The sequence below is a fragment of the Pigmentiphaga litoralis genome (assembly GCF_013408655.1).
GTDB lineage: Bacteria > Pseudomonadota > Gammaproteobacteria > Burkholderiales > Burkholderiaceae_B > Pigmentiphaga > Pigmentiphaga litoralis_A.
In genome coordinates this window covers 1257944-1313899 of record NZ_JACCBP010000001.1, presented here as the reverse complement: position 1 = coordinate 1313899, position 55956 = coordinate 1257944, and the positions used below count along the sequence as shown (strand labels likewise).

Annotated in this window: 58 protein-coding genes and 1 riboswitch (1 of these 59 running past the window's edge); of the genes, 40 read left to right on the top strand and 18 right to left on the bottom strand. The window is 65.3% G+C overall.

What is annotated here, in order from left to right:
- Positions 1-75: 75 nt before the first annotated feature.
- The 7 genes from HD883_RS05870 to chrA all read left to right on the top strand — a co-directional run bounded on the left by HD883_RS05870 (position 76) and on the right by chrA (position 7074).
- Complete coding sequence (locus HD883_RS05870; protein WP_179587391.1) at positions 76-1806, top strand: nitrite/sulfite reductase; 1731 nt, start codon at positions 76-78, stop codon at positions 1804-1806.
- Positions 1799-2302, top strand: coding sequence for a DUF934 domain-containing protein (locus HD883_RS05865; RefSeq protein WP_179587392.1), 504 nt, complete (start codon positions 1799-1801; stop codon positions 2300-2302). Before HD883_RS05870 ends, HD883_RS05865 begins: the two co-directional genes overlap by 8 nt.
- On the top strand, positions 2303-3070 hold the full coding sequence (cobA, locus tag HD883_RS05860; protein ID WP_179587393.1) for a uroporphyrinogen-III C-methyltransferase: 768 nt from the start codon (positions 2303-2305) through the stop codon (positions 3068-3070).
- A gap of 24 nt (positions 3071-3094) precedes the next feature.
- Positions 3095-3817, top strand: a complete 723-nt coding sequence (locus tag HD883_RS05855) for a MarC family protein (RefSeq protein ID WP_179587394.1) — start codon at positions 3095-3097, stop codon at positions 3815-3817.
- A 30-nt stretch (positions 3818-3847) separates the two neighbouring features.
- A complete protein-coding gene (locus HD883_RS05850) occupies positions 3848-4354 on the top strand; it encodes a disulfide bond formation protein B (RefSeq protein WP_179587395.1) in 507 nt (168 codons plus the stop codon).
- 108 nt (positions 4355-4462) lie between these two features.
- A complete protein-coding gene (locus tag HD883_RS05845) occupies positions 4463-5593 on the top strand; it encodes an enoyl-CoA hydratase/isomerase family protein (protein ID WP_179587396.1) in 1131 nt (376 codons plus the stop codon).
- Between the two features lie 29 nt (positions 5594-5622).
- Positions 5623-7074 carry a chromate efflux transporter gene (gene chrA, locus HD883_RS05840; protein ID WP_179587397.1) on the top strand — a complete coding sequence of 484 codons (1452 nt, stop codon included), beginning with the start codon at positions 5623-5625 and terminating at the stop codon, positions 7072-7074.
- A 63-nt stretch (positions 7075-7137) separates the two neighbouring features.
- Here chrA and HD883_RS05835 read toward each other — a convergent pair whose 3' ends face one another.
- Entirely contained in the window at positions 7138-8040 is a 903-nt protein-coding gene (locus HD883_RS05835) for a ketopantoate reductase family protein (protein ID WP_179587398.1), read from the bottom strand.
- A 107-nt stretch (positions 8041-8147) separates the two neighbouring features.
- Positions 8148-9218 (bottom strand): SDR family oxidoreductase, encoded by a 1071-nt coding sequence (locus HD883_RS05830; RefSeq protein WP_306455894.1) that lies wholly within the window; start codon positions 9216-9218, stop codon positions 8148-8150.
- Positions 9219-9509: 291 nt separating this feature from the next.
- Between HD883_RS05830 and HD883_RS05825 the strand changes: the two genes are divergently transcribed.
- The 18 genes from HD883_RS05825 to HD883_RS05745 all read left to right on the top strand — a co-directional run bounded on the left by HD883_RS05825 (position 9510) and on the right by HD883_RS05745 (position 27924).
- Positions 9510-10484 carry a tripartite tricarboxylate transporter substrate-binding protein gene (locus HD883_RS05825; RefSeq protein WP_179587399.1) on the top strand — a complete coding sequence of 325 codons (975 nt, stop codon included), beginning with the start codon at positions 9510-9512 and terminating at the stop codon, positions 10482-10484.
- A gap of 126 nt (positions 10485-10610) precedes the next feature.
- On the top strand, positions 10611-11186 hold the full coding sequence (locus HD883_RS27920; protein WP_306455895.1) for an alpha/beta fold hydrolase: 576 nt from the start codon (positions 10611-10613) through the stop codon (positions 11184-11186).
- The gene (locus HD883_RS27915; protein WP_306455896.1) at positions 11165-11680 is read left to right on the top strand and encodes a hypothetical protein; all 516 of its coding nucleotides are present in this window, start codon (positions 11165-11167) and stop codon (positions 11678-11680) included. The genes HD883_RS27920 and HD883_RS27915 overlap by 22 nt, the downstream gene beginning before the upstream one ends.
- 188 nt (positions 11681-11868) lie before the next feature.
- The gene (locus tag HD883_RS05815) at positions 11869-12687 is read left to right on the top strand and encodes an N-acetylmuramoyl-L-alanine amidase family protein (protein ID WP_373563317.1); all 819 of its coding nucleotides are present in this window, start codon (positions 11869-11871) and stop codon (positions 12685-12687) included.
- 81 nt (positions 12688-12768) lie between these two features.
- Complete coding sequence (locus HD883_RS05810; RefSeq protein ID WP_179587400.1) at positions 12769-13164, top strand: lysozyme inhibitor LprI family protein; 396 nt, start codon at positions 12769-12771, stop codon at positions 13162-13164.
- 71 nt (positions 13165-13235) lie between these two features.
- Positions 13236-14432, top strand: a complete 1197-nt coding sequence (locus HD883_RS05805; protein ID WP_179587401.1) for an MFS transporter — start codon at positions 13236-13238, stop codon at positions 14430-14432.
- Between the two features lie 194 nt (positions 14433-14626).
- Positions 14627-15478 carry a p-hydroxycinnamoyl CoA hydratase/lyase gene (locus HD883_RS05800; protein WP_179587402.1) on the top strand — a complete coding sequence of 284 codons (852 nt, stop codon included), beginning with the start codon at positions 14627-14629 and terminating at the stop codon, positions 15476-15478.
- 82 nt (positions 15479-15560) lie between these two features.
- Entirely contained in the window at positions 15561-17663 is a 2103-nt protein-coding gene (locus HD883_RS05795; protein WP_179587403.1) for an acetate--CoA ligase family protein, read from the top strand.
- An 11-nt stretch (positions 17664-17674) separates the two neighbouring features.
- Entirely contained in the window at positions 17675-18841 is a 1167-nt protein-coding gene (locus tag HD883_RS05790; RefSeq protein ID WP_179587404.1) for an acyl-CoA dehydrogenase family protein, read from the top strand.
- 21 nt (positions 18842-18862) lie between these two features.
- Positions 18863-19630, top strand: a complete 768-nt coding sequence (locus HD883_RS05785) for an alpha/beta fold hydrolase (RefSeq protein ID WP_179587405.1) — start codon at positions 18863-18865, stop codon at positions 19628-19630.
- Between the two features lie 121 nt (positions 19631-19751).
- A complete protein-coding gene (locus tag HD883_RS05780) occupies positions 19752-20558 on the top strand; it encodes an FAD binding domain-containing protein (protein ID WP_179587406.1) in 807 nt (268 codons plus the stop codon).
- 70 nt (positions 20559-20628) lie between these two features.
- Positions 20629-21084, top strand: coding sequence for a CoxG family protein (locus HD883_RS05775; RefSeq protein ID WP_179587407.1), 456 nt, complete (start codon positions 20629-20631; stop codon positions 21082-21084).
- The gene (locus HD883_RS05770; RefSeq protein WP_179587408.1) at positions 21081-21563 is read left to right on the top strand and encodes a (2Fe-2S)-binding protein; all 483 of its coding nucleotides are present in this window, start codon (positions 21081-21083) and stop codon (positions 21561-21563) included. The genes HD883_RS05775 and HD883_RS05770 overlap by 4 nt, the downstream gene beginning before the upstream one ends.
- On the top strand, positions 21556-23913 hold the full coding sequence (locus tag HD883_RS05765) for a xanthine dehydrogenase family protein molybdopterin-binding subunit (protein ID WP_257022005.1): 2358 nt from the start codon (positions 21556-21558) through the stop codon (positions 23911-23913). The genes HD883_RS05770 and HD883_RS05765 overlap by 8 nt, the downstream gene beginning before the upstream one ends.
- Positions 23910-24635 (top strand): enoyl-CoA hydratase/isomerase family protein, encoded by a 726-nt coding sequence (locus tag HD883_RS05760; protein ID WP_179587409.1) that lies wholly within the window; start codon positions 23910-23912, stop codon positions 24633-24635. Before HD883_RS05765 ends, HD883_RS05760 begins: the two co-directional genes overlap by 4 nt.
- A gap of 59 nt (positions 24636-24694) precedes the next feature.
- Positions 24695-25705, top strand: coding sequence for a Bug family tripartite tricarboxylate transporter substrate binding protein (locus HD883_RS05755; RefSeq protein WP_179587410.1), 1011 nt, complete (start codon positions 24695-24697; stop codon positions 25703-25705).
- Between the two features lie 45 nt (positions 25706-25750).
- Complete coding sequence (locus HD883_RS05750; protein ID WP_179587411.1) at positions 25751-27196, top strand: NAD-dependent succinate-semialdehyde dehydrogenase; 1446 nt, start codon at positions 25751-25753, stop codon at positions 27194-27196.
- A complete protein-coding gene (locus tag HD883_RS05745; protein ID WP_179587412.1) occupies positions 27193-27924 on the top strand; it encodes an SDR family oxidoreductase in 732 nt (243 codons plus the stop codon). Before HD883_RS05750 ends, HD883_RS05745 begins: the two co-directional genes overlap by 4 nt.
- A 16-nt stretch (positions 27925-27940) precedes the next feature.
- On the opposite strand, the gene HD883_RS05740 is transcribed toward HD883_RS05745, so the two are convergent.
- Complete coding sequence (locus HD883_RS05740) at positions 27941-28660, bottom strand: TetR/AcrR family transcriptional regulator (RefSeq protein ID WP_179587413.1); 720 nt, start codon at positions 28658-28660, stop codon at positions 27941-27943.
- 160 nt (positions 28661-28820) lie between these two features.
- Here HD883_RS05740 and HD883_RS05735 point away from each other — a divergent pair, with 160 nt between their 5' ends.
- The 3 genes from HD883_RS05735 (at position 28821) to HD883_RS05725 (ending at position 31771) form a co-directional block, all read left to right on the top strand.
- Entirely contained in the window at positions 28821-29726 is a 906-nt protein-coding gene (locus tag HD883_RS05735; RefSeq protein WP_179587414.1) for an alpha/beta fold hydrolase, read from the top strand.
- 136 nt (positions 29727-29862) lie between these two features.
- Positions 29863-30840 (top strand): Bug family tripartite tricarboxylate transporter substrate binding protein, encoded by a 978-nt coding sequence (locus HD883_RS05730; RefSeq protein WP_179587415.1) that lies wholly within the window; start codon positions 29863-29865, stop codon positions 30838-30840.
- A 10-nt stretch (positions 30841-30850) separates the two neighbouring features.
- Positions 30851-31771: a LysR family transcriptional regulator gene (locus HD883_RS05725; RefSeq protein ID WP_179587416.1), complete on the top strand. Its 921-nt coding sequence runs from the start codon at positions 30851-30853 to the stop codon at positions 31769-31771.
- A gap of 46 nt (positions 31772-31817) precedes the next feature.
- On the opposite strand, the gene fahA is transcribed toward HD883_RS05725, so the two are convergent.
- The 6 genes from fahA to HD883_RS05695 all read right to left on the bottom strand — a co-directional run bounded on the left by fahA (position 31818) and on the right by HD883_RS05695 (position 37193).
- Positions 31818-33146: a fumarylacetoacetase gene (gene fahA / locus HD883_RS05720; RefSeq protein WP_179587417.1), complete on the bottom strand. Its 1329-nt coding sequence runs from the start codon at positions 33144-33146 to the stop codon at positions 31818-31820.
- A 4-nt stretch (positions 33147-33150) separates the two neighbouring features.
- Positions 33151-33738 (bottom strand): VOC family protein, encoded by a 588-nt coding sequence (locus HD883_RS05715; RefSeq protein ID WP_179587418.1) that lies wholly within the window; start codon positions 33736-33738, stop codon positions 33151-33153.
- A 47-nt stretch (positions 33739-33785) separates the two neighbouring features.
- On the bottom strand, positions 33786-34973 hold the full coding sequence (locus tag HD883_RS05710) for an FAD-dependent monooxygenase (RefSeq protein ID WP_179587419.1): 1188 nt from the start codon (positions 34971-34973) through the stop codon (positions 33786-33788).
- Between the two features lie 2 nt (positions 34974-34975).
- Positions 34976-35998 (bottom strand): Bug family tripartite tricarboxylate transporter substrate binding protein, encoded by a 1023-nt coding sequence (locus HD883_RS05705; RefSeq protein WP_179587420.1) that lies wholly within the window; start codon positions 35996-35998, stop codon positions 34976-34978.
- Between the two features lie 295 nt (positions 35999-36293).
- Complete coding sequence (locus HD883_RS05700) at positions 36294-36773, bottom strand: MarR family winged helix-turn-helix transcriptional regulator (RefSeq protein ID WP_179587421.1); 480 nt, start codon at positions 36771-36773, stop codon at positions 36294-36296.
- A 138-nt stretch (positions 36774-36911) separates the two neighbouring features.
- Positions 36912-37193: an HU family DNA-binding protein gene (locus tag HD883_RS05695; RefSeq protein ID WP_179587422.1), complete on the bottom strand. Its 282-nt coding sequence runs from the start codon at positions 37191-37193 to the stop codon at positions 36912-36914.
- A 383-nt stretch (positions 37194-37576) separates the two neighbouring features.
- On the opposite strand from HD883_RS05695, the gene bioB reads away from it, so the two are divergent.
- Together bioB and arfB are read left to right on the top strand one after the other, a co-directional pair.
- A complete protein-coding gene (gene bioB / locus HD883_RS05690; RefSeq protein WP_179587423.1) occupies positions 37577-38575 on the top strand; it encodes a biotin synthase BioB in 999 nt (332 codons plus the stop codon).
- A gap of 8 nt (positions 38576-38583) precedes the next feature.
- The gene (gene arfB / locus HD883_RS05685; RefSeq protein ID WP_179587424.1) at positions 38584-38997 is read left to right on the top strand and encodes an alternative ribosome rescue aminoacyl-tRNA hydrolase ArfB; all 414 of its coding nucleotides are present in this window, start codon (positions 38584-38586) and stop codon (positions 38995-38997) included.
- On the opposite strand, the gene HD883_RS05680 is transcribed toward arfB, so the two are convergent.
- Positions 38994-39578, bottom strand: coding sequence for a DUF1415 domain-containing protein (locus HD883_RS05680; RefSeq protein WP_179587425.1), 585 nt, complete (start codon positions 39576-39578; stop codon positions 38994-38996). The genes arfB and HD883_RS05680 overlap by 4 nt on opposite strands.
- A 25-nt stretch (positions 39579-39603) precedes the next feature.
- Positions 39604-40494 carry a cation diffusion facilitator family transporter gene (locus HD883_RS05675; RefSeq protein WP_179587426.1) on the bottom strand — a complete coding sequence of 297 codons (891 nt, stop codon included), beginning with the start codon at positions 40492-40494 and terminating at the stop codon, positions 39604-39606.
- 167 nt (positions 40495-40661) lie between these two features.
- On the opposite strand from HD883_RS05675, the gene HD883_RS05670 reads away from it, so the two are divergent.
- On the top strand, positions 40662-42125 hold the full coding sequence (locus HD883_RS05670) for an MATE family efflux transporter (RefSeq protein WP_179587427.1): 1464 nt from the start codon (positions 40662-40664) through the stop codon (positions 42123-42125).
- Between the two features lie 54 nt (positions 42126-42179).
- On the opposite strand, the gene HD883_RS05665 is transcribed toward HD883_RS05670, so the two are convergent.
- The 3 genes from HD883_RS05665 to HD883_RS05655 all read right to left on the bottom strand — a co-directional run bounded on the left by HD883_RS05665 (position 42180) and on the right by HD883_RS05655 (position 44102).
- Positions 42180-42884 (bottom strand): hypothetical protein, encoded by a 705-nt coding sequence (locus HD883_RS05665; RefSeq protein ID WP_179587428.1) that lies wholly within the window; start codon positions 42882-42884, stop codon positions 42180-42182.
- A gap of 41 nt (positions 42885-42925) precedes the next feature.
- Positions 42926-43579: a carbonic anhydrase gene (locus HD883_RS05660; RefSeq protein ID WP_179587429.1), complete on the bottom strand. Its 654-nt coding sequence runs from the start codon at positions 43577-43579 to the stop codon at positions 42926-42928.
- An 85-nt stretch (positions 43580-43664) separates the two neighbouring features.
- Positions 43665-44102: a hypothetical protein gene (locus HD883_RS05655; RefSeq protein ID WP_179587430.1), complete on the bottom strand. Its 438-nt coding sequence runs from the start codon at positions 44100-44102 to the stop codon at positions 43665-43667.
- Positions 44103-44312: 210 nt separating this feature from the next.
- Positions 44313-44468, top strand: a riboswitch (FMN riboswitch).
- A 38-nt stretch (positions 44469-44506) separates the two neighbouring features.
- On the opposite strand from HD883_RS05655, the gene HD883_RS05650 reads away from it, so the two are divergent.
- Positions 44507-45040, top strand: coding sequence for a 6,7-dimethyl-8-ribityllumazine synthase (locus HD883_RS05650; protein ID WP_179587431.1), 534 nt, complete (start codon positions 44507-44509; stop codon positions 45038-45040).
- Positions 45041-45117: 77 nt separating this feature from the next.
- The gene (locus tag HD883_RS05645) at positions 45118-45450 is read left to right on the top strand and encodes a hypothetical protein (protein WP_179587432.1); all 333 of its coding nucleotides are present in this window, start codon (positions 45118-45120) and stop codon (positions 45448-45450) included.
- Positions 45451-45463: 13 nt separating this feature from the next.
- Here HD883_RS05645 and ssuE read toward each other — a convergent pair whose 3' ends face one another.
- Genes ssuE through HD883_RS05630 form a run of 3 tightly spaced genes read right to left on the bottom strand, consistent with a single transcriptional unit; the run spans position 45464 to position 48162 of the window.
- The gene (ssuE, locus tag HD883_RS05640; RefSeq protein WP_179587433.1) at positions 45464-46117 is read right to left on the bottom strand and encodes an NADPH-dependent FMN reductase; all 654 of its coding nucleotides are present in this window, start codon (positions 46115-46117) and stop codon (positions 45464-45466) included.
- Entirely contained in the window at positions 46114-47175 is a 1062-nt protein-coding gene (locus tag HD883_RS05635; protein ID WP_179587434.1) for an ABC transporter substrate-binding protein, read from the bottom strand. Before HD883_RS05635 ends, ssuE begins: the two co-directional genes overlap by 4 nt.
- A 15-nt stretch (positions 47176-47190) precedes the next feature.
- Positions 47191-48162 (bottom strand): Bug family tripartite tricarboxylate transporter substrate binding protein, encoded by a 972-nt coding sequence (locus HD883_RS05630; RefSeq protein WP_179587435.1) that lies wholly within the window; start codon positions 48160-48162, stop codon positions 47191-47193.
- A gap of 198 nt (positions 48163-48360) precedes the next feature.
- On the opposite strand from HD883_RS05630, the gene HD883_RS05625 reads away from it, so the two are divergent.
- The 7 genes from HD883_RS05625 to HD883_RS05595 all read left to right on the top strand — a co-directional run bounded on the left by HD883_RS05625 (position 48361) and on the right by HD883_RS05595 (position 54747).
- The gene (locus tag HD883_RS05625) at positions 48361-49461 is read left to right on the top strand and encodes an ABC transporter substrate-binding protein (protein ID WP_179587436.1); all 1101 of its coding nucleotides are present in this window, start codon (positions 48361-48363) and stop codon (positions 49459-49461) included.
- Positions 49442-51022: an FAD-dependent oxidoreductase gene (locus HD883_RS05620; RefSeq protein WP_179587437.1), complete on the top strand. Its 1581-nt coding sequence runs from the start codon at positions 49442-49444 to the stop codon at positions 51020-51022. The genes HD883_RS05625 and HD883_RS05620 overlap by 20 nt, the downstream gene beginning before the upstream one ends.
- Positions 51019-51354: a 4Fe-4S dicluster domain-containing protein gene (locus HD883_RS05615; protein WP_179587438.1), complete on the top strand. Its 336-nt coding sequence runs from the start codon at positions 51019-51021 to the stop codon at positions 51352-51354. Before HD883_RS05620 ends, HD883_RS05615 begins: the two co-directional genes overlap by 4 nt.
- 84 nt (positions 51355-51438) lie before the next feature.
- Positions 51439-52302: an ABC transporter permease gene (locus HD883_RS05610; protein WP_179587439.1), complete on the top strand. Its 864-nt coding sequence runs from the start codon at positions 51439-51441 to the stop codon at positions 52300-52302.
- Positions 52299-53099, top strand: a complete 801-nt coding sequence (locus HD883_RS05605) for an ABC transporter permease (RefSeq protein ID WP_179587440.1) — start codon at positions 52299-52301, stop codon at positions 53097-53099. The genes HD883_RS05610 and HD883_RS05605 overlap by 4 nt, the downstream gene beginning before the upstream one ends.
- Positions 53084-53905, top strand: a complete 822-nt coding sequence (locus HD883_RS05600; RefSeq protein WP_179587441.1) for an ABC transporter ATP-binding protein — start codon at positions 53084-53086, stop codon at positions 53903-53905. The genes HD883_RS05605 and HD883_RS05600 overlap by 16 nt, the downstream gene beginning before the upstream one ends.
- A gap of 44 nt (positions 53906-53949) precedes the next feature.
- Positions 53950-54747 (top strand): MetQ/NlpA family ABC transporter substrate-binding protein, encoded by a 798-nt coding sequence (locus tag HD883_RS05595; RefSeq protein ID WP_179587442.1) that lies wholly within the window; start codon positions 53950-53952, stop codon positions 54745-54747.
- 52 nt (positions 54748-54799) lie between these two features.
- Here the strand turns inward: HD883_RS05595 and HD883_RS05590 are convergent, their stop codons facing one another.
- Positions 54800-55956 carry the 3' portion of a tripartite tricarboxylate transporter permease gene (locus HD883_RS05590; protein ID WP_179587443.1) on the bottom strand. It continues 352 nt past the right edge of the window, so 1157 of the gene's 1509 nt are visible here — the last part of the coding sequence; the start codon falls outside the window, past its right edge; it ends in the stop codon at positions 54800-54802.

The following is a 55956-nucleotide window of genomic DNA, read 5'->3' as shown; positions in this document are numbered from 1 at the left end:
ATTTGTAAGCTTCGACGATTACGCCGGGCGGGTGGCTTGCTTCTCGCCCGGACGCCATCCACAGAGGCAAGCTGCATGTATCAGTACGATCCCATCGACCAGCAACTGGTCGAGCAACGCGCCGCGCAGTTTCGCGGCCAGACACGCCGCTTTCTGGCGGGCGAGCTGACCGACGACGAATTCCGCGTGCTCCGGCTGCAGAACGGCCTGTATATCCAGCGCCATGCGCCGATGCTGCGCGTGGCGATTCCCTACGGGATGCTCGCGTCGCGCCAGCTGCGCACCCTGGCCCACATCGCCCGCAAGTGGGATCGTGGCTATGGCCACTTCAGCACGCGCCAGAACATCCAGTTCAACTGGCCCAAGCTGGAAGACGTGCCGGACATCCTGGACGAGCTGGCCAAGGTCCAGATGCACGCCATCCAGACCAGCGGCAATTGCATCCGCAACACCACCACCGACCAGTTCGCCGGCATCGCGCCCGACGAATTTGTCAATCCGCTCGTCTGGTGCGAGCTGATCCGCGAATGGTCCACGCTGCATCCCGAATTCGCCTTCCTGCCGCGCAAGTTCAAGATCGCCGTCAGCGGCTCGGTCACCGACCGTGCCGCCGTGGGCGTGCATGACATCGGCCTGCAAGCCGTCGAACAGGATGGCGAAGTCGGCTTTCGCGTCTGGATCGGCGGCGGCCTCGGCCGCACGCCCATCGTCGGCCAGCTGATCCGTCCCTTCCTGCCGTGGCAGCATCTGCTGACCTACATGCAAGCCGCGCTGCGGGTCTACAACCTGCACGGCCGCCGCGACAACAAGTACAAGGCGCGCATCAAGATCCTGGTCAAGGACCTGACGCCGCAAGTGTTCGCCGAACAGGTCGAACAGGAATGGGCGTTGATCAAGGACGGTCCGGACACCCTGACCAGCGACATGGTCGACGCCATTGCCCAGCGCTTCACGACGCCGGCCTACGTGGCCGACCCGGGTGCGGATAGCTCGGCGCACCATGCCGCCAACGACGTGGCGTTTGCGCGCTGGATGCGCCGCAACGTGCACCATCACAAGGTGGCGGGCTACGCCGCCGTCACGCTGTCGCTCAAGCGCACCGGCGTGCCGCCGGGCGACATCACCGCCGACCAGATGGACGCCGTGGCCGACCTGGCCGACCGCTACACTTTTGGCGAGATGCGTGTCTCGCACGAACAGAACCTGGTGTTCACCGACGTGCCGCGCAGCCAGCTCTTTACCTTGTGGCGCGAACTGGATGCGCTGGGCCTGGCGACGCCGAACATCGGCATGCTGACCAACATCATCGCCTGTCCCGGCGGCGACTTCTGCGCGCTGGCCAATGCGGTATCGATCCCGGTCGCCGAATCGATCCAGCAACGTTTCGACGATCTGGATTACCTATACGAAGTGGGCGAGATCGACCTGAACATCTCGGGCTGCATCAACGCCTGCGGGCACCACCACGTGGGCCACATCGGCATCCTTGGCGTCGACAAGGCAGGCGAGGAGTGGTATCAGGTCACCCTGGGCGGCCGCCAGAATGGCGCAGCCAAGCCCTTGCCCGATATCGAATCGCGCCGCGGCGCGGGCGCCGCGATCGGCAAGATCATCGGCCCGTCGTTCGCCCGCGCGCAGGTGCCCGACGTGGTCGAGAACCTGGTCCAGACCTACCTGGAACTGCGCGACAGCGACGCCGAACGGTTCATCGACGTGGTCGATCGCCTGGGCATCGATCCCTTCAAGACCCGGGTGTACGCCGACGAAAAGCTGGCCAAGCCCGCCAAGGAGGCCGCCCATGTCTGATCCCACATTGATCCGCAACGGCGAACTGCAGGTCGACACATGGCAGCGTTTCACGCCGTCCGACGACCAGACCCTGCCTGCCGACGACGGCGACTGGCTGGTGCCGTTGGCGGTGTGGCGGGAACGCCATGCGCAGCTGCGCACGCGCCAGCATCCGGTCGGCATCTTCCTGGAACCTGCCGATGAACCGCTGGAACTGGCCGACCATGGCGTATTCGACGCGACCGGCGTCGCCCTGATCGCCATCGATTTTCCTCAGTACACGGACGGCCGCGGGTATTCGATCGCGCAGATCCTGCGCACGCGCCTGAAGTACACGGGCGAGTTGCGCGCGGTCGGCGACGTGATGATTGACACCATCCACTATCAGGCCCGCTGCGGTTTTGACAGCTTCCTGCTCAAGCCGGGCCATCGGCCGGAAGAGGCACTGGCCGCGTTCAACGCGTTCACGGTGCACTACCAGCAGACCTATCCCAAGCCTCGGCAGGTGGCGTAAATGGAAGCAGGGCAGTCAGGTCGTGTCTATCTGGTCGGCGCCGGTCCGGGCGCGGCCGACCTGCTGACCCTGCGCGCCGCGCGCCTGCTGGCGCGGGCCGACATTGTCTTTCATGACGCCCTCGTCCAGCCCGATGTGCTGGCGCTGGCGCCCCAGGCGCGCCTTGTCGCGGTCGGCAAACGCAGTGGCCGTCTTTCCACCGCGCAGCAATTCATCAACAAGCAATTGGTGGACGCGGCGCGGCAGTATGGCTGTGTGGTCCGGCTCAAGGGCGGCGATCCCATGCTGTTTGGCCGCGCGCAGGAAGAGATCGATGCCTTGCGCCAGGCGGGTATCGCTCTGGAAATCGTGCCCGGTATCAGCGCCGCGTTCGGGGCATCGGCCGAAGTGGGCCAGTCCATGACGCGCCGGGGCATGAGCCGCAGCGTGCTCTTCCTGACCCCCGCCGTCGGCAAGGGCGAAGTGCCGCACGCCTGGGCCGACGCAACCAAAGACGTGGATACGCTGGTGCTGTACATGGCTGGCCGCCAGGCGCGCGACATTGCCGACGGGCTGATTGCCGCCGGCATTCCGGCCCATCGGCCCGCCATGCTGGTCGAAAACGCCAGCCTGCCCCACCAACGCATGTGGCCGACCACCGTGGGCGGTCTGCCCGACGCGGCTGCGCAGCTGGCCGAAGGCCCCGCACTGATCCTGGTCGGAGAAGTCTATGCCGAGTGCCTGCCCCAGGCGCTGGCCTTGCCCAGGCTGCGTCACGCTGCAGCCTGACCGGTAATCTTCTACACTGCCCGCATGCTTATCGAAGACTACATGCTGGGCTTCGGCAAGAGCTTTCTGTTCGCGCTTGCCACCCTCGTCCCCATCCTGAATCCCACCGCCACCGCGCCCATCTTCCTGTCCCTGACGGAAGGGGCATCCAATCACACGCGCGAAATCCTCGCCCAGAAAATTGCCCGCAGCGTCTTCTTGCTGCTGACCGCGGCGATGCTGGTCGGATCCTTCGTGCTGGACTTCTTTGGCATCTCGCTTGCCATCGTGCGGGTGGGTGGCGGCCTGCTGGTCGTGGCCAGTGCGTGGCGCCTGCTCAACTCGTCTGACGGCGGCATGGAACGGTCGGCCCGCATGGCCGAAGGCTTCACGCCCGAGATGGCCAAACGCAAGGCCTTCTATCCCCTGACGTTTCCGATTTCATGTGGCCCCGGCTCGATCGCGGCGGCCATTACGGTCGGCGCAAGCCTGCACCCGAACATGTCGATCGCCATGGGCGCCAGCCGCATGTCGGGCGCCGTGGCCGGACTGGTCGTCGTCGCCTTTGCCGTGTTCTTCTGCTTCCGTTTTGCCCAGCGCCTGCTGCGTCCTTTGGGCGAGACGGGAACCGTCGTGTTCCTGCGGCTGTCTGCTTTCATCCTGCTCTGCCTTGGCGTACAAATCGTGTGGGACGGCGTCAGCGAACTGATCATCGACGTCATTCAGCGCGCGAACCTGGCCTTGCCCGCCGTACCCACTGCTTCCTGAGCCGTCTTCCTCCTTACTGTGCGCCCCTCCATGACCTCTGCCCCGACCGATCGCCAGCTTGTCTTCGTCGCCTTTGCCAGTCTGTTGGCGGTGGGTATTGCGCTGGTGTCGCAGCACTTCTACGACATGCCGCCTTGCGCGTACTGCGTGTTCCAGCGGGTCGTGTATGTCGGGATCGCGTTCAGCGCCATCCTGGCCTTGCTGCTGCGCCGCGTGCGCCCGGCGCAAATGGGCTTCACCCTGCTGGCTTTCCTGCTGAGCCTGGTGGGCATCTGGGCCGCGTGGTACCAGCACTCCGTCGCGCAACATCTGCTGTCGTGCGACATGACCTTTGCCGATCGATTCATGACCAAGTCGGGCCTGGATGAAGCCTTGCCGAACGTGTTTGGCATCTTTGCCAGCTGCATGGATGCGGCGGTGGACGTGTTCGGGGTCAAGTATGAAATATGGAGCCTGGCCTTGTTCGCGATCCTGGGCGTCGTGTCCTTGATGGCGCTGATCCGCCAGTCGCGTACCCCGAAGCGCCGTTACGCCTGAGCCGCGTCCGAAAGCCAGACTCGAAAGCCGGACCCGCAAGCCAGACCCGCAAGCCGCACGACAAAGCCGGCCTTAGCCCACATCTTCCATCCAGACGGAGACCCCGCCATGAGCGACGTCGTACTGTTCGAAGAGCGCCCCACCTCGCACGGCAAGACGATAGCCATCGCCACGCTGAACGCGCCCAAGGCGCTCAATGCGGTGTCGCACGACATGGTTGAATTGATGCTGCCGCGGCTTCGTCAGTGGGCTGACGATCCGGCCGTGGCGGTCGTGGTGCTGCGCGGCGCGGGCGACCGGGCCTTCTGTGCGGGCGGTGATCTGCATGGGCTGTATCGCGGCCTGACGACCGGCGACACGACGCCGGCGCCGGGCTTGCCCGTACCGGCATCGATCGAAGGCTTCTTTGCCGAAGAGTATCGGCTCGATCACCTCATCCACACCTTTCCCAAGCCCATGCTCTGTTGGGGCAACGGGGTGGTGATGGGTGGGGGCATGGGGCTGATGGTGGGCGCCAGCCACCGTGTCGTCACCGAACAGTCCCGCCTGGCCATGCCCGAAGTCGCGATCGGATTGTTCCCCGATGTGGGCGGGTCGTGGTTCCTCAATCGCATGCCCGACGGGGTGGGCCTGTTCCTGGCGCTGACGGCATCGCAGCTGCGCGCGGCCGATGCGCTGTTTGCGGGCTGGGCCGATCACCATGTGCCGCACGCCCAGCATGCGCATGTGCTGGACCTGCTGGTCGCGCAAGCGTGGGGCGATGATCGCGCGGCCAATGACGTGACGCTGACACGCATCCTGACCGAAGCAGAAACGGCGCCCGAGCCTGCCGTGGGCCCCCTGCAGTCGCATATGCCCGTGCTGCGCGAGATCTGTGGGCACGACACGCTGGAACAGATCATCGGCGCCATCCACCACGCAGCGGGCGCCGATCCCTGGCTGTATTCGGCCAACGCGAATCTGAAGGCAGGCTCGCCCGGCACGGCGCGGCTGGCCTTCGAGCTCTTGCGCCGCACGCAAGGCTGGTCGTTGGCCGATGTGCTCAGGCTGGAGCTGGAAGTGGCCCTGCATTGCTCGGCCCAGCCCGACATTCGCGAGGGCATACGCGCGCTGCTGATCGACAAGGACAAGTCGCCCAAGTGGCAGCCGGCGTCCTTGGGTGATGCCGATGCGGACTGGGTGGAACGGTTCTTTGTGCCCATCTATGACGAGAATTCCCACCCGCTGAAAGACCTGTGAACGCGGGGCCGTCAACGGAGGGCAGCGGGTTGAACGATCCGCGCCCCGTTGCTGATTCGACAGATGCGGGTTCGTCCAGTCCGTTACCGCCGCCGGGTCCTCGGCCGGGTACCGATCAGCAGCCCGCCGCCGTTTCCTTCTGGACCGCCTTTGCTTTCTGGCTGAAGCTTGGCTGCATCAGCTTTGGCGGCCCGGCGGGGCAGATTGCCATCATGCATGCGGAACTGGTCGAGCGCCGGCGCTGGATCAGCGAACGGCGCTTTCTTCATGCGCTGAATTACTGCATGGTGTTGCCGGGACCGGAAGCGCAACAGCTGGCCACCTACATCGGCTGGCTCATGCATCGCAAGTGGGGCGGGATCGTTGCGGGCGGGCTGTTCGTGCTGCCATCCCTGTTCGTGCTGATCGCGCTGTCGTGGATCTATCTGCGCTTTGGCGACGTGCCCGTGATCGCGGGCATTTTCTACGGCATCAAGCCCGCCGTCACGGCCCTGGTGGTCCATGCGGCGTTCCGGCTCGGAAGCCGGGCGCTGCGCAATCGGGTCATGGCGGCGATCGCGCTTGCCTCCTTCATTGCCATCTTTGTGTTTGCCGTGCCGTTCCCGGTGATCGTGATCGCGGCGGCCGTGATCGGTATCGCGGGCGCGCGGTGGGCGCCTGCCTGGTTTGCGCCGCCGGCCGCGGCAAGCCATGGCGCGGCGGGCAGCACCCTCGACGGCAGCGGCGCGGCCGCACCTGCGCGCGCCTTGATCGACGACGACACGCCCACGCCTGCCCACGCCCGCGCATCGCGCGCGCAGATGCTGCGTGTACTGATGGTCGGCATCCTGGTGTGGGGCGCAGCCTTTGGCGCACTGGCCGCGTGGGCCGGTCTGCATGGCACCTTGACCCAGATGGCCGCCTTCTTTTCCAAAGCCGCGCTGATCACCTTTGGTGGCGCGTACGCCGTGTTGCCCTACGTCTACCAGGCGGCAGTCGACCAGTTCCAGTGGGCGACCGCCACGCAGATGATCGACGGCCTGGCCTTGGGCGAAAGCACGCCGGGCCCGTTGATCATGGTCGTGGCCTTTGTCGGCTTTGTTGGTGGCTGGACGCATGCCGTGCTCGGGCCGGATGCGCTATTTGCTGGCGGCGCGGTCGCGGCCAGCGTGGTCACCTTCTTCACGTTCCTGCCGTCTTTCATCTTCATTCTGGCGGGCGGTCCGTTGATCGAAGCCACGCATGGCCGCCTGGCGTTCACGGCGCCGCTGTCCGCAATCAGTGCGGCCGTGGTGGGTGTGATTGCCACGCTGGCCTGCTTTTTTGCGTACCACGTGTTCTGGCCGCAGGGCCTGGCCGGGTACATCGACGCCGTGGCGGTCGTGATCGCCTTGCTGGCTGCGATCGCCTTGTTCCGGTTCAAGGTTGGCGTCGTCGCGCTGCTGGCCGTGTGCGGCGCGCTGGGCGTGCTGGCGACCTGGGCGTTGCCGTTGCTGGGGTAAGCATCCGGTATCAGGCGTGCAGGGTGACAGGTGGCTGATGCCTGATGCCCGCGCCCGACTGCGTCACGCGTTCTGCATGCGTGCTTCGTTGATTTTCACCAGCGCATACAACACACGATTGGCCGGCGTCGGCACACCCAGCTCCGCGCCCTTGCGCACCACATGACCGTTCAAATGATCGATCTCGCTGGGGCGGCCGCGCGCCATGTCCTGCGCGGTGGACGACAGTTGCGTGGGCATGGTGACCGCAATCCGTTCCACGGCGTTCCACATCGACGGGCCGACACGCACGCCAGCCGCGGCAGCCACGGCCAGGCATTCTTCCATCACGTCGCGCATGGCGCCACGCACTTCCACGCCGTCGATCAGGCGGCCATACGGCGTCTGCGACAAGGCCGACAGCGCGTTGTAGACGCAATTCATCAGCAGCTTTTCCCACAGCGCGCCCAGCACGTTGTCGGACACGTCGATCTGTACACCTGCCGCGCGCAACGCCGCTGCGACATCCGCGCTGCGGGGCGAAGGACCGATCACCAATTCGCCGCGGCCATGGTGCTTCACGTGACCCGGGCCGACCATTTCCGTCGCCACGTATACCACCGTGGGAATCACTTGATGATCCGGCAGCACGGCCTGCAGGCGATCAGCGTTGTCGACGCCATTCTGCAGCGTGAGCACGACCGCCTGTGGCGCCAGAAAAGGCAGCAACTCGCGGCCCGCCGATTCCGTCGCGGTCGACTTCACGCAGAACAGGACCAGGTCCGCACCGCGCACGCCACTGGCGTCGGTCGTGGCGGTGACGCGCACCGGTGCGTCGACCCCCGGGGCGTCCAGCCGCAGTCCATCCCGCTGGATCGCCTCGACATGCTGCGGCCGTCCAATCAGGGTCACGTCGTGACCCGCGTGGCCCAGCATGCCGCCGTAATAACACCCGACGGCGCCCGCGCCCATGACTGCGATCTTCATGTGTCGACTCCAGCAAAAGAGGGCGCCAGTGTAAATCGAGTCGGCAAGGCGCGGCGTGCGTCAGCCCGCCGACCAAGGCGCGCCTGCTGCTTTCCTTGAGTCGTCGTTCACGGAAAGCCCGCACCCCCCGTCGCGCCATACACCTGGCCAGTCGCGTAGCTCGATTCCTGCGATGCCAGCAGCACATACACCGGCGCGATCTCCGCTGGCTGCCCGGGGCGGCCCAAGGGCGAATCCGCGCCGAACTGCGTCAGCTTTTCTTGCGTCTGTCCGCCGCTCGGTTGCAGCGGCGTCCAGAACGGACCGGGTGCCACGGCATTCACACGGATGCCTTTCTTGGCCAGCTGCTTGGACAGCGACTTGGTAAAGGCAACGATGGACGCCTTGGTCTGCGCATAGTCGAGCAGGTTCGCCGGCGGCTCGTAGGCCACGACCGATGCCGTGTTGATGATGGAGGCGCCTTCGCCCAAGTGCGCCATGGCCGCCTTGGTGATCCAGAACATGGCGTACACGTTGGTGCGGAAGGTGGCGTCGAACTGCTCGGTGGTCAGCTCGGTAATCGAGTCCACCGAATGCTGCTTGCCGGCATTGTTGACCAGAATGTCGAGCCCGCCCAGCTGCTGCGCGGCCGAGTTGACGAGCTGATTGCAGAAGGTCTCGCTGCGGATGTCGCCGGGAATCGCCACCGCCTTGCGGCCCGACGCGCGGATCCATTCGACCACCTCGCGCGCATCCGACTCTTCTTCAGGCAGATAGTTGATCGCCACATCGGCACCTTCGCGGGCATAGGCGATCGCGGCGGCGCGGCCGATGCCGGAATCACCGCCTGTGATGAGCGCCTTGCGGCCAAGCAGGCGGCCCGACCCCTGATAGGTGGTTTCGCCATGATCGGGCCGCGGATTCATGCGGCTGGCCAGCCCGGGAAAGTCCTGCGGCTGTTTCGCAAAGGGGGGCTTGGGGTACTGCGTGACCGGATTGCGCTTGACCGACTGCATCGGCCCCGCCGTCGCGCCCGCTGAACCCCCGGCAGCGCCCGTGGCGCCAGCGGACATGGAAGCGGTCTGGGCGGTGACGGGCGTGGCCATGGCAGCGACAAGGCCCGTCGTCAGGCCCCCCACGAAGTGGCGGCGGGCTTTGGGAGAATTGGGGGTGTTGGGAGTGTCGGCGTCGTGGGTCATCGTGATTCCTGTTGTCGATGCCGCGCAATGAAGGGCTGCCCGCGCACGCGCGCGGGCCACGGCCAGGTCAGGCGGCGCGGCTGGACACCCGACCCGGATGTCAGGGGTTTCCCGACGCCACCCGTCAAGCAACCCGCGTTCCTGCTTGGTGATGCTCTGGCGGCATCAAAACAGGCACAAATAGCATTGGTCATCCGCTCGTGCCCGGACGATGATCCGCAGCATGCGTGAACCCCAGCGCGGACCGGTTGAGCCGTCCGCGCCATACCTACAACTCCAGGAGACTCGACCATGACCTTTGCCCCGTTCACCCTTGCCGTGGGACTCGCCCTCATCGCCGGCACCGCCGCGGCGGAATTCCCGGACAAGCCCGTCACGATCATCGTGCCGTTCGCGGCCGGCGGCCCGAGCGACAAGATTGCCCGCGACGTGGCCGAAGCCTTGCGCAAGCCGCTGGGTCAGACGGTCATCATCGAAAACGTGGCCGGGGCAGGGGGCACCATCGGGTCCGCCCGTGTCGCGCGCGCCGCGCCCGACGGCTACACGCTGCTGGTCCACCACATCGGCATGGCCACCGCGCCGGCGCTCTATCGCAAGCTCAGCTACAAGACGCCCGACGACTTTGCGTTCCTGGGTCTGATCAACGAAGCGCCTTCGGTATTGATCGGCAAGCCGACCCTGGCGGCGACCAACTTTGCCGAATTGCGCACCTGGATCAGCGCCAATGAAAGCAAGGTCAACCTGGCGCATGCGGGCCTGGGTTCGGCCTCGCATCTGTGCGGCCTGATGCTGCAGAACGCCATGAAGGCGACCATGACGCCCGTTCCGTACAAAGGCACCGCCCCAGCCATGACGGACCTGATGGGCGGCCAGATCGACCTGATGTGCGAGCAGGCCACCAATGCCGTACCGCAAATCGAAGGCAACAAGGTCAAGGTGTTCGGTGTCAGCAGCGCACAGCGCCTGGCCTTGCCCGCGCTGGCGCAAGTGCCTACGCTGGCCGAGTCGGGCCTGAACGGGTTCAACGTCGCGGTCTGGCACGGCATGTACGCGCCAAGCAATACGCCACCCGCCGTGCTCGAAAAGCTGAACACCGCGCTGCGCGCCGCGTTGAAGGACCCTGAACTGATCAAGCGCGAAGAAGCCGTGGGCCTGACCGTCGTGAATGACGACCGCCTGCAACCCGCGCAGCACAAGAAGTTCGTGGAAGCCGAGATGGTGCGCTGGTCCGGCGTGATCAAGGCGGCCGGGCAATACGCGGACTGACGATCCCTGGCGTTCGACTACAAGGCTGCGCGGAGTACGCACCGTGCCGCCTTGTGAGTTGCGTTGTGCAACCCCCGCTGCGGGCATCCGCTGCGCCTTCCTGATGAACCCTGACGCGAGACTGCGATGACCTTTTTTCGACGCGTTGCTTATGCGGTCGGGCTGGCCAGCGCCTGCCTGATCGGAACGAGCCAGGCCGCCGATTACCCCAAGCCGGTCAAAGGCGAATGGGTCGTCAACGACTTCCGCTTTCATACCGGCCAGGTGCTGCCAGCCCTGCGGCTGAACTACACGACGTTGGGCGCGCCCACCGGCGAACCGGTGCTGGTGCTGCACGGCACGGCAGGTTCCGGTGCGCGGATGCTGACTCCAGCCTTTGCCGGCGAGTTGTTCGGGCCAGGTCAGCCGCTGGATGCCAGCCGCCACTTCATCATCCTGCCGGATGCGCTGGGGGCAGGGGACTCCAGCAAGCCGTCCGACGGGATGCGCATGGCGTTTCCCAAGTACAACTACGACGACATGGTGCAGGCGCAATACCGGCTGGTGCGTGAACACCTTGGCATCCGCCACCTGCGCGTCGTCATCGGCAATTCGATGGGCGGCATGCAGGCCTGGATGTGGGCGCAAAAGTATCCGGACTTCATGGATGTGGTGGTGCCCATGGGTCCGTGCCGGCGGCCATGTCCGGACGCAACTGGATGATGCGCCGTCTGGTGATCGACTCGATCCGCAGCGACCCGGAATGGATGAACGGCAACTACACGTCGCAGCCGCGCAGCCTGAAGTTCGCGTCCGTGTTCTTCGCGATTGCCACCAATGGCGGGACGCAGGCCCTGCACAAGGCGACGTCCACGCGCCAGAAGGCGGACGCCTTCCTGGACAAGCGCCTGAATGACGCATTTGTGGGTGATGCCAACGATCACCTGTACCAGTGGGACGCCTCGCGTGACTATGACGCGTCGATCGACCTGGAAAAGATCCGCGCCAAGGTCCTGGCCATCAACGCGGCGGATGACGAACGCAATCCGCCCGAACTGGGGCTGCTCGAACGGGATCTGAAACGTGTGCCGGATGCGCGGATGATGCTCATTCCAGGCAGCGACTCCACCGCCGGGCATGGCACGACGGGCCAGGCTGCGTTCTGGAAGAAGGCCTTGGTGGACGTGTTGCAGCAGCCGCCGATGGCATCCAACTGAGGGTGGTGGCGCCGCTTGGGTCAGTGTCATCGCCGTCGTCGCTCAGGTCGCTAACGTTTCACGGGCGCGCCGGGTTAAGGCGCGTGTTACCCACGTTTTCAAAGGAGTGTGTGACTAGTCCGTGAGGACTACGCCAGAATTCCAGCTCTTCAATGAGCCGGCCGCCTTGCTGCGGTCGACGCGACGTCATGACCCGCCACCGCCGTGCCGACTATGTTTTGAATGCGACCGTTGCCGCATCGGGTGTCCGGGTTCGCCGCGTGGTGCGTGCGGGGGTCGGGCTGGTGGTAGCGTCGACTTTGGCGTCGATCCTGGCGTCGATAATAACGATGGGCACGGCCATGGCATCCGCATCTGAAATGGCATCCGTGCTTGGCGCGCGCACCCCGCACATCGTCATCGACACGGGACACACCCCGCAGCACCCAGGCGCGACCGGGGCCAGCGGGCGCGTCGAATATCAGTACAACTTGGACCTCAGCACCGCGGTGAGCGACCGCCTGGTGGCCGCCGGGTACCGCGTCACGCGCATCGCCGCGGACGGGGTCGAGATCGCGTTGAAGGATCGCGCGACGCGTATTCCCGATGCCGATCTGTTTGTTTCCATCCACCACGATTCCATGCAGCAGGCCTGGATCGACGCCGGCCGCCGCCGGGAATTTGCCGGCTATTCGATCTTTGTGTCGGAAAAGAATCCTCAGTACACGCACAGTCTGCGCTGCGCCGGGTCGGTGGGTGAAGCCATGCGCGCCGCGGGCCAGACGCCGTCGCTGTACCACGCCACCCCGATCCCTGGTGAAAACCGCCCGTTGCTTGACGCGCGCCTGAGCATCCACCGCTTCGACGATCTGGTGGTCCTGAAGACCGCGACGGTGCCTGCCATGCTGATCGAAGCCGGCGTGATTGCGAATCCCGACGACGAGGCAAGAGTAGGACGGCCCGAGACCATCCAGCTGTTGGCCACGGCGATCGCCCAAGGCATACAGGGGTGCCAGGCGCCGGGATGAGCCGCGCGCGCGACACCTTTCACTACGACTCCCCACTCACGATCCACCACCCGAACCGTCACCACCCCCAAGAGACCCACCGTGAAGACTTTTTCCCTTGCCCTGACCTGCGTTTCCGCATCCCTTCTTTTTTCCGCCTCATTCAGCGCGCAAGCCGCCGGCTGCGACACCCCGCGCAATGCTTTCGACCAGCTGTATTGCTCCAGCACCATCTTTGCCCAGACCGACAAGGACCTGAACACCACCTACGGCGCCTTGCGCAAGCAATTGCAGCCGGCGCAGCAGGAAGCGCTCAAGCAGGGCCAGCTGGCATGGATCAAGCAACGCGACGAGGAATGCAGCTATGAAAAGCCCAACGGCTATTACGTCAACCTGACTTGCGCCGTGAAGCAGACCCAGTCGCGCCTGGATTTTCTGAAGGCACGGCAGCGCGAATGCGGCAGCACCGGTTGCGTCACCTCAAAACTGGGCGGATGATTCCGGGCAATCCGCAGTAGACTAAGGGTTTTCACTGACCCGGCCCGTCCAGGCCCTGTCCGGAAGCCCTGATGTCCTCCCCTCCTGTCTATTCTCCCCGCGCCATCGCGATGGCGGCGTTCGCCCTCGCGATCGGCGGCTTTGGTATCGGTACTGGCGAATTCGCCATCATGGGCCTGCTGCCCAATGTGGCCGAACATCTGCACGTCTCGGCGCCTGAAGTCGGTCACCTCATCAGCGCCTATGCGCTGGGGGTCGTGATCGGCGCGCCGCTGATTGCCGTCATGGCGGCGCATCTGTCGCGCAGCACCTTGCTGTTCGGCCTAATGATCTGGTTCGTCATCGGCAACTTTGCCAGTGCCTTTGCGCCGGGCTATTACTCGCTGATGGCCTTTCGTTTCCTGACGGGCATGCCGCACGGCGCCTACTTTGGCGTGGCGGCGCTGGTGGCCGCGTCCATGGTGCCGCCGCATCGACGGGGACAGGCGATTGGCCGGGTCATGCTGGGCCTGACGGTGGCTGCGCTGATCGGCAATCCGCTGGCAACGGGCCTGGGCCAATGGCTGGGCTGGCGCGCCGCGTTTGCGGCTGTTGGAACGATCGGCATCATCACGTTGATCATGCTCAATAAATTCGTGCCGCATCAGGAAGACCAACCCGTCAGCAGTGCGCGCCAGGAACTGGGCGCGCTGCGTCGTGGCCAGGTCTGGTTCACGCTGGGCATCGGCGCCATCGGTTTCGGTGGGCTGTTCGCCGTGTTCAGCTATATCGCGCCGACACTGACGCAGGTCACGGGCCTGGGCGAGTCGTGGGTGCCGATCGCGCTGGCCGTGATGGGCGCGGGCATGATCGCCGGCAATATCGCGGGCGGATGGCTGGCCGATCGCGCGCTGGTCAAGTCGATCGGCGGCGTGCTGGTGTGGACGATGCTGGTGCTGGCTATCTTCCCGTGGATGGCGGGCAATACCTGGACCATGATGCTGAACATCTTTCTGATCGGGACGGGCCTGGCGCTGGGTCCGGTGCTGCAGATTCGTTTGATGGACGTGGCGGCCGACGCGCAAACACTGGCCGCGTCGCTCAACCACTCCGCGTTCAACATGGCCAATGCGCTGGGCGCATGGCTGGGTGGCGTCGCCATTACGGCCGGCTATGGCTGGACGTCCACCGGGTGGGTCGGCGCGATGCTGGCGCTGGCCGGACTGCTGCTGTTCGGGCTCTCGTTGCTGCACATGCGCCGCATGGGCACGGTGTCCGGCGCGGCCTGACCGCAGCGGCGTTTCCTGGCCGGGACGGGCGTTCACCTCGCTGCAGTCAGGCGCCCGTCGGCGGGAAAAAGCTGGTTCTCAGGGCTTTCCCGCGTCTCCCCTAATGTAAGTTGATTTATATAAAGCGACCTTATATAGTTCGCGAATCGACCCGCGCGGTGATCGTGCGGCAACTTACAACGAGGAGACGATCCATGTCCGAGCAGTCCACCACCGCGCAAGAAACCCACCCCAACGACGCGCCCCCCGTCCTGGTCGAATTTGAAGACGGCATTGCGTGGGTGACCCTGAATCGCCCGCACAAGCGTAATGCCATCAACCCGGGCATCGTCTACTCCATGCTCAAGACCATGGAAGACCTGGAAACCGACGACCGCTGCAAGGTGCTGGTGCTTACCGGCGCCGGTGACGCCTTTTCGGCCGGCATGGACCTGCGCGAATACTTCCGCGGCACCGACAACAATCCCAAGGAACGCGTCAAGCTGTTCCGCGCCAACGGCCAGTGGCAGTGGCGCATGCTGCGTCATTACTCCAAGCCCACCATTGCCATGGTCAACGGCTGGTGCTTCGGTGGCGCGTTCACGCCGCTGGTCTCGTGCGACCTGGCCATCGCCGCTGAAGAAGCGCAATTTGGCCTGTCGGAAATCAACTGGGGCATCATCCCCGCCGGCGTGGTCAGCCGCGCCGTCGCCCAACTGGTGCGCGAACGCGAAGCCATGTACTACGTCATGACCGGCGAAAAGTTCGACGGCAAGCGCGCGGCGCAGATCGGCCTGGTGAACGAAGCCGTGCCGCTCGCGCAATTGCGTGACCGCGTCCGCGAACTTGCCAAGGTGCTGATGGCCAAGAACCCGACCGTGCTGCGCACCGCCAAGATCGCGCACCGCATCGCATCCGAAATGACCTGGGAACAGGCGGCCGACTACCTGATGGCCAAGGTCGACCAGTCCACGTTCCAGGATCCTGAAAATGGCCGCAATACGGCCATGGGCCAGTTCCTCGACGAAAAGACCTTCAAGCCCGGCCTCGAAACCTACCGCCGTTGAAGCGTTGGGGCGTTGAAGCGTTAAGCGTTGACGGAGGGTTGCGATCTGCCATCCTCCGTACAAGAACATCAGGGGATGAACAATGACCAGGAATGCACTGGAGCGCCTGTTGCGGCCGCGCTCCATCGCGGTGGTGGGCGCCTCGCCCGAACCCGCATCGGTAAGCGGCTTGCTGCTGACCAATATCGGACGCTTCGACTACGGCGGGGACCTGCACCTGGTCAGCCGCAGCCGCGACGAGGTCAACGGCAAGCCCTGCCTCAAATCCATCGATGACCTGCCGGAAGGCGTGGACGCCGCGGTGCTGGTGGTGCCGCAGGTGGCGGTGTACGACTCGGTCGAAGCCTGCGGCAAACGCGGCGTGGGCGGCGCGATCATTTTTGCGTCGGGCTTTTCGGAACTGGGCGACGAAGGCCGGGCCGCGCAGGACCGGCTGGCCGACATGGCGCGCGGCTATGGCATGGCGCTGCTCGGTCCCAACTGCATGGGCTTCGTGAACTACAGCGACCACGTGCCGCTGACGTTCGAACCGGTGCCCGCACGCAAGACCATGACCGGTCCCAAGGTCGCGATCATCGCGCAGAGCGGCGCCATGAACGGCAATCTGCGCGCGGGCCTGACGGCGCGCGGCGTGAATGTGTCGTTCTCGCTGTCGACTGGCAACGAAGCCGTCACCAGTGCCGAAGATTTGCTCAGTGCACTGATCGATGCCGACGACGTGGACGCGTTCGCGATCTTTGTCGAGATGCTGCGCAAGCCTGCGCTGTTCCTGAAGGCCGTGGCCCGCGCCCGCGCGCTGGGCAAGCCCGTGGTGCTGATGCACCCGGGCCGCAGCCAGCGGGCGCGCGAAGCCGCGCAGTCGCACACCGGTGCACTGGCGGGCGACTACCAGGTCATGCGCACCCTGGTCGAACGCGAAGGCGTGGTGGTGGTCGACACGCTGGACGAACTGTTCGATGTGACGGCGATCCTGGCGCGCTATCCTGTGCCGATCCAGTCCGGCAAGGCGGCCGTGTCGTCCAATTCGGGCGCCCTGCGCGGCGTGGCGATCGACTTTTGCGAAGACGTCGGCATGGAACTGGCCACGCTGTCGCCGCAGACGTTGACGCGCATCAACGAAATCCTTCCGGACTTCGTGACCGCCGACAATCCGCTCGACCTGACGTCGCAAGGCATGCAACGGCCCGAGATTTTCGGACTGACGGCGCAGGCCATTCTGGATGATCCGGAAGTCGGCAGCCTGATCGTGCCCTTGATGGGCGGATCGCCCGCGCAGCAGGTGGCCAAGGCCAATTCGTTGCTGCCGGTCATGATCGCATCGCAAAAGCCGGTGGCGTTCTGCATCATGGGCGATACCGCGCCCCTGGCTGAAGAATTCACGCGTCTGGTGACCGAAAGCGGCATGCCGTTCGGCCGGTCACCTGACCGCGCCTTGCGCGCCATGGCGCACGTGCATCGCTACGGCCAGCTCAACACCGCCAGCAGCGAGCGGGCGGCAGGGGATCTCGGCAAGAAGCTGCCCGACCTCAAGCCCGGTCCCCTGGTCGAATATCGCGGCAAGGCATGGCTGCGGGACCTGGGTATCAAGACGCCCGACGGTGACCTGGCCACGTCGGTGGAAGATGCGTTGGCCGTGGCCGACCGCATCGGCTATCCGGTGGTGTTGAAGGCCCAGGCGGCGCAACTGATGCACAAGAGCGACGTGGGCGGTGTGGCCGTCAACGTGCGCGATGCCGATGCCCTGCGTGACGCGTGGTCGCGCATGCAGGACAGCATCGCCGCCAAGTGCCCGGGGCTGGTCCTGGATGGGATTCTGGTCGAAGCCATGTCGCGGCCCGGCCTGGAAATGGTGATTGGCGGACGGCGCGACGCCAACTGGGGCGTGGTCATGCTGGTGGGCCTGGGCGGCATCTGGATCGAGGCCTTGCATGACGTCAAGCTGCTGCCCCCCGACCTGACCGTGCCGCAGATCGTGTCCGCCATGCACACGCTCAAGGGCGCCAAGCTGCTGTCCGGCTTGCGGGGCAAGGGGCCGGTCGATGTGCAGGCGGTGGGGGAAGCCGTTGCGCGGCTGGCCGCGCTGATGCTGGCCAATCCCGAGATCACCGAGATCGACGTCAATCCGTTGATTGCCTTGCCGGAAGGCGAGGGCGTGATTGCACTGGACGCCTTGTTCGTGATGTGAAGGAGACAGCCATGCCCGCCGTCCTGGACGACGACAGCTTCCGGCAGTTGATGGATTCCATCAACCGGTTCATTCAGCAACGGCTGAAGCCGCTGGAAGCGCAGGTGGAAGAGACCGAAGAAGTTCCTGCCGACCTGATCCGCACCATGCAGGAGATGGGCCTGTTCGGCCTGGGCATCCCCGAAGCCTACGGCGGCTTCGAGCTGACCCTGCGGCAGGAAATCGAAGTGCAGATGGCGTTCAGCCAGGTGTCTCCGGCCTTCCGGCTGGTGTTCTGGCCGAACGTCGGCATCGGCAGCAAGGGCATCGTCATGGCCGGCACCGAAGCGCAAAAGCAGGCCTATCTGCCGGGCCTGGCCAGCGGCGAATTGCGGGCCGCCTTTTGCCTGACGGAGCCGGATGCCGGGTCCGACGCGGCCAGTCTCAAGACGTCGGCCGTGCGGGATGGCGATGACTTCGTGTTGAACGGCACCAAGCGCTACATCACCAATGCGTCGCGCGCGCACGTGTTCACGGTCATGGCGCGCAGCGACGCCAGCAAGCCGGGCGCCGATGGCGTCACCGCGTTCATCGTGGACCGCGACACGCCGGGGCTGCATATCGGCACGCCCGAACGCAAGATGGGCCAGCGCGGCTCGCCCATCTGCGACGTGATCCTGGAAAACGTACGCGTGCCGGCCAGCCGCATCGTGGGCGGGCCGGCAAACGAAGGCAAAGGCTTCCGGATTGCGATGAAGGTGCTGGACGCCGGGCGCATCAGCGTGGCCGCGTCGGCCCTCGGCATGGCGAAACGCCTGATCGACGAAGCGGCCACCTATGCCCTGCAACGCAAGCAGTTCGGCCAGGCCATTGCCCAGTTCCAGCTGATCCAGGCCATGCTGGCGGATTCCGAAACCGACTACCTGGCGGGCCACGCGCTGGTGCTGCGCGCGGCCGACGCGCTGGAGCAGGGCGAGGACACCCGCAACCTGGCGGCTGCCGCCAAGTACTTCTGTTCCGAAGCGCTGGGGCGCACGGCCGACCGCGCCGTCCAGATCCTGGGTGGCGCGGGCTATGTGGCCGACTACCCGGTGGAACGCCTGTACCGCGACGCTCGCGCGGTCCGCATCTACGAAGGCACCAGCCAGGTCCTGCAACTCATGATCGCCCGCACGCTGCTCAAGCGCTACGAGGCCTGATCCCGTACCCAAGGAATTCTTATGCATCCGACCCCCACACTGGTGGGCCACGGGCCCCGGCACGTCATTGCACTGAGCGGCTGGATGGGCAGTGCCGCCCACTGGGGCACCGTATTCGACGCCATGGACCCGGCAGCCAGCACCGTGGCCCTGATCGACTATCGCGGCTATGGCGCCGCGCGCGAGCATCCCGGACCCTACGGATTTGCACAGCATGCTGATGATGTGATCGCGATGGCAGACCAGCTTGGCTGGGACCGCTACAGCCTCATCGGCCATTCGATGGGCGGGGTCGCGATCCAGCACGTGCTGGCGCAGGCCCCTACGCGCGTCGACGCACTGATCGGCATTACCGCCGTGCCGGCCTGCGGCTCGCGCATGGATGACGCCCGGCTGGGGTTTTTCGACAAGGCGGTGGACGACATCAGCGTGCGCCGCAAGATCTTTGACGTGTCGACCGGCGGGCGGCTGTCCGCCGCGTGGCTGGACCGCATGGCCGCCGAGTCCGACGGCCTGATGCGGCCCGAGGCCATGCGCGCCTACCTGCGCGAATGGGCGACGCAGGACATCTCGGCGCGCATCACCGGGCTGGACCGGCCGGTGGGCCTGTTCATCGGCGAACACGATCCGACCCTGTCGGAAGCGCTGATGCGGGAGACGTGGATGCGCTTCTACCCGAACGCCACGCTGGAGGTGATCGGCAACGCCGGGCACTACCCGATGTTCGAGGCGCCCGTGATGCTCGGGACGCGGATCGATGCCTTTCTCAATGATCGAATTCGCTTGTGACTCCATCAGTTTTATGTGATTCAGCTCGCCCGGGCTTTCCGATACATTGGCCGTATTCCTATAACGATGACAGCGATCGGAGACAAGCCGCTGGCATACGCCCATCACGGATGGACCCACTGTGTACCCGTTGAGCTATGTTCGTCCAGACACCCTGGACCAGGCCCTGGCGCTGTTGGCCGACCAGGAAGACGCCAAGCCGCTGTCAGGCGGCATGACCCTCATCCCCACCCTCAAGCAGCGCCTTGCGGCCCCGTCGCACCTGGTGGACCTGTCGCGCCTGGACGCCTTGCGCGGCATCGGCCTGCAGGGCGATGTCTTGCGTATCGGCGCCGCGACCAAGCATGTCGAAGTGGCGCGATCCGACGTCGTGGCCGGCTCGATTCCCGCCCTGGCCGCGCTGGCCGGCGTGATTGCCGATCCCCAGGTGCGCAATCGCGGCACCCTGGGCGGTTCCGTCGCCAACAACGATCCGGCTGCGGATTACCCTGCCGCGGTGCTTGGACTGGGCGCGGTCATCGAGACCAGCACCCGCCGCATTCCGGCCGATGACTTTTTCGTGGGCATGTTCGAGACGGCGCTGGAACCTGGCGAGCTGATCGTGGCCATCGAATTTCCGGTGCCTGACCGCGCGGCCTACCAGAAGCTGCGGCACCGCGCGACCGGCTATGCGGTTACCGGTGTATTCGTTGCGCAATTCAACGATGCCGTGCGCGTGGCAGTGACCGGCGCCGGATCCTCCGTATTCCGGTGGACGGAGGCCGAGACGGCGCTGGCGGCCAGTTGCCAGTCGGACCGCCTGGCCGATACCCCCATCGACGAGACGCTGTTCAACAGCGATGCCAACGGCAGCGCCGCCTACCGGGCCAACCTGGTGCGGGTCATGACGCGGCGCGCTGTCGACGCGCTGACGCCGCGGCCCCGCTGATCGGGCTGGCACCGCTGCGGTGGCATCACGCTGCCCTCGCGACCTCATTCTCTTTTCTTCTGGAAACGTCATGGAATTCAAAGGCAGTCATCGCATTCCGGCCGCCCGCACCCAGGTCTGGGCCGGCCTCAATGACCCCGCCGTGCTCCAGGCCTGCGTGCCCGGCTGCGAGGCCTTCGAGCCGACCGGGCCGGACACCTATGCGGCGGTTGTCGTCGCCGCGATCGGGCCAGTCAAGGCGCGCTTCAAGGGCAAGCTGGCCATTGCCGACAAGGTGGAAGACACCGGCTACACGATCATTGGCCAGGGTGACGGCGGCATCGCCGGCTTTGGCAAGATGACGGCGACCGTGACGCTGACCGACACGGACGACGGCTGCGAGCTGGTCTACGTTGCGGTGGCCGAAGTCGGCGGCAAGCTGGCGCAGATCGGATCGCGCCTGATCGGTTCGGTCACCAACAAGCTGGCCGACGAATTCTTCAAGCGCTTTTCGGCCGCCATGACCGAACGGGTGGGGCAGGCATGATGCAGGTCCACGTGACGATCAATGGCGAGTCCGTCTCGCGCGACGTGGACGACCGCACGCTGCTGGTCGAATTCATTCGCAAGGACCTGGGCCTGACCGGCACGCACGTGGGCTGCGACACCAGCCAGTGCGGCGCGTGCACCGTGCATCTAGATGGCGTTGCCGTCAAATCCTGTTCCGTGCTGGCGGCGCAGGCCAGCGGGGGCGACGTCGTCACGATCGAAGGGCTGGCGCCATCGCCCGACGCCCTGGGTCCGGTGCAGGAAGCCTTCGTGGCATGCCACGGGCTGCAATGCGGCTTTTGCACGCCGGGCATGATCATGGCTGTGGATCATTACCTGACGGTGGACGGCCGGCTGGATGACGCGTCGATCTGCCATGGCCTGGAAGGCAATATCTGCCGCTGCACCGGCTACGTCAACATCATCGAAGCCGTGAAGCACGCGGCCGCCGCCCGGCAAGGAGGCCCGCATGCCTAAGCTGATCGGACAGCCCATGCCGCGCGCGGAAGACGCGCGGCTGGTCGCCGGAAAAGGTCAGTACACGGATGATGTGTCGCTGCCGGGCCAGGTATACGCCGCCTTTCTGAGGTCGTCGCGCCCCCATGCGGTCATCCGCGGCATGGACCTGGAAGCGGCACGGTCCGCCCCTGGGGTGATCGCCGTGCTTACGGGACAGGATTATCTGGATGGTGGTCATCAGGGCATGGACCACGTGCCCAATCCGGCCGATGCCATCGCGCATGAACAGCGTGCGTTCAATGATTCGCTGACCGGCCACGTCTTCAACCAGCGGCACATTCCGCTGCCGATCGACAAGGTGCGCCATGTGGGCGAAGCGGTCGTCATGGTCGTGGCCGAGACGCAGCGCGAAGCGCGCGATGCCGCCGAATTGGTTGACGTTGACTACGATCCCTTGCCCGCAGTGGTGGATGCCGACAAGGGCATGCTGCCCGATGCGCCGCAGCTGTGGGACAACCTGCCATCGAACCTGTGCTTTCAGGTGCAGATCGGCAACCCTGAAGACATTGCCCGGATCTTTGCCGGCGCGCACCACGTCGTGCGCCGCGAATTTCGCAACAGCCGCATCGTCAATTGCCAGATGGAACCGCGGTCCGCGCTGGGCAGCTACGACCCCGAGTCGGGCTATCTGCTGATTTCGGGCAGCCAGGGTGTGACCCGCCAGCAACTGTGCATTGCGGACGCGCTGAAGGTGCCGCGAACGCAAGTGCGGGTGATCAGCCCTGACGTGGGCGGCGGCTTTGGCCCGCGCAGCATGGTTAATCCCGAACAATTGGCGGTGCTGTGGGCATCGAAGCGGGTAGGGCGGCCGATCAAGTGGACCAGCGATCGCAACGAAGCCTTCCTGTCCGACTACCAGGGCCGCGACCAGGTCGCGCGCGCCGCGATGGCGCTGTCGGCCGATGGACGCATCCTGGCCGTGGACCACGAATTGATCGGCAACGTGGGCGCACACACGGTGTCGTATGTGCCGCTGTCCAACGGATCCCGCGTGATGACCACGGTCTATCACGTGCCTGCCGCTGCCGCCAAATTGAGCGCCGTCATGACCAACAGTGCGCCCACCGGACCGTATCGCGGTGCGGGCCGGCCCGAGTCGACGCACGTCATGGAACGCATGCTGGATATCGCCGCGCGTGAACTCGGCATCGACCGGGTCGAGATTCGCCGCCGCAATCTCATCCAGCCCGGCCAGATGCCGTACCGCAGTCCCATGGGTCTGAACTACGACAGCGGCGCCTTTGCCGCCAACATGGAACGCGCGCTGACCGTTTCCGAATGGGACGCTGCCGAAGCGCGCCGCGCGGCGGCCCGGGCACGCGGCCGGTGGCTGGGCATAGGCGTCGCCAACTATGTCGAATCACCCGTGGGCGCACCCAAGGAACGCATCGAATTGACGGTCGAACCCGATGGCCGCGTGGATCTGGTGGCCGGCACGCAAACGACCGGGCAGGGCCATGCCACCACGTTCGCGCAGGTACTGGCTGACAAGCTGGGGGTGCCTTTCGAAGCGATCAGCCTGCGCACGGGCGATTCGGCCTTTGTGAGCGTGGGCGGCGGCACGCATTCCGACCGGTCCATGCGGCTGGTGGGGACGCTGATCGTGCAGGCGGTGTCGTCGCTGGTCGACCTGGGCAAGCCCGTGGCGGCGACCTTGCTCGACACCACCGAAGGGCAAGTCAGTTTCATTGATGGCGAGTATGTCGATGCCACGTCGCAGCGCAAGGTTGGCCTCGCGGATGTGGCGCGACGGATTGCGGAATCCGGCCTGCCGGATGCCGAGGGCGCCGCCGCCGACACGCACCGCTTCCGGGTCGTTGCGGAATTCAACGGTCGTATTCCGGCGCACCCCACCGGCGCCGCGGTGTGCGAACTGGAAGTCGATCCGGATACGGGTGAGGTCGAGCTGACGCGCTACACGTCCATCGACGATGTCGGCACGCCCATTAATCCATTGATTGTCGAAGGCCAGGTGCATGGCGGCCTGGCGCAGGGCATTGGCCAGGCCTTGTATGAAGGCTTCCAGGTCGATCCGGAAAGCGGACAGGTGCTGAGCGGCTCGTACATGGACTATGGCGTGGCCCGTGCCGGCGCCTTGCCGCCGCTGCGCATCGAATTGACCGAAGACCCCACCAGCGGCAATCCGCTGGGCGTGAAAGGCGGCGGCGAAAGCGGCATCACGCCAGCCACCGCCGCCATCTTCAATGCACTGGCCGACGCACTGCGCGAGGTCACCACCGACGAATTGCCGATGCCCGCCACCGCGGCGTCGATCTGGGAAGCCATCCATCAAGGGGACAGAGTGTGAATACCGACAAGGTCACCGTCACGCGCAACGGCGCGCTGCTCGACATCGCGCTGAACACACCGGCCAACGGCAACCTGCTCGATGCCGAGATGGGTCGCGCGATCGTTGCTGCCGTCAACCAACTGGATGACGATATCAAGTTGATCCGCCTGTCGGGCAATGGCGCGGATTTTTGCGCGGGCCGCGTTTCGCCCATGCCGGCCAAGGGCGCCGCGCCGTCGGCGGAACACCTGCGCCGCACGGTCGCCATGCCGGCGCTGGAACTGTACGACGCCCTGAAAGCCACGGCCGTGCCGGTGCTGGGCGTGATCCGCGGCCGCGCGATTGGCGTGGGCTGCGCCTTGGCGGGCGTCTGCGACGTGACGATTGCGGCGGACACCGCGTCGTTCCAGATCCCGGAAATGGAGCGTGACATCCCGCCCACGCTGGTCATGTCCGCGTTGATCGGCCGCGTGCCGGTCAAGACGGTGGCGCGCATGGTGTTGACCCGCGACACCGTCTCGGCCGCCGAAGCCCTGCAGGCCGGGCTGGTCAGCCAGGTCGTGGCCGGCGACCAGCTGGATGCCGAAGTCGGGCGCATCACCTCGATCATGCTGGGCTGCGGCGCGGTCACGATCCGCGCCGTCAAACAGTTCCTGGAACTGGCGCCGGGCCTGCCGCGCGGCACGTCCAGCGGACTGGCCGGGCATCTGGCGGGCACCGCGCTGTCGGCCAAGTTCTAGGCATCACCATCCCTACCGGCGCGGCTACGTATCGCGCCATGCCCTACCCAGGAGACAGCATGACTTCCTTCTTTTCCAAGCGGCGGGCGTTCCACGCTGCCGCCTTGTCCGCCACCGGCCTGGCCGTTTTCGCCGCCACCGCGCTGGGCGTGTCATCGACCGCGCACGCCCAGGCCTATCCCACCAAACCCATCCGCATGGTGCTGGGCTATCCGGCCGGCAGCGGCATCGACGCCGTGGCCCGGCAGGTGGCCGCTCGCCTGGAAAAGGAAGCGGGGCAGACGGTGGTGGTCGACAACCGTGCCGGCGCCCTGGGCAACATCGCGGCCGACATGGTCGCCAAGTCGCCGGCCGATGGCTACACCATTCTGTTCACGCCAAATTCGACACACGCCGCCAACATCCATCTGTTCAAGAAGCTGCCCTTTGATCCGGTCAAGGACTTCCAGCCGGTGGGCACCGTCGCATCGCTGGGCTTTGTGCTGCTGACCAATCCCGAGGCCCGGCCTTACAAGACCGTGGCGGATCTGACCGCCACGCTCAAGCGGGAACCGGGCAAGTATTCGTGGGGCAGCGGCAACGCCACGGGCCAGGTGGCCGGCGAGTTGTACAAAACGCTGGCGGGTGTCGATGCCGTCAACGTGCCGTACAAGGGCGTGCCTCAAGCCATGACCGACCTGATCGGCGGCCGCATCGATTTTCTGTTTGCCGATGCGACGCTGGCGATTCCGCAACTGAAGGGTGGCCGCGTGCGCGCGCTGGCCGTGACAGGCAAGACCCGTCCCACTTCCTTGCCCGACGTGCCCACCATGGCGGAAGCGGGCGTGCCCGGCTACGACCTGAGCGGCTGGTTCGGCATCTTCCTGCCGGCCAATGCGCCGGCGCCCGTGCTGGCCAGTCTGACCGGCTGGCTCAACACCGTCACGCGCGATCCGGCCATCGCGGAGTTCATGCGCAGCATCGGGGCCGAGCCGCTGCCGGGCGGTCCGGCTGACCTGGCCACGCTGGTCCGTACCGATACCGAAAAGTGGGGCAAGATCATCCGTGCCGCCGGCATCACTGCCGAATGACGGCGCAGGCCGAATGATTGCAAACGTCAACTATCTGGAGCATCCATGAGTGACGATATGCTGGACCTGAAAATGTTCATCGACGGCGAGTGGCTCGATACCACCGGCCGCCGTTCCGAGCCGGTCATCAACCCGGCCACGGGCGCAAGCCTGGGCGACCTGCCGCATGCCACGACCGACGATCTGCAACGCGCGATCGACACGTCGCAGGCCGCGTTCCAGCGCTGGCGCATCATATCGCCCCTGGCGCGCGGTGAAATCCTGCGCAAGGCCGCGCAGCTGTTCCGCGAACGCAGCGATCGTATCGCGCGGATCATGTCGCTCGAACAGGGCAAGACGCTGACCGAATCGCGTATCGAAGTCATGGTGACGGCCGAGATGCTGGAGTGGGCGGCCGAAGAAGGCCGGCGCACCTATGGCCGCGTGATTCCGCCGCGCGAGAACGGCTGGCGGCAGATTGTCGTGCAGGAACCGATCGGCGTCACCGCGGCGTTCACGCCGTGGAATTTCCCGGCCATGATCCCGGCGCGCAAGATTGCCAGTTCCCTGGCGGCGGGCTGCACATGCATCATCAAACCGTCCGAAGAAACGCCAGCGTGCGCCATCGAAATCGCGCGCGCCCTGCAGGATGCCGGTCTTCCCAAAGGTGTGCTGAATGTGGTGTTCGGCGTGCCGGCAGAAGTTTCCGAATTCCTGATCGCGTCGCCCATCGTGCGCAAGGTGTCCTTTACCGGCAGCGTGGCGGTGGGCAAGCACATTGCCGGCCTGGCCGCGCGGGGTGTCAAGCCGGTCACGCTGGAGCTGGGCGGTCACGCGCCGGTGCTGGTGTTCGACGATGTCAATGTCGAAGCCGTGGCGCGAATGGCGGCCGCGGGCAAGTACCGCAACGCGGGGCAGGTCTGCATTTCGCCGACGCGTTTCTTCGTGCATCGCAAGGTGCACGATGCCTTTGTCGATCTGTTCGGCCGCGCAGCCGGCGCCTTGCGGGTCGGGCCCGGTGTCGAAGCGTCGTCGCAGATGGGCGCTTTGGCCAACCCGCGGCGTCTGACTGCCATGGACACGCTGGTGGAAGACGCCAGGTCACGCGGTGCGTCCGTAGTCACTGGCGGCGAACGCCTGTCGGGCGATGGGTACTTCTTCCGGCCCACGGTCCTGGCCTCGTTGCACGCCGACTCGCGCGTGCTGTCCGAAGAGCCGTTCGGCCCGCTGGCCATGGTCGTGCCGTTCGATGATGACGACGAGGCGCTGCGCCAGGCCAATCATCTGCCCTACGGACTGGCGGCCTACGCCTTCACGTCGAATGCGGACCGCATCATCAAGGTGTCGAACGGCATCGAAAGCGGCATGGTGGGCATGAACACCTTTGCGATTGCCTCGGCCGAATCGCCTTTTGGCGGCGTGAAGGACAGCGGCTACGGATCCGAAGGCGGCATCGAAGGCGTGGCCGCCTACCTGACGCCCAAGTTCATTTCGCAGTCCCCCGCGCCATGAACGACCTGACCGGCAAGACAGCCATCGTCACGGGCGCAAGCTCCGGCATCGGCCGCGCGGTGGCCATTGCGCTGGCCGCCGCGGGGGCGCGCGTGATGGTTGCCGCCCGCAACGAACAGGGGTTGATCGAGACCGCGTCGCTGATCAGCCAGGCAGGCGGCACGGCGTCGATCTGCATCACCGATGTGACCGACGAAGCGCAAGTGCAGCAGCTGTTCGACCGCACCGTGGCCGCCTTCGGTGGCGTCGACCTGCTGGTGAACAATGCTGGCGTGACCACCAGTCAGCGCATTGAAGACCTGACCCTGGCCGCGTGGCGCCAGGTGCTGGACGTCAATCTGACGGGCGCTTTTCTGTGCAGCCGCGAGGCTTTCCGTGTGATGAAGCCCCGCGGGGGCGGTCGCATCATCAACATGGGAAGCGTGGCGGCGCTGGTGCCGCGGCCGAATTCCGTGCCCTACACGACCACCAAACATGGCCTGGACGGCATGACGCACGCGCTGGCGCTGGACGGCCGCGAGCATGGCATTGCCGTCAGTGTGCTGCACCCGGGGGTGACGGAATCCGCGCTGGCCGAAAAGTCCGGGCGGAAGTTCGCGCCCGGTGAACTGATGAAGGCGTCGGACGTGGCAAGGGTGGTGCTGCTGATGGCGTCCCTGCCGCCCGAGGTCAATCTGTACGAAAGCGTGATCTTCCCGTTGTCGATGCCGCTGCTGGGGCGGGGCTGAGCCCGCCAGTCATCTCTTACTTGGCGCGCGGTTTCTTGCCTGATGGAATCGATGGAATGGTCGGCACTTCGGCCCCGGTAGGGCCCAGGCCCTGGATCGCCAGCGCCAGCAGGGCGCGCAGCCGGGCCAGGCCCACGGCAGGCTTGGGCGTGCCTTGCGCCAGCCAGCGGCGCACTTCGGTCAGGTAGATCGTCATGATCAGGCCGGCGATCAGTTCGGGTGGCGCGGTGTCGGCGATCTTGCCGGCTTCCTGCTTCTGGCGCGCCAGGTCGGTCAGCATCGACGAGATGTTGGAACGGCGCGCATAGAAGCGGCTGGTTTCCTTGCCCTTGTCGGTGGTCTCGGCCAGGAAGTCGGCAGTTTCCTGCACGGCCGCGCGCGACAGGGGCGGCTCTTTCGCCCAGTAGGTGTAGCGCAGCGTGAAGAACTTCATCAGCTGTTCGAGCAGGGGCAGGTCGGACTGCAGGGCTTTTTCGCCCTTTTCGTTCACGGCGTCCAGGTCGTTGTTGATGATCAGCATCAACAGGTCGCGTTTGTCGGCCGCGTAGACGAACACGGTGCCGATGGCGACGTCGGCGCGCTGGGCGATTTCGCGGGTGGTTGCGTCGTCAAAGCCCTTTTCAAGGAAGACCTCGCGTGCCGCCTGCTTGATGCGTCGGAGCTTGTCCTGCTTGCTGCGTTCACGCAGACCGAGCGCAGGGGCGGATGCGGATTTTCCAGTGAGGGTGTCTTTCATGAATTTCTTGTTGTCGGCCCGCGCGAGCGTGGCCAGGGTAGGAGCGGATGCGTCAAACGGTGCCTATTCTAAAAGAAAAGCCCTTCGCGCACGATGCCGCAACGCGTTGACAAAGTAAGTGTCGTTTATATAAAGTTAACTTATTAAAAAGGAGACCGCCGTGGCCGACGCTGCCAAGATCGCTGCCCAGGGTGCTTCCCGGGCGCCTGCCAACGCCGGGGACGCGGTCGTGGGCGACCTGCCGGCCGACGCGGCACGCTGGGAATCCTCGGCCCGCCGCGTGTCCACGCCAGCGGGCGCAAACACGATCACGTGGCGCATCTGGGGCAACGGGTCGCCGGTGGTCCTGCTGCACGGCAATAGCGGCTCCTGGACGCACTGGATCCGCAACCTGGACGCCCTGAGCGCCCACCACACCTTGTACGTGCCCGACCTGCCGGGCCACGGCGACGCCGATCCCTACACCAACACGCCCACCATGGCGGGATTTGCCTCGCTGCTGTGGCACGGGATGGACGAGCTGTTGCCCGAGCATGGCCTGCCCGTCGATATCCTGGGGTTTTCACTGGGCTCGGTGCTGGCGGAAACCATGGCGGTGGAACGGCCCGCGCAGGTGCGCAAGCTGGTGCTGCTGCGCGGCAGTTTTTCCGATGGGCCGCTGGCCTTGCCCGAAGGCATCCGCCGCTGGCGCGGTGTGGATGATCCCGCCGAGATGGCCGCGATCCAGAAGCACAACCTGGGCGTGCTGATGATCCATGACACCGCCCGCATCGATGCACTGGCGGTCGCCCTGCAGACCCGCAATGTGCTGCGCACGACGCTGGACATGCGGCCCTTGCTGGCCAGCCGTACGCCCCAAACCTTTCATCGCCTGACCGGCGAGATCCACGGTGTGTCCGGCGAATTTGACGTGTATGGCGGCGATGTGGCCGAGCAGGGACGCGTGCTGAAGCAGGTGCACCCGTCGGCGCATTTCCATCTGATTCCCGGCGCCGGCCATTGGGCCATCTACGAGGCGGCCGATGCCATCAATCCTTTGCTGGTGGACATCCTGATGAAGGGTTGATCCGCATACGCCCGGTGGCGTAAATAAATGACTATGCTCAAATATGAGCGTAATATATTTTTCTGATATCGGCGTCCAGACCGGTAGGGAAAGACAGCCGCGCGCCGCACCGTGCACGGCCCAACAGGAGACCGCAGTGAAGACATGGACCCTTGCGCTGGCAGCCAGCTGCACGCTGGCTGTTCTGCCGGGCGCGTACGCCCAGGCACCCGCCGCCTATCCCACCAAGCCAATCCGCATGATCGTGGCGTTCCCGCCGGGCGGCAGCACCGACCTGATCGCGCGGGTGATCGCACCCGTCATGTCCGAACGGCTAGGCCAGCAGGTCGTGGTCGAAAACCGGGGCGGCGCGGGCGGCAACATTGCGATGGAAGCCGTGGCGCGCGCGGCGCCCGATGGCTATGTGATCGGCTTCAGCGGCGCGGGCGCACTGGGCATCAACGGCGTGCTGTACCGGAACATGACTTTCGATCCGATCAAGGACCTGACCCCGGTTGGCCGCGTGGCGTATTCGCCGTTCGTGCTGGTGGGGCCGCCCGACGCCAAGGCCAAGACCATTGCCGACGTGCTGGCCGAAGCCAAGGCCATGCCCGAGAAGCTGTCGCTGGGCCACGGCGGGCAGGGCACCGTCATGCAACTGGCCAGCGAACTCTTCAACCAGACGGCGGGTGTCAAGACGGTCCTGGTGCCCTACAAAGGCACCGGCCCCGCCACGGTGGATGCCATGAGCGGGCAGATCCCGCTGGCCATGAGCGACACGCCCAGCTCGGTCAACTACATCCAGGCCGGCAAGCTCAAGGCCTACGCCGTCACCACCGCGGAACGCAGCCCGGCCTTGCCCGATGTGCCGACGCTGGCCGAAGCGGGACTGAAAGGCTATGAAGCCACGGGCTGGTTCGCGATCGCCGCCCCAACCGGCACGCCGCCCGCCATCATTGAAAAGTTGAACGGTGCGCTGAATGCAGCGTTGAACAATGCCGAGGTCAAGACGCGGATCGTGGCCGCCGGTGCGACGCCCGGCCCGACCACGCCGGATGAACTGCGGCAGCTGATCGAAGTGGACACCGACAAGTGGGGCAAGATCATCAAGCGCCTGAACCTGCGGCTGGACTGATCGGCGGCGCATGAATATTTCCCTGCGTCAGCTCAAGGCCTTCCTTGGCGTGGCCGAGTCGGCCAACTTTACGAAGACGGCTCAGCATCTGCACCTGAGCCAGGCGGGCCTGAGCGCAACCATTCGCGAGCTGGAATCGCAGCTCAATACTCGGCTGTTCGAACGGACCACGCGCGCCGTGGTGCTGACCGAAGCCGGCCGGGTCTTCCTGCCCACCGCGGCGCTGATTGCGCGGGAACTGAGCGACGCGGCGCTGCGGCTGCGTGACATGGAACGGCAGGACATCGCCACGCTGCGGGTCGGCTTCACGCCGTTGATGGCGTCCGCGATCGTGCCGGACACCTTGCTGCGTTTTGCCGCGACGCATCCGCAGGTGGAGGTGGAAGTGGTCGATGGCAGCCCGGTCGAAATCCAGCAGGCCGTGGAAAACGGCGGACTGGATGCGGCCTTCGGCGCCTTTTTCGCCAAGGTGTCGGGGCTGCGGCGCGAGGCCATCATTCCCTCGCACCTGGCGGCGGTATATGCGTCGGACCGCACCGCACACGCCGCGGATACCGGCAGCGGCGACATGCCGTGGCAGGCGTTGAACGATCAGCCGCTGATCTGCCTGACTCCGGAAAGCCCGGTGCAAAGCCTGACCGAAGAAGCCTTGTTCCGCCACAAGCTGAACATTGCGCGGCGGACCACGGTGCAGCATCTGGAGACCGCGATTGCGATGGCCGAAAAGGGCTTTGGCATCGCGATCATTCCGTCGTTCGCGCAAAGCGCCTGCCTGCGCTACGCGGTGCATTGCCGCCCGCTGGTGCCGGCTGTCAGTTTCGATTTCTATGTGATCACGCGGGCCGGCGCGGTGCCTTCGCCAACCTTGACCGCGTTCGTCACGACCTTCGAGCAGGTCGTGGCGGAACTGCCGAAGCCGTCAGCGGGCTGAGGGAGCCGGGCTGCGGTAACCGTCCGCCCGGTTGCCCCGCTGACGCCTATCGCGCCGGTGCGATCCGGCCGCGGCATTCGCCGAAACCGATCGTGCGAAAGCCCGCCTTTTCCGCCTTGCCGCGCAGCACGATCTCGTCGCCATCCATCAGCCACTTCCGCGTTTCGCCATTCGGCAGCGTGATGGCTTCGGCCCCGGCGCTGGTCATCTCGGTCATGCAGGCCATGGAACTGCGCGCTTCGCCCGATACCGTGCCGCTGCCAATCAGGTCGCCAGGCAACAGGTTGCACCCGTTGCTGGTGTGATGGGCGACCATTTGGCCAAAAGTCCAGTACAGCGTCTTGGCGTTCGTCTGGCTGATGCGTGCCGGGCCGTCGCCGCTGCTGCGCATCGTGTCGCTGGACAGCCAGGCTTCGAGCTGGATATCGAACGCGCCCTGGCGTTGGTCCGCCTCGCTGGCCAGATGCGGCAGCGGCGCGGGGTCGCCTTCAGGACGCGCGCAGGCGGCCGTGCGAAAGGGCGCCAGGGCCTCGGCCGTCACGACCCAGGGCGACACCGAGGAATGAAAGTTCTTGCCCAGGAAAGGCCCCAGCACCTGTTCCCACCACTGGATGCTCTTGGCGGACCAATCGTTGAGCAGGCAAAACCCAAAGAGATAGTCGGCCACCTGGTCGATCGGGATCGGCGAGGCCTGCGCATTGCCCTGGCCCACGAACAGGCCCAGTTCCAGTTCAAAGTCCATCGCTTCGATCGCGCCGAACTGGACGCTGCCATCGGCGGCTTTCCATTGCCCATGTGGACGCACCACATCCGGGCCGCTCACACGGATCGATGACGTGCGGCCGTGATACGCCACAGGCAGATATTTGAAGGCGGGCGGCAAGGGGTCTTTCAGGCCTTTGAGCTTGCCGTGGCGTTCCGTGTGATGGATGGACGTCAGGAAGTCGGTATAGCCTTCGATGCGGCACGGCAGGTGCAGCGTGGCGCCCGCGGCAGGCACCAGGACCTTGGCGGCATCGGCACGCGCCGGGTCGCCAGACGTTCCATCGGCGCGCAGCCTGTCGAACAGCGCGGCCCGCAAGGCGTGCGTGTCGGCCGGCGGAAGCGCCATGAAGGCATTCAGCGTGGGCGCGCTGGCGGCTTCGGCGGCACGCCGGGCTGCGCCTTCGAACCAGCCCGCGTCCAGCGCCGCGCCGATATCCAGCACCTGGTCGCCAATGGCGACCGCACCCCCGCGTCGTCCATCGCGCTCAAGAATGCCGTAAGGCAGGTTCTGAATGGGGAAGTCGGTGTCGTCAGCATTCGCGCTGTCGACCCAGCTGCGGACGGACGCGTCGTGGGTGGCGTTCAAAGAAGTGGTAGTCACATCAGCCATACGATCAGTGTCCTTGGGCGTTGGCGGAAACGGCGGTGGCGGATGACGCACCCGCCGCAGCACGCAGCTGCGCCTTGTCGGTCACCCACTTGGCCAGGTCGGCATGGGCCACGCGGGCATGCGATTTCATGTCCGCATCGGACACGGTGCGCACGGTCAGCTCGACCCGGAAACCGTTTGGGTCAAAGAAGTAGATGGACTTGACGATGTGGTGATCCGTCACGCCCAGCACGTCCACGCCGGCCGCTTCCAGCCTGGCCTTCAAGGCCATGAGGCGGTCCAGGCTGTCGACTTGCAGCGCAATGTGATTGACCCAGGCGGGCGTGTTCGGCGAGGGCAGGGCGGATACATCGTCGCCCAGGTCGAAGAAGGCAATGTACGACCCGTCACCCATCTCGAAAAAGATGTGGACGTACGGGCAGTACTCGCCAGTGCTGGGCACGTGGTCCAGACGGATCACGTGGACCAGCGGCAGGCCGATCAGGTCTTCATAGAAATGCCGCGTCTCTTCGGCATCGCGGCAGCGCCACGCAAAGTGGTGCAGTCCTTGAACGGTGGGCGCCGACAGGTCGGCGGCAATCGGGCTATTCATGGTGTGTCCTTTCAGCGGCAGGTTCACAACGGATCGGGCGCGCAGCCTTACAGCGGCGCTGTCTCGACGTCGTAGGTGAACAGCCATTCGTAGCGTTCCTTGACGCGCTCTTCCTGCCACTCGCGATTCACATAGGCGGCCGCGCCTTCGGGGTGGGCCAGTTCCTTGTTGTGGAAGCGTTTGGCGTTGGCGTTGGATCCTTCGACCACGCGCGCGGTGCGGTCCTTGCGGGCCTCTTCATAGTGCTGCAGGGCGACGGCGGGATCGTCGCGGTATTCATCCAGCGCGCGTGCCAGCATATAGCCGTCTTCGATCGCCATGGCCGCTCCTTGCGCCAGGAAAGGCAAGGTCGGATGGCAGGCATCGCCAAGCAGGGTGATGTTGCCGTTGCTCCATTTTTCCATGGGGGCGCGCACCATCAGCGCCCACTTGTACGGCACGTCGATCGCGCGGATCAGGCTGTGCACGTCTTCGTGCCAGCCGGCCAGATCCGCCTGGCATTCTTCGGTCGACCCCCGTTCGGTCCAGGACTCCACCTGCCAGTCCGTCCGTTCGACGGCGGCCACGAAGTTGACAAGCTTGTTGGCCCGCAGCGGATAGTGGATGACGTGTGCGCCGGGACCCACCCAGTTCACGCCCAGGGGACGCTGCAACTGCGGTGGAAGGGTGTCGGCTTCGATCACGCCGCGCCAGGCCACGATGCCCGAGAAACGCGGCTTGTCGGCGCCGAACAAGGTTTCGCGCACCAAGGAATGCACGCCGTCGGCGCCCACCAGCACGTCGCCATGAAAGCTGCGGCCATCTTCGGTCTGCACCGTCACACCATCAGCATGCTGATCGAACGCGACCATCTTGGCGCCCAGCACGATGGCATCCGGATCTTCGCGCCGCACGGCATTGGCCAGGGTCTGATGCAGATCCGCACGATGGGCGGTCAGGTAAGGGTAGCCATACAGCTTGCGCGACACGCTGCCCAGGTCGAACAGATTCCACGTCTGGCCGGTGTTCCAGAGCCGCACGATCTTGCCTTGCGGTTCGGACGCGAGCTTCATGAACTCGGGTTCCAGGCCCAGCTTGAACAGCACGTGATTGCAATTGGGGCTCAGCTGAATGCCGGCGCCGACTTCTTTCAGCTGCGCGGCCTGCTCCAGGATCCGGACATCGAAGCCCTTCTTGAGCAAGGCCAGTCCGGCGGTCAGGCCACCCAGGCCACCCCCTGCGATAAGTATGCGCATGATCAGTCCACGACAGGTTTGGTTTTGGCAACCAGCGCCGTCCACTTCTTGGACTCGCCGGCAAGGAAGGTGCGGAATTCATCGGGCGTCGTCTGGATCACATCCAGGCCGCCTGTTTCCATCTGCTTGCGCAGTTCAGGATCGTTTTGCGCATCACGCAGCGCGGCGTTCAGTTTCTGCAGCACGGCGGGCGGGGTCTTGGCCGGGGCCACCAGCGCCAGCCAGGAATACACCTCGAAGTCATTGCCGTAGATTTCCTGCACCGTGGGGACGTCAGGCATCGCCGGCGAGCGTTTCGCGCTGGTGGTGGCCAGCACCTTGATGCGCCCATTGGCCAGATAGGGCTGGGCCAGCGTGATGGTTTCGAGCGACATGTCGACCTGGCCGCTGACCATGTCCGCGAAGGCCGGCGCGCCGCCCTTGTAGGGCACATGAAGCATGTCGAACTTGGCGGCTTCCTTCAGCCATTCGCCGGTCAGGTGGTTGATCGAACCGTTGCCGGCCGATCCGTACGACGACTTGTGGGTCTTGGCGTAGGCCACGAATTCCTGCAGCGTCTTGGGCGGCAGCGCACTGCGTGTCACCAGCAGGATCGGCGTGCGTCCCACCATGCCGATCGGCGCGAATGATGTCATCGGCGCATAGCCCGGATTGGGATAGAGCGATGGCGCCACGCCCAGGCTGCTGGTGCTGCCCCACAGCAGGGTGTAGCCGTCGGCCGGTGCGCGGGCCACGAAGGCCGAGCCCACGGTGCCGCCCGCGCCCGGGCGGTTTTCCACGATGACGGGTTTGCCAAGCAAGGTACCCAGCGACTTGCCGACCAGCCGCGCGCTGACGTCGGTCGGGCCACCCGGCGGGAAGGGCACGATCAGCGTGATGGGGCCGGTGGGGTAGTCCTGGGCAGCGGCCGGGCTGAGCGGCGCCAGCGCGGCGGTGGCGCCCAACGCAAGCGCGGCAACGGTGCTGAACGCGCTGCAAACGAAAACGCGCCGCGAAGGGGCGGCGCGCGTGGTGGTGTCGGTCATCGGTGTCCCCTGGTCGATGCAGGCTGCGCGATCCGTGCCGCGATGCGCAGCCGGTCGCTGTCTGGGTGGTCGTAAGCCACGTACCAGGGAAATATAAGTGAAGCCTTACCCGAAATGAATCACATAAAAATTATGGAGTCACAACGGAATTCGATCACCCCCCAGGCGCTGCGCGCCACCCCCAGGGGCGGCACTGGTGGACTGGCGGAGCCAGATCCACTGTGCCCGGCGGTGGCTATGTGGCAGTGCCAAGCGTGGTGCTGATGGCGACGGGCGTTGGGTTGCTGCTTGCGTTTTAGGCGCCCTGGTTTTCTTCGCTCTGCGCGCCGCGCAGTTCGCCGACCAGGGTGCGGAGGTTCGCGCGCATGGTTTTCAGGTCGCGGGGTTCCAGACAGGCGAAGGCGTCGGCTTCGACCGCTTCGATATCTTTCGCGCCAGCTTCGACCAGGGTGCGGCCTTCGGGCGTCAGGCTCACGCGCAGGATGCGGCGGTTGGCGGCGTCTTCGCGGCGGACGAGCAGGCCGCGTTCTTCCAGTGTGCTGAGCAACTGGCCCATGGATTGAGGCGTGACGTAGAAACGGCGGGACAGATCGGCCGATGAGAGACCATCGCGATGCCCGAGCACGGACAGGACCGTGTACTGAATGCCGGTGACGGCGTATTTCTTGAGGGCGGCTTCGGTGCGGTTGCGCAACGCGAAGTGGACTTGCGACACGAGATACGTGGTGCTTGCGCCAAGGCTGGGCTCGGCGGTAGCGGGTGCGGTCTTCGGCAAAAAAGGCTCCCCGGGGGTGTCGTTTTTTCTTGCCAGTTTAACGCGGACCGACCGGAAGGGGCCGACTAGCGAGGCACGCCAGGCGTGCACTCGCTGGCGAGCGGCGCGGCTTGCGCCGGCCGCTCAGGCACGTGGCGCTTACTTCGCGTCCACGGCATCCTTCAGCACCTTGGCGGCGCTGAATGCGGGCGCTTTGCGCGCGGCGATCTGGATGGCTTCACCCGTACGTGGGTTACGGCCCGTCTTGGCAGCCTTGGCCTTGACAGAGAACTTGCCGACACCTGGCAGCACGACTTCATCACCGCCCGCCAGCGAGGCGCGCAGTGCGTCGCCCAGGGCGTCGATGAACGCTTCCGACACGTTCTTCGGTTGCTGGGTCCGTTCGGCGAGGGCGTCGATCAGTTCTTTCTTGGTGCGCATGCGTACTCCTTAAAAAAGTTGGCAGGTCGCCGACAGTGGCGGGTCGCCAACAGCACTAGGGCGGCATTCAAACAATCTTGGCGCATAAATGCAAGTCGGTTTTGGCTTTGCGCGCGACACTTGCGTGGCCCGCGCGGCCTGTATCGACGCCAGATTCGGACGGTGCGATACAAAAAAAATGTGGCCATTCCAACGATTCTGACCGGGGCCGATAACTGAACGTTAAGGGTCAGCTTGCTCATCTTCGTGAAAATCACCGCAAAATCGGACAACTCTCACCGATACTGCGGCTATCCAGCGTTTGCGCCGCATGCTTCGATTGCCTACCATGCGTGCTTGCCGCGCAGCGTGGTCCTGAATGAAAGCGCGGCCCAGGAGTCCCCATGCACACTGAAATCCACACCACAAAAGTTACGCCTGCCGTTACAACTCGCCGCAATTCGGCGGCCTGGACGGTCGCCGGAATCGTCGAATTGTTCGAGCTGCCGTTCTCGGATCTGATCTTCCGGGCGCAGCAGACGCACCGTGAACACTTCGATCCCAACGCCGTGCAGCTGTCGACCCTGTTGTCGATCAAGACCGGCGGCTGTCCCGAAGATTGTTCCTATTGCCCGCAATCGTCGCGCTACGACACGGGGCTGGAAGCCGAAAAGCTGTTGCCGCTGGCTGAAGTGCTGGACGCCGCCCAGGCCGCCAAGGCCAATGGTGCGACACGCTTCTGCATGGGCGCCGCGTGGCGCAGCCCCAAGCCGCATCAGGTCGATGCGGTGGCCGAGATGGTGTCGGCAGTCAAGGACCTGGGGCTGGAAACCTGCGTGACGCTCGGCATGCTGCGCGATGGGCAGGCGCAGCAACTGCGTGATGCGGGTCTGGACTACTACAACCACAACCTGGATACGTCGCCCGAATTCTATGGGCAGGTCATCACGACCCGCACGTATCAGGACCGCCTGGACACGATCGCCCGCGTGCGCGATGCCGGCGTCAAGGTCTGCTGCGGCGGCATCGTCGGGCTGGGTGAATCGCGGCGAGAACGCGCCGGCCTGATCGCGCAGCTGGCCAACATGGACCCGTATCCGGAGTCGGTGCCGATCAACAATCTGGTCCGCGTGGAAGGCACGCCGCTGGCCGAGAACGACGCGGTCGATCCCTTCGAATTCGTGCGTACGATTGCCGTGGCCCGCATCACGATGCCGCAAGCCATGGTACGGCTGTCCGCCGGTCGCGAAACGATGGACGATGCCCTCCAGGCCCTGTGCTTCCTGGCCGGCGCCAATTCGATGTTCTATGGTGATCGCCTGCTGACCACCGACAACCCGCAATCGGTCGCCGACCGTGCGTTGATGGGCCGCCTTGGCCTGCACGCATCGTCAGGGCACTGATCATCGGTATGCTGCATATCTATGGCGATGCCTGGCTGAACGAGGACGACGTCGAGTTCACCATGATCCGCGCGCAGGGGTCGGGCGGGCAGAACGTCAACAAGGTGTCGAGCGCGATCCATCTGCGCTTTGACATTCCGCGCTCGTCCTTGCCCGATGAATTGAAAGCCGCGCTGCTGGCCGCGAACGATCAGCGCATCACCAAGGAAGGGGTGGTGGTGATCAAGGCCCAGGCCTACCGCAGCCAGGAAAAGAACCGCGACGACGCCTTGCAGCGCCTGGTGAGCCTGATCGCGTCGCACGCCGTCCCGGCCAAGCCGCGCAAGCCGACCAAGCCCACGCGCGGTTCGCAGCAGCGGCGGCTGCAGCGCAAGGTCTTGCGCGGAGAGATCAAGCGCAACCGCGGCAGGGTGACGGACTAGGTGCGGTATGCGCCGTGCAGGTTCAGCGCGGCCCAGCCTTCGGGCCCGATCTTGCGCAGCATCTCGATGTTCTTTTCGTAGATGGCGTCGGCTTCCGGAAAGCTTTCCACTGCCTTGTCCACGCTCTCTTCGCGCAGCAGATGCAGCGTGGGGTAGGGCGCGCGATTGCTGTAGTTCTCGATGTCGTCCGGCCCCGTGTCGGCAAACTGGTAGTCCGGGTGGAAGCTCGCGACCTGGATGATGCCGCCCAGATCCAGTTCTTCTACCGCCGCATCGGCGATGTCCAGAAAGTCGTTGTAATCCGCAAAGTCATTCAGCACCCACGGGTGGATCAGCAGGGTCGTGTCGATCGTTTCCGGGGATGCCTGCGCGATCTCTTCCAGGGCCCGCGCCAGATCGGCCAGCAGCGCTTCTTCATCGCGCGCGTCGCTGACGAGGTAGCGGATCTGGTCTTTCACATGCACGGCCTTGGCGAACGGACAGAGGTTCAGGCCGATGACGGCCTTTTCGATCCACGCGCGTGTGTCCGCCACGGCAGTGTCGTGCGACGGGCCGTTGCTGGCGTCTTGGGAAGATGACATGGGGATTTCCATTCGATAAATAGGGTCAGGCCACGGTAACCGCGCCATGCGACACCGCGTGTTGTTCAGGTTCGATGTGGATCGTGACCGAGCTGTCGACGACCGCGTGACTGAGCGCGTCTTCGATCCGGTCACAGATGTCATGGGCGTCGGCCACGGTCATCTCGCCCGGCGTCACCAGGTTGAATTCGATGAAGGTGAGGTTGCCCGAGCGGCGCGTGCGCACGGCATTGGCCTGGATCGCGCCGGTGGCGTGGGTCGCGATCACCGACGCAATGGTGGCCTGCACGTCGGGCGGGACCGCTTCGTCCATCAGCCCGCCGACCGACTCGCGCATCAGCTTCCAGCCCGACCACAGGATGTCGACGGCCACCAATGCGGCAATCACGGAGTCGAGCTTGGCCCAGCCTGTCCATGCGACCAGCGCCACGCCGATCACGACACCGATCGATGACACCACGTCGGTCCACAAATGGTGGGCATCCGCAACCAACGCAGGCGAGCGCCAGCGGCGGCCGAAGCGGAACAGCACAAAGCTCCAGATGCCGTTGAGCACGCCCGCGCCAACGTTGATGGCCAGGCCCAGCGCCGGCGCCTGCAAGGGCGTGGGCGCCATGAACCCTTGCCAGGCCTCCTTCAGGATCAGCAGGGCGGCGACCAGGATCAGCGCCGCTTCGAGCACCGCCGACAGGTATTCGGCCTTCTGGTGACCATAGGGATGGTTGGCGTCGGCAGGCATGGCGCTGACCGATACCGCCGCCAGGGTCGCGACGGCCGTCGCCACGTTGATGATGCTTTCCAGCGCATCGGAGTACAGCGCGACGCTGCCGGTCAGGACATAGGCCAGGTACTTGAGGCCCAGGACGGCCACCCCCACGACGATGGTGCCAACCGCGAGGCGCGACGCTGGCGTCATGACCGAGGGTCCGTGACAGGACTGGATGGCGGGGCGTCGGCAACGCAAGCGCGTGACGCCAGAGGACAGGGGGTGGGCATAAAAGGTTACAGGGCGGCCGGGATAACCGGGATTCTAGCCCGTAGAATTTGCGCACCGCCCGCGACGGCACCCTTTGTGGATGATGCATGAGCCCCTCCCGTCAGGACCTGACGACCGGTCCGATCGGCAGTACGCTGCTGAAATTCTCGCTGCCCGTGCTGGGCGGCAACGTGTTGCAGTCACTGAACGCGTCCGTCAATGCCATTTGGGTCGGGCATTACCTGGGCGAAGCGGCGCTGACCGCCACGTCCAACGCCAACATCATCCTGTTCTTCCTGCTGGGCGTGGTGTTTGGCGTCGGCATTGCCACCACCATCCTGGTCGGGCAGTCGGTGGGCCGCAAGGACATCGCGCAGGCCCGCTGCGTCGTGGGCACCGGGTCCGTCTTCTTCATTGTGCTGTCGGTGATCGCGGCGGTGCTCGGCTATGTGTTCACGCCCGCCATCTTTGTCGCGATGGGCACGCCGATCGAAGCGCAACCGCTGGCCATCAGCTACCTGCGCGTCATCTTCATCGCGCTGCCCTTCATGTTCTTTTTCAGCTTCGTGATGATGGCCCTGCGCGGGGCGGGCGACTCGCGCACCCCGTTCTACTTCATGGCGCTGTCGGTGCTGCTGGACATCGTGCTCAATCCGGTCTTCATCTTCGGGGTGGGCCCCTTGCCGCCGCTGGGCATCGCCGGGTCCGCGCTCGCCACCCTGATCGCGCAACTGGTCAGCCTGGTCGCCATGCTGGTGTTTCTGGTCAAGCGCGGGCACTTCCTGCTGCCGACACGCAAGGAATTGAGCGTGTTCAAACCCAAGCCGGCGCTGCTGCGCACCCTGGTCGCCAAGGGCCTGCCAATGGGTTTGCAGATGGTGGTGATCTCGTCGTCAGCCATCGTCATGATCAGCCTGGTCAACACCTACGGCACAGACACCACGGCCGCGTATGGCGTGGCGTCGCAGCTCTGGACCTATGTGCAGATGCCGGCGTTGGCCCTGGGCGCGGGCGTCTCGTCGATGGCCGCCCAGAATGTGGGCGCGGGCCTGTGGAATCGGGTCGATCGTATCGCCACGGTCGGGGTGGGGCTGAACCTGGTGCTGACCGGCGCCCTGGCCGTGGTGCTGTATGTCTTCAATCGCCATTCGCTCGGCATCTTCCTGCCGGACGGCACGCAGGCCATCGCGATTGCGCAGCACATCAACCTGATCGTGGTGTGGTCGTTCGTGGCGTTTGGCGTGACCATCGTGCTGTTTGGCGTGGTGCGCGCCACGGGCGCCGTCTATGCACCCCTGATCATCCTGTTCATTTCGATCTGGCTGATCCGCCTTCCGGTGGCAAGCCTGCTGCAGGAACGCTTTGGCGCGGACGCGATCTGGTGGAGTTTTCCGCTGGGCGCGATGGTATCGCTGGTGCTGGCCGCGGGTTACTACAGGTACGGCGGGTGGCGCAATTCGCGCATGGCGGCGGGTGCGCCCGAGCCGGAAAAGGCGACGCCCGTTGCGCAAGCGCCAGAGACCGGAATGGGCATGCCTGCCGCGGCGCCGGCGGTGCCGCGGCAGGGGTAGGACTAAGGCGGGTAACGGTAGCGCAGGGCGCCTGCGTACCGGGGCTGCTAGCGCTTACCGGGCGCCGCCCAGTCCCGGGAACAGACCGCCCAGGTCCGGCATCTGAAATGACCCGGCCGGCAGGTCGAAACGCGTCGCCGCCGGAGTCGTGCCGTTCAGGGAATTGATCTCGATCCGGTTGCCAAACCGCAGTAGGCCCATGCCGTCCCGCTGGATGCGGGCCACCAGGTCGTCCGCACCCGGCGGGATGATGGTGCCGGACGCCGCCGCCAGTGTCTTGCCAAAGTGCACCGCGGCCGACGTGAATTCGGTGGCGCGCGCATCCTTGGCCAGCACCAGGTCTTCGGTCCGCGTGCGCCGCTGGCCGTCTTCGTAGGTCAGCTTGTAGACGGTGCCGTTGATCCCGGCCACCGTTTCCTTGGCCGACGTCGGTGTGAGTGACACCACGCTGTTGACCTGTTCGATGGCGGCGGTCGGGCTGGGCATCATGTTGCCGGCCATGCGCATCAGGTCCTTCGCTTCCATGACCACCGTGCGGCCCTGGATCTTCGCAATGTTGTAGACCTTTCCATCGCGCGCGATCATGTAGGCGCCGGGCTGGTTGGGCGACGTCACCCGCAGCCGCGACGTGCCAACGAATTCGACCGTGGCGGTCAGTTGCTTACCCTGTTCGTCGCGCGCGGTCAGGTTGGCGGTGCCACCGGCGTAGACACAGGCGGGCGCCACCAATGCGGCAAGAATCCAGGTACGACCAATCATGCAAGCTTCCTTCGCCACAGTGCGGCAAGTGCGGCCGCGGGCTAGGCGCCTGCGGCCTGAGGGGGAGACGACGCCGGATGGAATTCACCGGTCGCCGGGTCGCGCACCAGCAGCAGGCCGGTCGCAACGCCAAAGTACGCCCCGTGCAACTGCAGCTGGCCGCGTTCGACCAGAATGCGCACGCACGGAAACGACATCAGGTTATTGAGGCTGTGCTCGACCACCGCAAGTTCCATCTGCATCAGATATTTGCCAGGGTTGTCGCCCATCGGGCCCAGGCGCTCGGCCACGGGTGCGATCTGGCTCATCCACTTGCCGATGAAGTCGCCGGGCGACAGCGCCGCCGCGTTCTTGGCCACGGCCTGGATGCCGCCGCAGTGGGCGTGGCCCAGGACGACGATGTGTTTGACACGCAGCGACTGCACGGCAAATTCCAGCGCGGCGCTGGTGCCGTGGTAGCTCTCGCGGTCATCTTCGTAGGGGGGCACAAGATTGGCCACGTTGCGAACTACGAACAGTTCGCCAGGTGACGCATCGAAGATCACTTCGGGCGCGACGCGGGAGTCGCAACACCCGATCACCATGACTTCGGGGGTCTGGCCGCGTTCGGCCAATGTGCGGTAACGGGCGCTTTCATCACTGAAGCGGCCATCAAGAAAATTCCGGTATCCGTCGGAGAGTCGTGTGGGGAACATGGGGCACCTGTCTTCGCGCCGTTCCAGAGCCGGAACGGGTAGCGAATGATATCAGCCGCCCTCCGTGCAGGAAGGCACAAGACCGTCAACGCTGCGCGCGCAGATCGACCAGGGCCTGGGAGAGCAGATGCAAGGGATCTTCGGAAGCGGCCACGGCAACGCCATTGACCGTGAGCACCAGAATGGCGCCCGGCAATTCGATCAGGTCCACCGAATTCGGTGCGATCGCAACCCCGGCCTTCGGGGCGATCATCTTCAACGTGCGCATCAGCGCGTCGAGATCATCGTGGTCATAGATCGGATGGAAACTGCGGAAGCGATCAAGCAGTTCGTCTTTGAGCCGGTCCACGGACCGTTGTAGCGCCACTTCCACGCCGTACACCTGTGCACTGAGGAGGCCATGTTCATCGGCCGTAACCAAGAGCGCGGTGGAAGGGAGATCGGGGCGAACGCCAAACAGGGCGGTCTGCAGATGGGCTTCGGCGACGAGGCGCCTGTCGCCGGTCGACTGGGGTATGGGCATGGCAAGACTTCCAGTTCGAAGGGACGAGTTCAGGATAGTCGGATGCCCTCGCATGAGGGGTTACAGCAGGGTTGCGGGCATTTCCGGGTATGACAGCCGAGCCTCAGGCGGATGCCGGTCCGCCAACCCCGTTGTTGCCATGGACTTTGGCCAGCAGCCATGCGGGTTTGTGCTAAGGTAGCGCGCACCGCTGGGCCCTGTCCTGGCGGCCAACGTTCTCGGGGCGGGGTGCGATTCCCCACCGGCGGTAATGGCGCTGCATCCAGATGCGCACCTAGCCCGCGAGCGCCCGCCACCCTGGCGGGGTCAGCAGATTTCGGTGCGATTCCGAAGCCGACGGTACAGTCCGGATGAAAGAGAGCGGGACCTGTGCACGCTGCCGCGCCTGTGCGCCCGGCCGCTGCATGGGCCATCCCGTTTGCCTCGACTTTTTCCTTTCTGGAGAGTCGGAAGTGGGTCTTGCCAATACCAAATCATCCCCCAGCGCCGTGGCGCCGGGCCGCATCGCGTTCGTCCAGGCCTGCTGGCATCGCGAGATCGTCGACCAGAGCCGTGACGCGTTCATCGAAGAGATGGGCCGCCTCGGTTACGCCCGCGACGCCATCGACTGTTTCGAAGTGCCCGGGGCTTTCGAGATCCCCCTGCATGCAAAACGCCTGGCCAGCACCGGCGCCTATGCCGGCATCGTGGCGGCCGGCCTGGTGGTCGACGGCGGTATCTACCGCCACGAATTCGTCGCGCACGCGGTGATCGACGGGCTGATGCGGGTTCAACTGGACACCGGCGTGCCCGTGTTCTCGGCCGTGTTGACGCCGCATCATTTCCACTCGCATGGCGAACACCACGACTTTTTCCACACCCACTTCGTGACCAAGGGCAGGGAAGTCGCCCAGGCGTGTGCAAAAACCGTCGCTGCCCTGGCCGCTTTGCCTACGTAACACGCCTGACATTTCCGGAACGTTGGCGTATGCTCACGCCTTCGTTCCAATCGTGTCTTTTTGTTACGCGGCTTGTCATGTATCGGTTACTGGTTCTGTTGGCGCTGGGATGGTTCCTTGGCGCATTGCCGGCGGCGAGCGCCGACGTGGTCGGCGAAGCGCGCGAAGCCTGCGCCACCACACGCGACGTCAGTCTCGTCATCGTCAACCTTCGCGACCAGGGCTGGGCGGCGCAACGTGTCGTCGACGCGGTGCTGGACGTGTCCAAAGTCGCTGATCCCGACACGCGGGGCTGGTTCCTGAGCCTGGTGCAGGATGCCTACGACAATCGCGTCAGCACGCAGGACGTCGAGACCGAATATCAGGCCTGCCTGAAAGTGCCGCCGGCCACGTCCCGGCTGCAGATCTGATCGTGCAGCTGGGCTACGCGCCAGCCGCCGCCCGGGTACGCGGGCGTTCAAAAGGTCCGGCGCTGCGCATGTTGCCAGCTACGGTGCCAGGTGCGTTGTTGCGGATGTTGCTCCGCATGTTGCCGGCCTGGCGCGCTTTCCCCACCACGCCCTGCATCAGTTGTTCCACCGCATCGTCCAGCCGCGTGCGCACCTCGTCGGCGAACACGTATCCCCGGTCGGCATTGCGCACCAGCTGCGCCTCGGTTGCAAACAGCGTACTGAGGATATGCCGCGCGCCCAGCGCCGACAGCACCGGCTTCAGGGCATAGTCCACCGCCAGGAAATGCGCGGGCGATCCGCCAGTGGCAACGGGCAGGATCAGCTTGTCGTGGAAGGCCGTCTGCGGCAGGACATCCAGCAGCGCCTTCAACACGCCGCTATAGGCCGCCTTGTAGATGGGCGTGCCGATGACGATGGCGTCTGCCCGCTGGACCTCGTTGACAAGATCAACGATCGCCGGGCTGTCGAACCGTGCGTGCAGCAGGTCATGCGCGGGAATGTCGCGCACGTCCAGCGAACGGTTGTCGATGCCCAGGTCGTGGAGGCGCGCAGCCACGGTGGATACCAGGAAGGTGGAGCGGGAGTCGGGGGACGGACTGCCGGAGAGTGTCAGAACGGTGGTCATGCGCATGCCTTGAAAAGTGGGTGTTGCGTCAGGCGGTGCGCGGCCGCCAGAGGACCGGGTGCGATCCAGTCGTCGATCGAAAAATCCTGCTGGATGAAACCCTGTTCGAGCAGGAAGTCCTTGCGCACGCGCAGCGCGTTGACCAGGTCTGGCCGCAGGCTGGGTTCCAGGTTGTCGAACAGGCTGGCATCGAAGGCGTCGGGTACCCATTCTTCTACCACCGATACTTCGGCCGCAATGATGCGCGTGGCTTCCCGGCGATGGGTGCGTGCCCAGGCCGCTGCCCGCAGTACCTGGGCAAGATAGCGGGCCACCAGATCCGGATGGTCGCGCACCAACGCGCCGCTGACAGTCAGCACGTTGGGCGTGCCGTTGTTGATCGCAACCGTCTGGTCCGGATGATGGTTGATATCCGCAACCACTGTGGCGCCCAGGAAAGTCTGCAGCGACGGCCCGGCGGCGCCATAGTTGTAGATGGCATCAACTTCGCCGCGGATCAGCGCGAAGGCTTCGGCGCGGGCCGAGACGGCCGCCTGACGTGCGTCAAACAGCGGGCCGTTCGATGACGCGGACACATTGCCGATGTAGGGTGCCTCCACGGGCAGGTCAACAAACGTCACGTCGTTGGGCGTCAGGCCTTCGACGGCAAGTGCCTGCAGGTAGCCCTGCAGTGCGGACGCGCGCCAGAAGTCGATCTTTTCATTGACGCGGCGGGGCAGGGCCAGACGCTTGCCTTTCAGGCCAGCCACCGACGTGATGCCCGATGCGGGTAGCGCAAGAATGGACTGGTATTGCGGCAGCCACGTCAGTCCGACCACCACCACATCCTGCCCTTGCGAGCGCGACCAGATTGGCGGCGCATTACCGCCCTGGCGGAAGGAGTTGATCTGGCGATGATCGAAGTGCGACTCGCGCACCGACCGGTCGGGGGACGCGCGCAACGACGACACCGTCATGCCGTCAGGCGCAAATTCGGCGTCGATCCAGCCGTGATGGATGGCGATGCCCGACGCGGTCGGAACGGGGCAGCGGGTGTACCAGAGACGATCGATGGACATGGTGGGGGCTCCGTTTCAGTCGATGTGGATGTCGTGCGAGCGGATGACTTTTTCCCAGCTCGCGACGGAATCGTTGATGACCTTGCCGAAGTCGGCGGGCGATCCGCCCACCGTATCGAACGCTTGCGCCAGCAGCTTGGCCTTCACATCGGGATCGGTCAGCACGGCGTTCAGTTCGGTGTTCAAGCGATCAATAACCGGTTTGGGCGTCCCGCCCGGCACCACGAATCCTTGCCATGAATCGAACTTGAAATCGGGCAGCCCCTGTTCCACGAAGGTAGGAACATCCGGCAGCGCGGCCGAGCGTGTCCCCGTCGATACGCCCAGCGCGCGCAGCTTGCCCTCTTTGATGAAGGGCAGCGCTGGCGCGATCGTCACGATAATGCCGTCAGCATGTTTGCCCAGCACGTCCGTCAGGGCCGGCTGCGCACTGCGATATACCACCGGCTTGACCTGGATCGCGGCCTGGCTTTGCAGCAACAGCACACCGAGCTGACCCGTGGTGCCGATAGCGGGCGACGCCAGGCCGTACCTGTCGGGCGCGGCCTTGGCCAGCTGCACGAATTCCTGAACCGATCGGGCCGGGACCTCCGGATGCACCGCGAACACCTGCGGCGAAGAGATCGCGTGGATGACCGGTGCAAAGCTGGTGCGCGCGTCGAACGGGAGATTGCGGAACAGCGTTTGGTTGATGGAGATGCTGTCGGTGGCAACGAAGAGCGTGTAGCCATCGGCGGGTGACCGCGCGACGTGGGTGGCGGCAATGTTGCCAGCGCCACCTGGCCGGTTGTCCACGCTGACCGGCTGGCCCACACGTGCGCTCAAGGCTTTGGCGACGATGCGAGCCAGGATGTCGGGGCTGCCTCCCGGCGCGGCCGACACGACGATCTGCAGGGGCTTGGAGGGGAAGCGGTCCGCGGCAAAGGTGGGGGCGGCGAAAGCCGTTGCAAGCAGCGCGAACGCAAGGGTGTGGTGTGTGCGGATCATGTCGGGCAGGCAACCAGGGGTGGGGGTCGGGCCACGATAGAGATCGCCTGCACGTTTGCGAACGAAGAAGAACGCCTTTGAATATTCGCTTCGCGTTTCGCATGACTAAAGTCGAATCGCTTCGTTTCGGTTTGTCGGCTTCATTGCCATGATCGATGCCGCGAGGAAATCGTTTCCTCGTTGTCATGGAGAACGTCAATGAAGTTGATTTCCGCGGGCGTCGTTGCCGCCGGTCTTGTCTTGCTGTCCGGTCCGCTGCAGGCCAGCGCGAAAGAAACGCCGCCGAAGGTCATCCGGCTTGCGGGTCAAGGCAATGCGGGGGGGACGCCATATGGGTCGGCAGTGATCGGCGTGGTCCGCGCGCAGGAACTCCTTGAAAAGGAATTCAAGGCCGAAGGCGTGACGATCGAATGGCAGTTTCCGCGTGGCACCGGTCCGGCCATCAACGAGGCCATCGCCAACGGACAAGTTGACTTTGCCAACTATGGTGGGCTGCCCAATATCGTTGGCCGTGGTGCGGGACTGCCGACCAAGGTCGTGGCTTCCTATGGATCGGCGCCGACCTACGTGCTGGTGGGCAATGCCTCACCGATCAGAACGCTGGCCGATCTGAAAGGCAAGAAAGTGACCGTTGGCCGCGGCACTATCCTGGAACTGTCGCTTGAAACCGTATTGACGCAGGCGGGCCTGAGCCAGAAAGACATCCAGCTGTTTGACCTCAAGGCGGCGGATCAGGTCACCGCGATCACCTCCGGCGACGTCGATGCCGTCGTGGGTGGGTCCAACCTGCTGGCGTTGCCGGCGCGAGGCGTCGGCAAGATCATCTATTCGACCAAAGGCAAGGTGGATCCGGCCAATACGTTCGGCTCGTTTGTCGTGACCGAAGCGTTTGCCAGGAAGTATCCCGAGACCACGCAGCGTGTCGTGAATGCCTATGTGCAGGGCGCGCATTTTGCCTCGCAGGAAGCGAATCGCGACGCCCTTATCAAGATCTGGGAACTGACCGGCACGCCGTCCAAGGCGATCGTCGACGACTATGCCGGCGATCCGCTGGCCGATCGTCTGAGTCCCTTGCTGGACGACTTCTATGTGGCCAACGTGCGCCGCGGCATTGCCTTTGCCGAACAGCAGAAGCTGATCCGCCGGAAAATCGACGTGGCGAAATGGGTAGACGCGTCCTATCTGAACAGGGCGATTGCCACCCATGGCTACCAGAACGTGTGGGTACGGCGCGATGCTGCGGGCAGTCCCGCGGCCAACTCAGGTGATGGCGGCGCGAATGGCAAGCCGCAGCAGTGAGCCGCTGGCGCTGAACACGGATGTGCTGGTGATCGGCGGCGGACCGGCTGGCGCGTGGGCCGCCTGGACGGCCGCTGCCGCCGGGCGCAAGGTCGTGCTGGTCGACAAGGGCTACTTCGGCACCAGCGGCGCCACGGCGCCCTCGAACACCGGCAGGTGGTGCGTGCCGCCCGGCCCGGGCCGCGGCGCCGCGGCAGCCCGGCGCGCGGCACGGGCAGGTGGTCTGGCCGACCCCGCCGAAGGCGAGCGCGTGTTGGGGGCGGCCTATGACGGGCTGTTGTGGCTGGCGGAGCAAGGATACCCATTTCCGCGTGACGAATCGGGCCAGCCTTATATCGCCAATCTGCGCGGACCGGACTTCATGCGCTTCATGCGCCGCGAGGTGAAGGCGGCGGGTGTGACCGTGCTTGATCACCATCCGGCCCTGTCCCTGCTTGCCGATGGCCAGGGTATTGCCGGTGCGCGCGGGCTGGCGCGACAGCAGGGGCGGGCCTGGCGAATCACGGCCGGGGCCGTCGTGCTGGCAACGGGTGGATGCGCCTATGGCGAGCGCATGCTGGGCGCCACCGGCCTGACGGGCGACGGCTACCTGATGGCGGCCGAGGCAGGCGCAACGCTGTCGGGCATGGAGTTCTGTTCGCAATACGGCATCGCGCCTGCGGGAACGTCGTTGAACAAGGGACTGATCTATCGATGGGCCACATTCACTGACAGCGATGGGCGCGCGCTGGATCCTACCCCCAGTGACCGGCATGCGCAGGTGGCGCGGGCACTACTGGACGGGCCTGTGTATGCCTGCCTGGACCTGGCCGACGACACGGTGCAAGGTTGGCTGCGGCGTGCGCAACCCAACTGCTTCGTGCCCTTCGACAAGCAGGGGATCGACCCCTTTACGCAGCGGTTTGCGGTCACGCTCCGGTGCGAAGGCACCGTGCGCGGCGTGGGCGGGATCCGTCTGGCCAACGCCCATGGCGCGACCGACATTCCTGGCCTGTTCGCCGCGGGGGATGCCGCCAGCCGCGAGGCGTTGACCGGCGCCATCTCGGGCGGAGGCGGGCCGAACGCGTCGTGGGCGATTGCCAGCGGGAAGGGAGCAGGCACGGGCGCGGCCTTGCACGCTGCAAGGCTTGGCAGCCTGACGGCAACGCGCCAGGTGCGCGACGTGGCGGGCTTGACGCCCGGCACGCCGGCAATGTCCGCTGGCGCAGCCGCCGACGTCGTCGCTGCGGTGCGCCAGGACATGCTGCCCCTGGACACCAATTTCTTTCGTCATTCCGCCACGCTTGGACGGATGGCGACGCGGCTGGAAGGCGCCTGGCAGGCCACGCGTCATGACGCGGGCGGCGACGCGGATCTGCTTCGCAGCAGGGAAGCGACGGCGCTGCTTGCCTCGGCCCGGTGGTCGGTTGCCAGTGCCCGGTTGCGCAAAGAGAGCCGGGGCATGCACCGCCTGCAAAACGCCGCATTCAGTGATCCTGGGCAGGCCCGTCGCATCCTGCTGCGGGGCGTGGACCGCATCGATGTTGCATATGAGACCGAACCCGAGATGGCCTTGTCATGATCGAAGTGATTTCGTCGACCCGTTGCACGGGCTGCAACGTCTGCGTGACGGCGTGCCCGGCCAATGTGTTTGACCCCGTGCCCGGCGCCTTGCCGCTCATTGCGCGGCAGGACGACTGCCAGACCTGCTTTCTGTGCGAGATCTACTGCCCGGTCGACGCGCTGTTCGTATCGCCGATGGCGGACGGACCGGCCGCGCCGGGCGAGGTGACCGAGGCGGTGGTGGAAGCCGGTGGCCTGTTCGGCGCCTATGCCCGCGAACTCGGTTGGAAGCGCGGCCGGTCCGGAGGTGCCGACGCGGATCCCACGTTCCGGATCCGGGCGTTTCTGTAGACGGGTGTGTCCGCTTGCAGTCGAAGCCGCTGGTTTCAGTTGTTTGTGTCAACGATATGGTGTGTGCGTTTCTGGAGTTGTTTCATGTCATCGCTGCCCCTGGGTTCCGTGCCCCTTGATTCCCTGACGCAGCCGTCGGCGCCGTTGCCGTCGACCTGGGTCCGTGCGTTGCGGCCGTCCGCACTGAACCGTCGCGTGCGTGCCGTCGCCACCGGCCTGTTGCTGCCTGCCATGGTCGTGCTGCTGTGGGCAGTGGCCGCGCATGCGGAATGGGTCGCGCCGCAGATCCTGCCGGACCCCTCCCTGGTGTTGGCAACGGCCGTCGAACTGATGGCATCCGGGCAGTTGCAGCAAGAGCTGGCGGTCAGCTTTGGCCGTCTGATGGTCGGCCTGCTGATCGGCGGCGGGCTGGGGCTGGCCGTCGGCATTGCCATGGGCGTGTCTCGGCGCGTCGAGGTCTATCTTGGCCCGACCGTGCGCGCCTTCTGGCTGGTCCCGTCCCTGGGCTGGCTGCCTTTTTTCATGCTGTTCTTCGGCATCGGCGAGACACTCAAATTCGTGTTGATCGCCAAGACCTGCTTCTTGCCGCTGATGATCAACAGCTTCGACGGCGTGCGGAATGTATCGCTCAACTATCGCGACGTGGCGCGAGTCCTCGAGCTGGATCGCTGGTCCACGCTGCGCCATGTCGTGCTGCCCGCCATTCTGCCCGCCGTCTTCAACGGGTTTCGCCTGGCCTTGAGCAAGGGTTGGAAGGCATTGATCCTGGTCGAGATGATCGCGTCGGCCGCCGGCATCGGTTACCTGATGACCTGGGGCCGCAAGGCCTTCCAGCTCGATATCGTGCTGGTGACGATGGTTGTCATTGCGCTGGCCGGCTGGGCGCTCGATTACGCGGCCATGGCATTGCAGAAGCGCCACACCGCCTGGGCCGGAGCGACCGCATGAGCGCGCCGCCCATGGCTCGTCCAACGCGCTGGACCGACCGGGCGCGCGGCGCCGTGATTCCCCTGGGCCTGCTGGCCGCGTGGGTGGCCGCCGGTGAAACCGGCCTGGGCAACCCGCAGATCTTCCTGCCGGTGTCGACCATTGCGGCGGCCGCGGCCGAGTCGGTCGCCGACGGCGGCGTCACCAGCGCGGTGTTCGCGACGATCGTCCGTGCACTGACGGGTTTCGTGCTGGGCGCCGGGCTGGGACTGCTGATCGGCGTTCCGCTTGGCTTGAGCGCGCGTGCGCGCGGCCTGGTCTCGCCCAGTCTCAATGCGGCACGGCAGGTGGCGCTGTTTGCGTGGATCCCGCTGCTTAGCGCATGGCTCGGCACCGGCGAAACCATGAAGATCGCACTGATCGCATTGGGTGCGTTCTTTCCGATGCTGCTGAACGCCGAAGCGGGTTGCCGACAGGTGCCGCAGCCTTATCGCGAGGTGGGCAGGCTCGCCGAGCTGGGCCGGCTGGCGCGGATACGCTGGATCATTTTGCCGGCCGCGGCACCGGTCATCGTTTCCGGGCTCGAGATGGCATTTGCGACAGCGTGGCTGGGCACCATCGGCGCGGAGTACCTGATCGGTACTGGCTATGTGAACGGGGCCGGCGACGGCCTGGGAGTGTTCCTTGCCGCCTCACGCGAATACGGGCGCATGGATCTTGTCATTACCGGCATCGTTGCCCTGGCTGTGACTGGGTTCGCCCTGGACCGCGTCATCGTTTTTATTTCCAGGAGCTTGTCGTCATGGCAAACGTCTTGACACCCGATGTTCGGGTCACCACGCCACATTCCGCGCCGCAGGCTGCCGGCAACTCCGCCGCGCAGGCCGTCGACGTACGTGGCGTGTCCAAGTCCTTTCATGTGGACGGGCAGGTGGTGCAGGCCCTGCAGTCAGTCTCCTTGTCGGTGGCAAAGGGCGAATTCATCAGCCTGGTCGGGCCGAGCGGCTGCGGCAAGTCGACGCTGCTGCGCCTGCTGGCGGGCCTGGAGACTGCCGATGCGGGTGAACTCATTGACCATGGCGAACCCATTACCCGGCCCAGCCTTTCGCGCGGGATCGTGTTCCAGGATCACCGGCTGCTGCCTTGGTTGACGGTTGAACAGAACATTCTGCTCAGCATGAAAACGCAGGCGCGCACGCCAGAGGCGAAGGCGGCCGTGACGCGCGAACTGATCGCGCTGGTCGGCCTGGCGGGGTTCGAAAAAGCGCATCCGCATCAATTGTCGGGCGGTATGTCGCAGCGCGCGGCGATTGCGCGCGGGCTCGCGCCCAGCCCCCGGATCCTACTGCTCGACGAACCTTTCGGCGCGCTGGATTCCCTGACCCGCAGCCATCTGCAGACCGAACTGCTGCGCATTTGGGAACACGAAAGGATCACCATGCTGATGGTCACGCACGACGTCGAAGAAGCGGTGTATCTGTCGGATCGGATCGTGGTCATGGACCCGCGACCTGGGCGCATCCGCCGTGTCGTCGACGTGCCGATCGCCAAGCCGCGACGCCGCACCGATCCGGCGGTGATTGGCATCAAGGATGAAATCCTGGGTCTGCTTGGCGTACATTGAATGATTGCGGATGACAACGACAGGCCTGTCGAAAGAGGAATGAGATGAAGAGGTTGCACACGGTGGGATTCGTGTTCGTTTTGCTGGCAAGCGCCTCGGGCGCCCTGGCGGCCGACCCGGTCACGGTTCGGGTGGGCATCACGTCCGGCAGCGCGCAGGATATCTTCAAGATCGTGCAGCAGGTCGGCAAGAAGAATGGGCTGGATATCAAGGTTGTGAATTTCAACGATTACCAGTTGCCCAATGCCGCGCTTGCCGCGGGCGACATTGAAGCCAATGCCTTCCAGCACTTGCCGTTCCTTGAAAATCAGGTCAAGGCGCGCGGCTTCAAGATTGCCTCGGCAGGCCTGACCGTGACCGCGCCGCTGGCCTTCTATTCCCGCAAGTTCAAGTCGTTGGATCAGTTGCCCGATGGCGCGCGCGTGGGCATCCAGAACGATCCGTCGAATGGCAACCGTGCGCTGCAGCTGTTGGCTGCCAAGGGACTGATCGGCCTGACACCCGCTGCCCTTGCCAACAACGCCGCCACACCGCGCGACGTCACGAGCAACCCCAAGAAGCTGAAGCTGGTGGAGCTGGATGCCGCGCAACTGCCACGGTCGCTGGACGACCTGGATGTCGCGGCGCTGAACGACGACTTTGCGCAGCAGATCGGCTTGAACGCGTCGCGTGATGGTCTGGCAATGGAAGATCCGCGCGGTCGCTACGCCAACCTGATCGCGGTGCGCACGCAGGACCTGAACAAGCCCTGGGTCAAGCAACTGGTGGCGGCGTATCAATCGCCCGAGGTCAAGGCGTACATCGTCAAGACGTTCCAGGGGTCGCTGATTCCGGCGTTCTAGCGATGATGGGTCGGTCCGGCAGGCACGCGCCGACCGGGGATGCTTGCGTGTGTCAGGCTTCCTGCATTGCCGCCTGCCGCACCGCGCCGATCTGCGGCACCAGGACCATCACCATCAATCCCACCGCGCCGACCAGGAACGCCAGGCTGAGTGGCATCGTCAGGAACACGGTCGGGTCGCCGTCGGACAGGCGCATTGATCGGCGAAAATGCTCTTCGATCAGCGGGCCCAGCACAAAGCCGAGCACCAGCGGCGCGGGCTCGCAATCCAGCTTCTTGAAGCCATAGCCGAGCACGGCAAACAGGGCCAGCGACCAGACCTCGAATGTACTGGTGCTGACGGCGTAGCCGCCGATGCAGCAGAACACCAGAATGGCGGGAAACAGGGCGCGATACGGCACCTTCAATAGACGTATCCACAGGCCGATCAGCGGCAGGTTGAGCACGACCAGCATCAGATTTCCGACCCACATGCTGGCGATCAAGCCCCAGAACAATTCCGGCCTTTCGGTCATGACCTGCGGGCCAGGGGTAATGCCTTGCACCATCAGGGCGCCAAGAATGACGGCCATTACAGGGCCACCTGGAATGCCAAGGGTCAGGAGCGGGATGAAGGACGTCTGGGCCCCTGCGTTGTTGGCCGATTCTGGCGCGGCCACCCCGCGGATGTCGCCTTCGCCAAAGTGCGTGGGTGCGCGCGCCACTTTCTTTTCCAGTGAGTAGGCACTGAATGAAGCGAGCAGGGCGCCCCCGCCCGGCAGCACACCCAGCACCGAGCCCAGCGCGGTGCCTCGCAGGATGGCGCCGACCGACATGGCCAGTTCATGGCGGGTGGGCAGGATGCGGCCGACCTTGTCGACCCGCAGGGTGCGGTGTTCGGGGCTAGCCAGATTGGCCGCGACCTCGGCAATGCCGAACAGACCCATGGTGACCGCGACGAAGCTGATGCCGTCGGCCAGTTCTGGCACACCGCCCAGCGTGAATCGTTCGACGCCGGAGTTGACGTCGGTGCCGACCAGGCCGAGCAGCAAGCCCAGCACCACCATGCACAAGGCGTTGAGCAAGGACCCGTGCGCCAGCACGACGGCGGTGACGACACCCAGCACCATCAACGAAAAATATTCCTGCGCACGGAAGGTCAGCGCGACCTGCGCGAGCAGGGGCGAGCACACGGCGATCACCACCGTCGATACGCAACCCGCAAAAAAAG

Excerpts from the sequence above, each read along its gene's own strand:
- HD883_RS05790 (WP_179587404.1), top strand. The coding sequence starts at position 17,675 with ATGCCCGCCGTCCTGGACGACGACAGCTTCCGGCAGTTGATGGATTCC.
- fahA (WP_179587417.1), bottom strand. The coding sequence starts at position 33,146 with ATGGCTGATGTGACTACCACTTCTTTGAACGCCACCCACGACGCGTCC.
- HD883_RS05830 (WP_306455894.1), bottom strand. The coding sequence starts at position 9,218 with ATGACCCACGACGCCGACACTCCCAACACCCCCAATTCTCCCAAAGCC.
- HD883_RS05785 (WP_179587405.1), top strand. The coding sequence starts at position 18,863 with ATGCATCCGACCCCCACACTGGTGGGCCACGGGCCCCGGCACGTCATT.
- HD883_RS05680 (WP_179587425.1), bottom strand. The coding sequence starts at position 39,578 with ATGTCATCTTCCCAAGACGCCAGCAACGGCCCGTCGCACGACACTGCC.
- HD883_RS05665 (WP_179587428.1), bottom strand. The coding sequence starts at position 42,884 with ATGATTGGTCGTACCTGGATTCTTGCCGCATTGGTGGCGCCCGCCTGT.
- arfB (WP_179587424.1), top strand. The coding sequence starts at position 38,584 with ATGCTGCATATCTATGGCGATGCCTGGCTGAACGAGGACGACGTCGAG.
- bioB (WP_179587423.1), top strand. The coding sequence starts at position 37,577 with ATGCACACTGAAATCCACACCACAAAAGTTACGCCTGCCGTTACAACT.
- HD883_RS05715 (WP_179587418.1), bottom strand. The coding sequence starts at position 33,738 with ATGAATAGCCCGATTGCCGCCGACCTGTCGGCGCCCACCGTTCAAGGA.
- HD883_RS05645 (WP_179587432.1), top strand. The coding sequence starts at position 45,118 with ATGTATCGGTTACTGGTTCTGTTGGCGCTGGGATGGTTCCTTGGCGCA.
- HD883_RS05850 (WP_179587395.1), top strand. The coding sequence starts at position 3,848 with ATGACCTCTGCCCCGACCGATCGCCAGCTTGTCTTCGTCGCCTTTGCC.
- HD883_RS05655 (WP_179587430.1), bottom strand. The coding sequence starts at position 44,102 with ATGCCCATACCCCAGTCGACCGGCGACAGGCGCCTCGTCGCCGAAGCC.
- HD883_RS27920 (WP_306455895.1), top strand. The coding sequence starts at position 10,611 with ATGACCTTTTTTCGACGCGTTGCTTATGCGGTCGGGCTGGCCAGCGCC.
- HD883_RS05595 (WP_179587442.1), top strand. The coding sequence starts at position 53,950 with ATGAAGAGGTTGCACACGGTGGGATTCGTGTTCGTTTTGCTGGCAAGC.
- HD883_RS05870 (WP_179587391.1), top strand. The coding sequence starts at position 76 with ATGTATCAGTACGATCCCATCGACCAGCAACTGGTCGAGCAACGCGCC.
- HD883_RS05740 (WP_179587413.1), bottom strand. The coding sequence starts at position 28,660 with ATGAAAGACACCCTCACTGGAAAATCCGCATCCGCCCCTGCGCTCGGT.
- HD883_RS05755 (WP_179587410.1), top strand. The coding sequence starts at position 24,695 with ATGACTTCCTTCTTTTCCAAGCGGCGGGCGTTCCACGCTGCCGCCTTG.
- HD883_RS05835 (WP_179587398.1), bottom strand. The coding sequence starts at position 8,040 with ATGAAGATCGCAGTCATGGGCGCGGGCGCCGTCGGGTGTTATTACGGC.
- HD883_RS05745 (WP_179587412.1), top strand. The coding sequence starts at position 27,193 with ATGAACGACCTGACCGGCAAGACAGCCATCGTCACGGGCGCAAGCTCC.
- HD883_RS05660 (WP_179587429.1), bottom strand. The coding sequence starts at position 43,579 with ATGTTCCCCACACGACTCTCCGACGGATACCGGAATTTTCTTGATGGC.
- HD883_RS05695 (WP_179587422.1), bottom strand. The coding sequence starts at position 37,193 with ATGCGCACCAAGAAAGAACTGATCGACGCCCTCGCCGAACGGACCCAG.
- HD883_RS05845 (WP_179587396.1), top strand. The coding sequence starts at position 4,463 with ATGAGCGACGTCGTACTGTTCGAAGAGCGCCCCACCTCGCACGGCAAG.
- HD883_RS05675 (WP_179587426.1), bottom strand. The coding sequence starts at position 40,494 with ATGACGCCAGCGTCGCGCCTCGCGGTTGGCACCATCGTCGTGGGGGTG.
- HD883_RS05710 (WP_179587419.1), bottom strand. The coding sequence starts at position 34,973 with ATGCGCATACTTATCGCAGGGGGTGGCCTGGGTGGCCTGACCGCCGGA.
- HD883_RS05725 (WP_179587416.1), top strand. The coding sequence starts at position 30,851 with ATGAATATTTCCCTGCGTCAGCTCAAGGCCTTCCTTGGCGTGGCCGAG.
- HD883_RS05625 (WP_179587436.1), top strand. The coding sequence starts at position 48,361 with ATGAAGTTGATTTCCGCGGGCGTCGTTGCCGCCGGTCTTGTCTTGCTG.
- cobA (WP_179587393.1), top strand. The coding sequence starts at position 2,303 with ATGGAAGCAGGGCAGTCAGGTCGTGTCTATCTGGTCGGCGCCGGTCCG.
- HD883_RS05805 (WP_179587401.1), top strand. The coding sequence starts at position 13,236 with ATGTCCTCCCCTCCTGTCTATTCTCCCCGCGCCATCGCGATGGCGGCG.
- HD883_RS05670 (WP_179587427.1), top strand. The coding sequence starts at position 40,662 with ATGAGCCCCTCCCGTCAGGACCTGACGACCGGTCCGATCGGCAGTACG.
- HD883_RS05815 (WP_373563317.1), top strand. The coding sequence starts at position 11,869 with ATGACCCGCCACCGCCGTGCCGACTATGTTTTGAATGCGACCGTTGCC.
- HD883_RS05770 (WP_179587408.1), top strand. The coding sequence starts at position 21,081 with ATGATGCAGGTCCACGTGACGATCAATGGCGAGTCCGTCTCGCGCGAC.
- HD883_RS05600 (WP_179587441.1), top strand. The coding sequence starts at position 53,084 with ATGGCAAACGTCTTGACACCCGATGTTCGGGTCACCACGCCACATTCC.
- HD883_RS05635 (WP_179587434.1), bottom strand. The coding sequence starts at position 47,175 with ATGTCCATCGATCGTCTCTGGTACACCCGCTGCCCCGTTCCGACCGCG.
- HD883_RS05825 (WP_179587399.1), top strand. The coding sequence starts at position 9,510 with ATGACCTTTGCCCCGTTCACCCTTGCCGTGGGACTCGCCCTCATCGCC.
- HD883_RS05610 (WP_179587439.1), top strand. The coding sequence starts at position 51,439 with ATGTCATCGCTGCCCCTGGGTTCCGTGCCCCTTGATTCCCTGACGCAG.
- HD883_RS05865 (WP_179587392.1), top strand. The coding sequence starts at position 1,799 with ATGTCTGATCCCACATTGATCCGCAACGGCGAACTGCAGGTCGACACA.
- HD883_RS05615 (WP_179587438.1), top strand. The coding sequence starts at position 51,019 with ATGATCGAAGTGATTTCGTCGACCCGTTGCACGGGCTGCAACGTCTGC.
- HD883_RS05605 (WP_179587440.1), top strand. The coding sequence starts at position 52,299 with ATGAGCGCGCCGCCCATGGCTCGTCCAACGCGCTGGACCGACCGGGCG.
- HD883_RS05800 (WP_179587402.1), top strand. The coding sequence starts at position 14,627 with ATGTCCGAGCAGTCCACCACCGCGCAAGAAACCCACCCCAACGACGCG.
- HD883_RS27915 (WP_306455896.1), top strand. The coding sequence starts at position 11,165 with ATGTCCGGACGCAACTGGATGATGCGCCGTCTGGTGATCGACTCGATC.
- HD883_RS05650 (WP_179587431.1), top strand. The coding sequence starts at position 44,507 with ATGGGCCATCCCGTTTGCCTCGACTTTTTCCTTTCTGGAGAGTCGGAA.
- HD883_RS05775 (WP_179587407.1), top strand. The coding sequence starts at position 20,629 with ATGGAATTCAAAGGCAGTCATCGCATTCCGGCCGCCCGCACCCAGGTC.
- HD883_RS05765 (WP_257022005.1), top strand. The coding sequence starts at position 21,556 with ATGCCTAAGCTGATCGGACAGCCCATGCCGCGCGCGGAAGACGCGCGG.
- HD883_RS05630 (WP_179587435.1), bottom strand. The coding sequence starts at position 48,162 with ATGATCCGCACACACCACACCCTTGCGTTCGCGCTGCTTGCAACGGCT.
- HD883_RS05705 (WP_179587420.1), bottom strand. The coding sequence starts at position 35,998 with ATGACCGACACCACCACGCGCGCCGCCCCTTCGCGGCGCGTTTTCGTT.
- ssuE (WP_179587433.1), bottom strand. The coding sequence starts at position 46,117 with ATGACCACCGTTCTGACACTCTCCGGCAGTCCGTCCCCCGACTCCCGC.
- HD883_RS05795 (WP_179587403.1), top strand. The coding sequence starts at position 15,561 with ATGACCAGGAATGCACTGGAGCGCCTGTTGCGGCCGCGCTCCATCGCG.
- HD883_RS05855 (WP_179587394.1), top strand. The coding sequence starts at position 3,095 with ATGCTTATCGAAGACTACATGCTGGGCTTCGGCAAGAGCTTTCTGTTC.
- HD883_RS05620 (WP_179587437.1), top strand. The coding sequence starts at position 49,442 with ATGGCAAGCCGCAGCAGTGAGCCGCTGGCGCTGAACACGGATGTGCTG.
- HD883_RS05750 (WP_179587411.1), top strand. The coding sequence starts at position 25,751 with ATGAGTGACGATATGCTGGACCTGAAAATGTTCATCGACGGCGAGTGG.